Source organism: Bradyrhizobium sp. JR4.3, assembly GCF_040547695.1.
GTDB classification, from domain to species: Bacteria; Pseudomonadota; Alphaproteobacteria; order Rhizobiales; family Xanthobacteraceae; genus Bradyrhizobium; species Bradyrhizobium canariense.
The window spans coordinates 1-57,671 of the sequence record NZ_JBEPQF010000039.1; the positions used below are offsets into that span (position 1 = coordinate 1).

The 57,671-nt window shown below is 58.1% G+C and carries 39 protein-coding genes; 16 read left to right on the forward strand and 23 right to left on the reverse strand.

Annotated features, from left to right (window positions below; genetic code table 11):
- The coding region (locus tag ABIB91_RS35715; protein WP_354171531.1) for a sugar phosphate nucleotidyltransferase at nt 1–245 on the reverse strand (245 nt) is incomplete at its 3' end.
- 24 nt (nt 246–269) lie between these two features.
- Entirely contained in the window at nt 270–1,277 is a 1,008-nt protein-coding gene (locus ABIB91_RS35720; RefSeq protein ID WP_219684441.1) for an NAD-dependent epimerase/dehydratase family protein, read from the reverse strand.
- Between the two features lie 307 nt (nt 1,278–1,584).
- On the opposite strand from ABIB91_RS35720, the gene ABIB91_RS35725 reads away from it, so the two are divergent.
- Nucleotides 1,585–2,658 (forward strand): glycosyltransferase family protein, encoded by a 1,074-nt coding sequence (locus tag ABIB91_RS35725; RefSeq protein ID WP_446479886.1) that lies wholly within the window; start codon nt 1,585–1,587, stop codon nt 2,656–2,658.
- A 1,489-nt stretch (nt 2,659–4,147) separates the two neighbouring features.
- Here the strand turns inward: ABIB91_RS35725 and ABIB91_RS35730 are convergent.
- Nucleotides 4,148–5,371 (reverse strand): acyltransferase family protein, encoded by a 1,224-nt coding sequence (locus ABIB91_RS35730; RefSeq protein WP_219684440.1) that lies wholly within the window; start codon nt 5,369–5,371, stop codon nt 4,148–4,150.
- Between the two features lie 1,001 nt (nt 5,372–6,372).
- Between ABIB91_RS35730 and ABIB91_RS35735 the strand changes: the two genes are divergently transcribed.
- A complete protein-coding gene (locus ABIB91_RS35735) occupies nt 6,373–6,663 on the forward strand; it encodes a hypothetical protein (protein WP_007595273.1) in 291 nt (96 codons plus the stop codon).
- Between the two features lie 618 nt (nt 6,664–7,281).
- Nucleotides 7,282–8,433, forward strand: a complete 1,152-nt coding sequence (locus ABIB91_RS35740) for a glycosyltransferase family 2 protein (RefSeq protein ID WP_007595274.1) — start codon at nt 7,282–7,284, stop codon at nt 8,431–8,433.
- Nucleotides 8,434–8,474: 41 nt separating this feature from the next.
- Here ABIB91_RS35740 and ABIB91_RS35745 read toward each other — a convergent pair whose 3' ends face one another.
- The gene (locus ABIB91_RS35745) at nt 8,475–8,969 is read right to left on the reverse strand and encodes a thiol-disulfide oxidoreductase DCC family protein (RefSeq protein WP_007595275.1); all 495 of its coding nucleotides are present in this window, start codon (nt 8,967–8,969) and stop codon (nt 8,475–8,477) included.
- Nucleotides 8,923–10,563, reverse strand: a complete 1,641-nt coding sequence (locus tag ABIB91_RS35750; protein WP_219684439.1) for a hypothetical protein — start codon at nt 10,561–10,563, stop codon at nt 8,923–8,925. The genes ABIB91_RS35745 and ABIB91_RS35750 overlap by 47 nt, the downstream gene beginning before the upstream one ends.
- Before the next feature lie 415 nt (nt 10,564–10,978).
- On the opposite strand from ABIB91_RS35750, the gene ABIB91_RS35755 reads away from it, so the two are divergent.
- Nucleotides 10,979–12,445: a lipopolysaccharide biosynthesis protein gene (locus ABIB91_RS35755; protein ID WP_354171527.1), complete on the forward strand. Its 1,467-nt coding sequence runs from the start codon at nt 10,979–10,981 to the stop codon at nt 12,443–12,445.
- Here the strand turns inward: ABIB91_RS35755 and ABIB91_RS35760 are convergent.
- From ABIB91_RS35760 to ABIB91_RS35790, 7 genes are all read right to left on the reverse strand, one after another.
- Nucleotides 12,432–17,669 carry an Ig-like domain-containing protein gene (locus ABIB91_RS35760; RefSeq protein ID WP_354171525.1) on the reverse strand — a complete coding sequence of 1,746 codons (5,238 nt, stop codon included), beginning with the start codon at nt 17,667–17,669 and terminating at the stop codon, nt 12,432–12,434. The genes ABIB91_RS35755 and ABIB91_RS35760 overlap by 14 nt on opposite strands.
- A 226-nt stretch (nt 17,670–17,895) precedes the next feature.
- The gene (locus ABIB91_RS35765; protein WP_198288246.1) at nt 17,896–19,689 is read right to left on the reverse strand and encodes an ABC transporter ATP-binding protein; all 1,794 of its coding nucleotides are present in this window, start codon (nt 19,687–19,689) and stop codon (nt 17,896–17,898) included.
- Between the two features lie 50 nt (nt 19,690–19,739).
- Nucleotides 19,740–20,735, reverse strand: coding sequence for a glycosyltransferase family 2 protein (locus ABIB91_RS35770; RefSeq protein WP_007595290.1), 996 nt, complete (start codon nt 20,733–20,735; stop codon nt 19,740–19,742).
- Nucleotides 20,732–23,662, reverse strand: a complete 2,931-nt coding sequence (locus ABIB91_RS35775; RefSeq protein ID WP_219684437.1) for a trifunctional glycosyltransferase/class I SAM-dependent methyltransferase/polysaccharide deacetylase — start codon at nt 23,660–23,662, stop codon at nt 20,732–20,734. Before ABIB91_RS35775 ends, ABIB91_RS35770 begins: the two co-directional genes overlap by 4 nt.
- Nucleotides 23,659–24,819: a glycosyltransferase family 2 protein gene (locus tag ABIB91_RS35780; RefSeq protein WP_198288247.1), complete on the reverse strand. Its 1,161-nt coding sequence runs from the start codon at nt 24,817–24,819 to the stop codon at nt 23,659–23,661. The genes ABIB91_RS35775 and ABIB91_RS35780 overlap by 4 nt, the downstream gene beginning before the upstream one ends.
- Before the next feature lie 12 nt (nt 24,820–24,831).
- Nucleotides 24,832–25,815 (reverse strand): UDP-glucose 4-epimerase GalE, encoded by a 984-nt coding sequence (gene galE / locus ABIB91_RS35785; protein WP_007595295.1) that lies wholly within the window; start codon nt 25,813–25,815, stop codon nt 24,832–24,834.
- The gene (locus tag ABIB91_RS35790) at nt 25,812–26,783 is read right to left on the reverse strand and encodes a UDP-glucuronic acid decarboxylase family protein (RefSeq protein WP_007595297.1); all 972 of its coding nucleotides are present in this window, start codon (nt 26,781–26,783) and stop codon (nt 25,812–25,814) included. The genes galE and ABIB91_RS35790 overlap by 4 nt, the downstream gene beginning before the upstream one ends.
- 914 nt (nt 26,784–27,697) lie before the next feature.
- On the opposite strand from ABIB91_RS35790, the gene ABIB91_RS35795 reads away from it, so the two are divergent.
- Nucleotides 27,698–28,696 (forward strand): glycosyltransferase family 2 protein, encoded by a 999-nt coding sequence (locus tag ABIB91_RS35795; RefSeq protein WP_007595299.1) that lies wholly within the window; start codon nt 27,698–27,700, stop codon nt 28,694–28,696.
- Here the strand turns inward: ABIB91_RS35795 and ABIB91_RS35800 are convergent.
- Nucleotides 28,685–29,881 carry a glycosyltransferase gene (locus ABIB91_RS35800; protein WP_219684436.1) on the reverse strand — a complete coding sequence of 399 codons (1,197 nt, stop codon included), beginning with the start codon at nt 29,879–29,881 and terminating at the stop codon, nt 28,685–28,687. The genes ABIB91_RS35795 and ABIB91_RS35800 overlap by 12 nt on opposite strands.
- Nucleotides 29,882–29,989: 108 nt before the next feature.
- Between ABIB91_RS35800 and ABIB91_RS35805 the strand changes: the two genes are divergently transcribed.
- On the forward strand, nt 29,990–31,021 hold the full coding sequence (locus tag ABIB91_RS35805) for a glycosyltransferase family 2 protein (protein ID WP_007595304.1): 1,032 nt from the start codon (nt 29,990–29,992) through the stop codon (nt 31,019–31,021).
- 88 nt (nt 31,022–31,109) lie between these two features.
- Here ABIB91_RS35805 and ABIB91_RS35810 read toward each other — a convergent pair whose 3' ends face one another.
- Nucleotides 31,110–31,940, reverse strand: coding sequence for a glycosyltransferase family 25 protein (locus ABIB91_RS35810; RefSeq protein ID WP_007595306.1), 831 nt, complete (start codon nt 31,938–31,940; stop codon nt 31,110–31,112).
- A 276-nt stretch (nt 31,941–32,216) separates the two neighbouring features.
- Between ABIB91_RS35810 and ABIB91_RS35815 the strand changes: the two genes are divergently transcribed.
- On the forward strand, nt 32,217–33,887 hold the full coding sequence (locus ABIB91_RS35815) for a putative Ig domain-containing protein (RefSeq protein WP_219684435.1): 1,671 nt from the start codon (nt 32,217–32,219) through the stop codon (nt 33,885–33,887).
- A gap of 10 nt (nt 33,888–33,897) precedes the next feature.
- Here the strand turns inward: ABIB91_RS35815 and ABIB91_RS35820 are convergent, their stop codons facing one another.
- Nucleotides 33,898–35,025: a polysaccharide pyruvyl transferase family protein gene (locus ABIB91_RS35820; RefSeq protein WP_007595310.1), complete on the reverse strand. Its 1,128-nt coding sequence runs from the start codon at nt 35,023–35,025 to the stop codon at nt 33,898–33,900.
- Nucleotides 35,026–35,449: 424 nt separating this feature from the next.
- Between ABIB91_RS35820 and ABIB91_RS35825 the strand changes: the two genes are divergently transcribed.
- The gene (locus ABIB91_RS35825) at nt 35,450–36,250 is read left to right on the forward strand and encodes an FkbM family methyltransferase (RefSeq protein ID WP_007595312.1); all 801 of its coding nucleotides are present in this window, start codon (nt 35,450–35,452) and stop codon (nt 36,248–36,250) included.
- A gap of 86 nt (nt 36,251–36,336) precedes the next feature.
- On the opposite strand, the gene fcl is transcribed toward ABIB91_RS35825, so the two are convergent.
- The 6 genes from fcl to ABIB91_RS35855 all read right to left on the reverse strand — a co-directional run bounded on the left by fcl (nt 36,337) and on the right by ABIB91_RS35855 (nt 43,883).
- A complete protein-coding gene (gene fcl / locus ABIB91_RS35830; protein ID WP_007595314.1) occupies nt 36,337–37,293 on the reverse strand; it encodes a GDP-L-fucose synthase in 957 nt (318 codons plus the stop codon).
- Nucleotides 37,274–38,356, reverse strand: coding sequence for a GDP-mannose 4,6-dehydratase (gmd, locus tag ABIB91_RS35835; RefSeq protein WP_035993338.1), 1,083 nt, complete (start codon nt 38,354–38,356; stop codon nt 37,274–37,276). Before gmd ends, fcl begins: the two co-directional genes overlap by 20 nt.
- Nucleotides 38,357–38,361: 5 nt before the next feature.
- The gene (locus ABIB91_RS35840) at nt 38,362–39,909 is read right to left on the reverse strand and encodes a lipopolysaccharide biosynthesis protein (protein ID WP_246649361.1); all 1,548 of its coding nucleotides are present in this window, start codon (nt 39,907–39,909) and stop codon (nt 38,362–38,364) included.
- 13 nt (nt 39,910–39,922) lie between these two features.
- Nucleotides 39,923–41,023 carry a glycosyltransferase family 61 protein gene (locus ABIB91_RS35845; protein WP_007595320.1) on the reverse strand — a complete coding sequence of 367 codons (1,101 nt, stop codon included), beginning with the start codon at nt 41,021–41,023 and terminating at the stop codon, nt 39,923–39,925.
- 179 nt (nt 41,024–41,202) lie between these two features.
- Nucleotides 41,203–42,549: a glycoside hydrolase family 16 protein gene (locus ABIB91_RS35850; RefSeq protein ID WP_354171517.1), complete on the reverse strand. Its 1,347-nt coding sequence runs from the start codon at nt 42,547–42,549 to the stop codon at nt 41,203–41,205.
- A gap of 212 nt (nt 42,550–42,761) precedes the next feature.
- Nucleotides 42,762–43,883, reverse strand: a complete 1,122-nt coding sequence (locus tag ABIB91_RS35855; RefSeq protein ID WP_219684432.1) for an acyltransferase family protein — start codon at nt 43,881–43,883, stop codon at nt 42,762–42,764.
- Nucleotides 43,884–44,021: 138 nt separating this feature from the next.
- Here ABIB91_RS35855 and ABIB91_RS35860 point away from each other — a divergent pair, with 138 nt between their 5' ends.
- Nucleotides 44,022–45,299, forward strand: a complete 1,278-nt coding sequence (locus tag ABIB91_RS35860) for an O-antigen ligase family protein (protein WP_007595325.1) — start codon at nt 44,022–44,024, stop codon at nt 45,297–45,299.
- 23 nt (nt 45,300–45,322) lie between these two features.
- Here the strand turns inward: ABIB91_RS35860 and ABIB91_RS35865 are convergent, their stop codons facing one another.
- Complete coding sequence (locus ABIB91_RS35865; RefSeq protein WP_007595327.1) at nt 45,323–46,393, reverse strand: glycosyltransferase family 2 protein; 1,071 nt, start codon at nt 46,391–46,393, stop codon at nt 45,323–45,325.
- A gap of 274 nt (nt 46,394–46,667) precedes the next feature.
- Between ABIB91_RS35865 and ABIB91_RS35870 the strand changes: the two genes are divergently transcribed.
- The 7 genes from ABIB91_RS35870 (at nt 46,668) to ABIB91_RS35900 (ending at nt 55,425) form a co-directional block, all read left to right on the forward strand.
- Nucleotides 46,668–47,126: a hypothetical protein gene (locus ABIB91_RS35870; RefSeq protein ID WP_157158587.1), complete on the forward strand. Its 459-nt coding sequence runs from the start codon at nt 46,668–46,670 to the stop codon at nt 47,124–47,126.
- 402 nt (nt 47,127–47,528) lie between these two features.
- Nucleotides 47,529–48,512 carry an NAD-dependent epimerase/dehydratase family protein gene (locus ABIB91_RS35875; RefSeq protein WP_354171514.1) on the forward strand — a complete coding sequence of 328 codons (984 nt, stop codon included), beginning with the start codon at nt 47,529–47,531 and terminating at the stop codon, nt 48,510–48,512.
- 642 nt (nt 48,513–49,154) lie between these two features.
- Nucleotides 49,155–51,569: a polysaccharide biosynthesis tyrosine autokinase gene (locus ABIB91_RS35880; protein ID WP_007595333.1), complete on the forward strand. Its 2,415-nt coding sequence runs from the start codon at nt 49,155–49,157 to the stop codon at nt 51,567–51,569.
- 68 nt (nt 51,570–51,637) lie between these two features.
- A complete protein-coding gene (locus tag ABIB91_RS35885) occupies nt 51,638–52,273 on the forward strand; it encodes a hypothetical protein (protein WP_219684431.1) in 636 nt (211 codons plus the stop codon).
- A gap of 226 nt (nt 52,274–52,499) precedes the next feature.
- Complete coding sequence (locus ABIB91_RS35890) at nt 52,500–53,783, forward strand: hypothetical protein (RefSeq protein ID WP_219684430.1); 1,284 nt, start codon at nt 52,500–52,502, stop codon at nt 53,781–53,783.
- A gap of 26 nt (nt 53,784–53,809) precedes the next feature.
- Complete coding sequence (locus ABIB91_RS35895) at nt 53,810–54,499, forward strand: hypothetical protein (protein ID WP_157158589.1); 690 nt, start codon at nt 53,810–53,812, stop codon at nt 54,497–54,499.
- Nucleotides 54,500–55,131: 632 nt separating this feature from the next.
- Nucleotides 55,132–55,425 (forward strand): hypothetical protein, encoded by a 294-nt coding sequence (locus ABIB91_RS35900; protein WP_219684429.1) that lies wholly within the window; start codon nt 55,132–55,134, stop codon nt 55,423–55,425.
- A gap of 503 nt (nt 55,426–55,928) precedes the next feature.
- Here the strand turns inward: ABIB91_RS35900 and ABIB91_RS35905 are convergent.
- On the reverse strand, nt 55,929–57,359 hold the full coding sequence (locus tag ABIB91_RS35905; protein WP_219684428.1) for an undecaprenyl-phosphate glucose phosphotransferase: 1,431 nt from the start codon (nt 57,357–57,359) through the stop codon (nt 55,929–55,931).
- Nucleotides 57,360–57,671: the final 312 nt, after the last annotated feature.

Here is a 57,671-nt window from a genome sequence, read left to right on the forward strand (position 1 = left end):
ATCACGTCGGCCTCGATGCCGATTTCGGCGAGCTGCTCCAGCACCATGAAGCGGTAGGAGGCATTGGTGATGACGATCGGGCGATCGAACAGCGAGGCCTCCGAGACGCGCAACAGCGTGTCCTGGAAGGTCGAGCGGGTGCCGAACAGCGGCAGGAACTGCTTGGGCCGCACCTCGCGCGAAGCCGGCCACAGCCGCGTTCCGGCACCGCCGCACATGATCAGGGGGATAATTTTTTGGGACACGTGTGAGCTACTCAAGAGAGGGGTTTATACGCGGTGATAATTTCGATACCATTCGACAAAGCGGCCCAAGCCATCCGCCAACGGCGTCGAGGGCGTGAAGCCGACGTCGCGTTGCAGGGCCGAAATGTCGGCGCGCGTCTCGAGGACGTCGCCAGCTTGCATCGGCAAAAGCGTGCGGATCGCGGGCTTGCCGATGATCTTCTCCAGTGTCTCGACGAACTCGATCAAATTGACCGAGCAATTGTTGCCGATGTTATAGACGCGATACGGCGCATAGCTCGACGAGTTTTCTGGCTGCTCGGCGTTCCACGCGGGATTCGGCGTCGCGGGCCGATCGAGGGTGCGGATCACGCCCTCGACGATGTCGTCGACATAGGTGAAATCGCGCCACATATTTCCATGATTGAAAAGCTTGATCGGCTCACCCGCAAAGATCGCGCGCGTGAAGAGCCAGGCGGCCATGTCGGGCCGGCCCCATGGACCATAGACAGTGAAGAAGCGAAGGCCGGTCACCGGCAGCTTGTGAACATGTGCGAACGTGTGCGCCATCAGCTCGTTGGCCCTCTTGCTCGCGGCATAGAGACTGACCGGATGATTGACCGAATGCTCGGTCGAATATGGCAAGGTGCGATTGGCGCCATACACGGAGCTCGACGAGGCGTAGACGAGATGCGCCAGGCCGTGGCGCCGGCCGGCTTCGAGCACGGTGACGAAGCCATCACAATTGGCGCGGATGGTGGTGATGGGATCGTCGATCGAAGCGCGCACGCCGGGCTGCGCCGCAAGGTGCACCACGCGGTCGGGCGAGACCTCGTCGAACACACGCGCCACCGCAGCGAAGTCTGCAAGATCGATCTCGTGGAATGTGAAGGCGTCATGCTTGAGCGTCTCGAGGCGAGCGCGCTTGAGCGCCGGATCATAGTAGGGAGTTACTGCGTCGATGCCGACAACTCGTTCCCCGCGCGCAAGCAAGCGCTCGCAGACATGCATGCCGATGAAGCCGGCAGCGCCGGTAACCACCACGGGGGCCAAAATAAACTCCGTTGTCCGTCCTCATATACCGCATTGCCAGACTGAACCGGTAGAGGCAAGGGTTCAGCATTGGAGAACAGCCGCCTCGCATCGGCAACCTTAATGCCGGGCGCTTCGGTTGTCAGCCTTCCCAATTAACCAGAAGGGGCGCCCTCTGCCTGCGGACGCAACATCGGACGCGCGTCCATAAAAGGCTGCCCGCTGCCCGGCAAGACTTTCAACAAGTGTTCCCCGGGAGCACCGAACGAACAGCGCGATCACGCGACCGATGTCGTCATAATTCCGTGCCTTCGGGCTGCTTCTTTCCGTGCTCACATTTGGTTCGAAAGCACACATCGCGACCACGCTTTATGGCATCGACAACCCGAACGGCACAAAATTGAAGCATTTCATCAACGGCCGCTTTCTCTCGCAAAAGCTGACCGGCGTTCAGCGTTATGCCGCCGAACTGGTCAAAGCGATCGATGCCCTGCTTGCGTCCGACCAATCGCCCGCTGCCCTCAAAGGAGCCGAGTGGCAATTGCTCGTGCCGAGCGAGACGAGCGAAGCGATCAAACTCACCCGCATCAAGGTCCACAAGATAGGACGGCTGAGCGGACATGCCTGGGATCAGATTGAACTCGCGCGCGCTGCCGCTGGAGGTCGCCTGATCAGTCTAGCCAATGCCGGACCCGTCTTTCATCGCGATCATATCGTCGTCATCCACGACGCACAGGTCTTCCGCCGGCCCGATTTCTTCAATTGGCGCTATTTGGCCGTCCACCGAACGATGGGTTGCCTGCTTGCACGCCGGGCCACGATCGCGACCGTATCAGCCTTTTCTCGCAATGAACTGGCTGCAATGCTTGGCCTTTCGAAAACGGACATTCCGATATTCCCAACAGCGCAGAGCATTTCGAAATCCACAACGCCCGATCCCAGTTGGAAACAGCAGCGGCGCATGGCGCGGCCAGGCCGCCTCTGCCTGCCAGACGCACTCGAGGCCGGCATCGCTCGCCAGCGAACACATCTCCGCGCCTTGCGCCTTGATGGTCGCGGTGAGCCCGCCGCTGCGGATCGTGTGGGTGTTTTCGCTCGTCTGCGAGCCATACCCGCACGCCGGCCGGCAACGGGATCATCGTGGCCGTCCATCAGTCAGCGCTGCCACGACTGCGCTCAGCGTCGCCGCGTCAACTGCGCCCGTGATCCGCATCCGAGCCCCGGCCGAGAACTCAATCTCGATCGCACCGCAGCTTCCGGAGGGCGCAGTCAACGATCGCCGGTCGGGCGCAATGGACACTGCCGCAAAACGGACTTCGCCATCCTGCCGCTGCATCGGCTCCGGGCCGCAAGGCCGCCTGTGCGCGCCTGCCCCCGCCAAGCCGTAACCAGATTGCGGTGAACGTCATGTGGCCGAGCGACCTCGACAACAGGTGGCCCCAGGCGCCAGACTCTCCTCCACAATCCGAAGCTTTTCGGCACTTGTCCACCGCCGTCGCCGCTCTGGACCGGATAGAACCGTAACCGTCGTCCCGTTTGCTCAGTTGCTTGCGAATTAATGAGCAAATCATCTCACGCTCGAACCGATCCGGGAAGGCGGCCTCCACCCGAGGCATACCTTTCGCGTGGACTTTGCCGAGGGTGGATAATGCGAGCGCACAAAGATCAGTTCCGCTTGCGACTGCGACGCAGCAACCGTGACAGTGCAGCTGAGCTCAGCTCCAATTCGATCGAAAGAAATGGGGCAGCTGTTCGGCAACACGCATACTCTTTTGGAGGAGCCGAGCCGCCAGTTTGGAGGGCCTGCGGCCCTCATATTGGTTCCGAGCTGACTATCGCAAAATGCGAAGAAAATCGGGTTGCAATCGATCAAATCATTTCGTTTGATACTGGGACAACCTTTAAAACTGAAGCACTAGAGCGGTTGTTTTCCGGCCCGCTACCCAGACTCCCCATTTTGCTCGTCCTTTTTCAGCAGGTAGTCATTTCCAGGCAGCTATGAGTAATCGAAGTCAAGTTTATAGTCGTTCGGCTATTCTGCGTCAGAGAGTTCAGAGGCTGGTCACTCTCCTTACGGAGCTGCAGAGACTCCGTCACCGGGTGCAACGGCTCAAAGAGAGAAGGCGTGAAAGTCGAGGTCGCGCCAAAGGCGTGAGTCGCAGAAGACATTCCCGGCGCTAGCGGACCTGCCGGGTCCGCGCGAGCCACCAGGTGTCGATTCCAAGAGTTGCAGAATCCAAGGTGGCGCCAACCCCAGCGGATGGACCCTCGCATTTTGCCAGTGTGACATAAGCGAGAGCTATTGCATCACCGCAGTTACGACGTGCCACCGCGCGATTGTTCGAAGATCCGGATCAAAGTCATCTGTCACGAGCCGATTTAGCCACGTCCGCTGCCCATCAGCTCCGACGCCCTCGCCTCAAGCCCCTCAAGGGAGACCTCGCCTCAAGCTTTTGACCGCGGTTTCGTGCCGCTCGAGCGAGGTCTCGCCCGAATTCAGCAACTTCCCAACCTTGCTCAGCCATCGTTTCAGGTCCCGAGCAATGTCCGTGATTGTCGCCACCTACATTTCTAGCCAGAAAGCCAACGTCCCGGCTCGCTGCTGATCCAAGCGCACAAACGCGCGCTTACCAGCAATCAAGTACTCACGCCCACCTCTGATAGAGGAAGTGCAGCTTGAGGTTTCCGCACAGTCAAAACATCAGCAAGGGCAGCGCGATTTCGATGGCAGCTGGCGATACTCCGCCGCAGTAAGCCAGATCTAGTGAAGGCTACGAAAGGCAGCGCAACGACGACACCGGCCGCGAGAAGTGGAAACCAAATAGCAAATTAGCGACCCGAACCCGATATGCCAATGGCGGCATCGCACGTGTTCCAATAGAAATTGTCTTTCAGGACGATGCAGAGGCCTTAGAGTCGGCATGATCACCAATGAATCCCTGATTGCCGGGGACCTCGTTGGATTTTGTGTTGCGCAACAAGAACAAAGCCCTCCAATCACGCTGATGGCCAAACTCAATATAGCGGTAGCTCAAAGCACTCAGCGCGATCACTATCGTGAGATATGGCAATGATAATCGAAGCGTGTCTTTTAACGAAGAGGTATCAGGCGGGATCATTTCAACCATAATGGCCGAATGCCACGCATAGATGCTGTAGCACATGCATCCGACGACTTGGACTGGCCATGCTTCGAACAAGCGATTTGCGGACCAGGCCCCGCACAAGACCGCCAGCAGCAGCATGGAAAACCCGGCGCAAAAGATCGTGGCATAGAGAATGCTCACAGCCCAGGGGCCGTTATCCTTGAGATATATGGCGGCAATCATCAGCAGCAGTCCGGGCAGCAGCCCGCGCGACTGAAATCTCCTGGCTGAAACGCTGTCCCTGGACTTGACGTAGAGATCGCAAGCCAACATTCCGAAAATGAACTGATAACACGACCCGAATATTCCGCCCACAAACGGGCGAAACATCCCAATCCGATCCACCGCGATAAGATGCCCAGCCACCACGAAAGCTGAGCAGATGACGACGCTCGACAGCAACAGCCATCCAAGGCCGATGCGCGCGATCAGAAGAATCAGCAGCGGAAACAAAAGGCTGAACCAGATTTCAACGCCTACGGACCACAATACCGGATTGGAGGGGGGCATAAACCCATGTGGCACGAAAATGAAAAGCGTAGATAGAAGCCCGCCGAGCTCCAAATACCACGCGTGCGATCCAGCAGGCGACTTGGCATGGAGTGCAACCGTCACCAGGACGACCGTATAATAAAGCGGAAGCAACCGGACTGCGCGATGCCAATAAAAATGTGTGAAGTCGGCGAGCCGATCGATGGTTCGCTTCTTTGTGCGATAGGGCAGGTACAGAACGAATCCGGAGAGCACGAAAAAGATATTTACGCCGAGGAAGCCGTGCTTCGCGACAATGGCTAGGAAACCGTTCGGATCAAGTTCTCCGGGAAACGCCGGCGCGCTGGATGTGAACGGAACAAGCAAGTGAAAAAGAATCACCATCATGATGGCGAGTCCGCGAAAACCGTTGACGGCCCCGATTTTCTGCGCGGGGCTGTCGGCTATGATGGTGGAACCTGGGGATTGCAATGACAAGACGGCGATCTCAATGTTCGTGGCTTCCTGTTGCGATGCTCGCTACGTTGAGCGAGCTGTCAATAAATGGCTGTCGCATCACTTTCGAGGGCGATGCCAGACGGAGGGCACATTGACCAGCAACTAGGCTCAGGCGAGCACAGCCCAACTCGGACTCGGCGAACGACGTGCCTTCAAATCGTCAATTACGGCAGCTATCAACGATAGGATAAAGACGGCAGCAGGTTGACTGTGAGGCAGAATTATGAGCGGACACGTATAGTTTAATGGGAGGCCTCCTCATCATATTCGTTCTGCTCGCGATTGGCTTCGCTGCCGGCTATGCCACGCGCGAGCTGATCTCTCGTAAGCGGCACACTGAGTACTTGAACTTGCAACCCTACGTTTCCCCCGTGCTCAGAACCAGGCAACCGTCTTCGGATGAAAGCACCAGGACGCGATCCGCCTCATCCCATCCCGCAATGCCTGAGCGGACGAGCCATGACATGCCTCAGTCGTTTCAAGGCATATCCGTCGGGGAGCCGAACCCAGTGAAACCCGCCCGGCCTGCCGGCGCAAACTTGCGTCTCATCGAGCCTCCTTTGTCTAAGCCCGACACGCGATCTTTGGAGTCCGTGGAGATTGAGCAGAGCCTCGAAGAACTGGTCGGGCTCCTGCTGCGCAAAAAACAGGAAAGGTAGGCCGCTCGCCCTCCCGGGGCGTGTTGGTCACAAGTCTCTTGCGGCATCTGCGGGTCGGCCCGTTGCCAGGTCGACCACTTCGCGTCGAAGAATTAAACCCCTGGAACAAAGCACCAGATTTCGGAGAGACTGGGGTCAAAGGAACCGGGTCAATGGCCGAACACGTTCCGGGAAAGAACCGCCCGCCCGCAGCGCAGCGGCAGGCGCACCAAAGATTGGCGTCCGCTGCGCAAAAGTGGTATGTGTTTAGCGGTTCTGTGGCTACAATACGGCCTGTCATGCGTCCGGAACATCTCTGGTGCAAGAGCAGGAGGGCAGATTTTGATCGTGCTGATGATTGCCAGCGCCGTGGCGGGAGTTGTTCTGGGGCGATTTCTTCGCGCATACGCGCTTATTCCCGCAACGGCGCTGATCCTAGTTGCATCGTGGTATTTGGGCCTCGAGCAGGGTTTCGCCACGGGCGCGATAGCATTCGTCGCTGGCGCGGTGATTTTGCAAGTCGTCTATTGCGCGAGCCTGCTGATCTATCTGCTCATCGCGAACCTCTCGGTGCTCGACCAGGTGCAGTCGGAGGCATCACCGCAGATGCCTGAATCGCAAATTGCCTTCTAGTCAGCCCCTATCATAAGCGGCCAGCGAGGATGTTGTGCTCTTAGCCGGTTCATTGACACATCCTCCTGTAGAAGCTCCGCACCTGATTAATTACCATGTAGATCATCCCGCAGGGCCGCATTCCTGGTGGTGTGCTTGTGAGCGCGCTTCGTTTACGCGGCATGATCCCGCGCACGAGTGATGCTCCGCACAAGCTGGTGGCCAAGCGCTAATCTGCTCAACCGAAAGATCTCCTGCACCCAACTGAATACGCGTGTGAATGCGTGGCGGAGGCTCCTTCCTTTGACTTTGATGTCAGCTCCTTGAAACTTCAGTGGCTGTGTTGCACAAAATCAACTGGCGCAAATGCTTTCGGACGAGACGAATGCGCAACAAGCTGCCGCGACACATCACTGTATGCTCAAGACGTTTGGGAACGAATGGCGATGCAATTTATTTAGAACCGGCGCGAAGCCGCCGGCCGATATTCCTCGATTGCAAAGAAGAGGCGCACATTGTCCCTCACCACGGCTTATGAGGCTAGATCAACCCGTTGGGACATCGTGACCGTCCATAGCACCTATATTCGCCTTCTTTTATCGTAAATAATGCAGATGTGATCGGTTGGCTGGACACTCTATGGAATTGCTGGCGAGAGCAGCGGCGGGCGGGAACCGCGCGCAGAACGCGTTACAACAGTCGATTGTAAGGGGTCAAGCGGCTGTCGTGACGCCAACGCGATCACGGACCAAGCAGCGCCCCGATCCGGTCATTCACCGGATCGACACCCGGCCGCTCGACTTCGGCGCCGATGAGATCGTGGCTGTCGGCAAGCTCCGGAACGAGATGCTGCGATTACCCGATTTCCTGCGCCATCATCGCCGGCTCGGGGTCGGACGTTTCCTCGCAATCGACGACCGTTCGGATGACGGCACGCGAGCATTCCTGCTCGATCAGCCGGACGTTCACGTGTTCGAGATCCGGGAGCCCTTTGCAGAATCAAGTGGTGGCGCGCGTTGGACCAGCGCCGTGCTCGACCAATTCGCGCCAGGACGGTGGGCGCTGACGCTCGACGCCGACGAACTCTTTGTCTACCCCGGCTGCGAAAATTTTGATCTTCGATGGCTGTGCCGTTATCTGGAGAGCGTCGGCGCTGATTGCATGACCGCGGAGATGGTCGATATGTATCCACGCTGGCTCGGCGGTCCGGAACGCTACCATGCCGGCGAGAGCCTCGTCGCTTTCTCCTCCTACTTCGATTCCGATACCTATGTGAAGCGCCGTCGGCGCGGCTTTCCGACCAGCTACCTGGTGGGTGGTGCGCGAGCGAGGCTGTTTTATGACGAACCGATGCCGCCGAAGATCGCGCTTTACGACGCACTTGTACAGTTGCTTGAGCCATATGGGCTGGCGCGGCTGCTGCCTGCAGTTAACATCACGCGCTGGCAGCCACCGCTGCTCACTAAAGTGCCGTTCGCGCGCTGGTTGCCTGGCCGGCGCTATATCGCCGCCGGTCACCTGATGGCTCCGCCAGGCAAGCCAGGCGACGTCACAGGCGCCCTGCTCCATTTCAAATTTCTCCACGACTTCACCGATAAGGTCGCAATCGCGGTCCGTGAGGGGAACTACTATCTCGGATCGGTCGAGTATCAACGCTACGCGGAGCGGCTCGATCAGAATCCGTCATTCGAACTCATCTATCCCAAAAGCCTGATCTACCAATCATCCGACGATCTTGTCCGCTGCGGTCTGATGCGTCTCTCTCCGGCCTACCAGGCCGCGATGCGATAATCCTGACGCACAGGAGTCGCGCTGGAGCCTTCCTCCAATCGTCACCGGACCCCGTCGTCGTGCTTGATGTCTTCGTCGGAAGGACCGACCGGTATCCGCTGCTCTGGAGCATTGATTTCAACGATCAGCTTGCGGCCGAGAACTCGAAGGAGAAGCTTCCTTCCGCGCACCAGCGCCGGATAAAGTGCCCTTGCGAGGCGTGGCCGGGAGAACACGAGTCGATTGAGGCGATTGAAGACTGTCGCCTTGCCGGCAAGCGTTGCCAGCAGATGCATTGCATCGGCCCCATGGTAATGCTGCCCACGCCAGCGAACCACCATGCCTTCATTGAAATCGAGGTTGCGCGCGCGGATATCGCCTATGATTGGATGCTCCGAACGCGCGTCGATCAGGTGAATGCGCTGCCCACGTTCCCGCAACTGGTACAGCAGAACATAGCGACTGCATAACGGGCATTCGCCGTCATAGACCACCCAGATATCGTCATCGCTATGGGGCAATTCGATAATCCGTTCGCTTCCGAACGTCGCGCACAAGCTTGCCCTCCACCAGACCGAGGCATACTGAGTCCACCACATAGTGATAGGCGACAATATCGTCCATGGTCAGCTTGTTGAATTCTCCATACAGCCATGGATTGGAGAGCATGTGGTGCGGATAGGCATAGAAGCTGTTGTTGTCCTTCACCCAGGGATAGACACGGAAAAAGCGATCCGTCTCGCGCACTAATTTTTCCACCGCCTCCATGGCTACGCCTGTGTCCTGACGCGGAAGCATCTCCGGGCCGCAGGTAGTCGCGTCGTGCCAAGTCGCAAGATCGTGGTTGTTGCCGCCAACGCGAGCCCGGAAATGATTCTCAGGGATGTACATGGTTCCGGTTCCGATCATGTACGAGTAGATACCGAAATACGTGGAAGGCGCGAGAATCTGGCGACCATCCCGAGTCTCGACGAAAAGCCGCGGGCTCGCCAGCTTCGGCCCGTCCAGCCATCCAAGGTAATTGGTGTAGAAGAAGAGCCGGCCACAGATGATTGTCACGACCATCACAACCTTCATCGCCGGGGTAAACCCACCACGTGGCAGCGTGCGTGCCGCGGCTACGATGAACAGGTTGAGCGCAATCCAGAAGAAGAACAGAGCCCCGAGCGTGAAGTACACGCCGATGTGGAAGATGTCGAACAGCAGGCAGAAGAACGACAGCACGCGCGTCGAGATCGCACCCAGCGGCGACAGGAGCTGGGCACCCAGCACGAAGACGTTGAAGATCAGCTGGTTGCTCGCGATCGCGTCCCAGATCGTCTGCAACGCGCCCGGCCATAGGCCGAGAGGGGCGTCGCCGCGTTCCAGTCCCATCAGGATTGAGGTTTGCGTGGGATTTGCGAGCAGCCAGGTCCATGGCTTCTCGCCACCAGCCTGCAGCTTTGAGATTCCCGACCAAAAATAGCTGCCGAGATGCGCCCCGACGGCGCACGCCCAAATCAAGCCATAGGTGCGATCGCGAAGCTGCGTCACGTTGTCTGCGGAAGCGAACAGTGTGCGCAGCCGCGGCACGCGATCGATCACCGGGGCGCTGGTGAGGACGATCGTGCCGAGCACGCCAAGGACGACGAAGTTACCGATGTCGAGCATGCCGAGATAATCGGTCTCGGTCACGAAGATGCTGGACACGACGCTCACCATTTCGCGCCATGCATGATAGAAGTAAAACAGCGGCAGCAGAAATGAAGGTCGCCAGATCGCGGCTATTCCTGCCACAACCGCAAGCACCGCACCGTAGCGGAAGAACAGTGTTTTGTCGCTCGAGCCGAACAGGATGTTGGGAGGCCCCGCAAAAGGCCCCAATGAATCGAACAACAACTGCACGAAGATCGCCATTCCGATCGCGACGGCCGTGATCCGCAATGGCGGCGAGAAATCACGGTAGCGAATGGAGTTGAAGGCGAGCGCGCCGGCAAATGCCAAGCAAACCAGCACCAGTGCGTAAATGTCAGACCAGCGCGCGAGATGCGTGACGGCCCGCCGCGAAATCGCCGAAAGAATGACGGCTACTGCAAGGAGGAAGAGAGGTCCCGCAAGTGACGTGACGCCAGACCGGGTTCCCTGCCGTGATGCAACGGTATACAACGTCATCCCGTCTCGAACTCCGGTGCTTCGCCATCGAGATCAACCGAACATATAGAATCAGCAGCGGTCTGCAAACATCGCAAGCGCATGTTGCCTTTCCCCTGGCGTGAGTGCTCACAAAATCATCTCACGGGAACCTCAGCACTGCGAATTGAAATAGGACACACTGCGGGCATCGATTGGACCACAAATCTCGGCATTGACATTGGTGATGGTCAGGCCCTCGTTTGAAATCTATTTCGACCAGGCTCGCCCAGGTAGCCGATTCCACATCGCCCGATCACGTCTTCCGTTCGTGTCAAGGCCAAGCTAAAAGCCGGAGACGATCGGAACCGCCATCGTTCAGCGCGCTGGATTTCCCGCGGCATTGCTGGCAGGCGCAAGACCGCGCAAGACTGTTGAGGTGGCGGGGGTGAGCTCGTTGGACAGAGATAGCAAGTCACGGGCCGTAACCAACATCCTCATAACGGGCGGTTCCCAGGCCTGGAAACTGACGGCCGGTTTTGTCTTGATGATATTCTCGACGCGAAATCTTGCCCCGTCAGACTTCGGCCTGCTGGCCATGTCTGCGACGGCTGCAACGTTCCTCGGGCTCATCAAGGACATCGGCATTGGACAGACCATCATTCAACGCACGGAAATCGCCAAGGGCCAGATCGATGCGCTGTTCTGGCTGTCGGTGCTCGCTTCCGCGGCATCCGCTCTCGTTCTGGCGTTGTGCGCCCATCCGGCTGCGCTGTTTTACGGCGATAGGAGGCTTCAACAGCTCATGATCGCAATTGCCGGCCTAAGCTTCATTGCTGGCCTTCCGACCGTTCCGGCGGCGCTACTTGCCAGAGAATCCCGGTTCAAGCCCCTGGCAATCCTGGACGTCGCTGCGACAACCGCTTCCGTTGCCGCAGGGATCGTCGCCGTAATCATCTTGAGAGACTATTGGGCACTTTACCTGTCCACGCTCGTTCTCACGCTCATTTCGACAGTCGGGATCTGGGCGTACTCTGGCTATCGCCCTGGATATCCCCGTCTGGACAGCGAGACGCGGCACATGGCGCGATTTGGCCTGCACGTGTCAGGGTTCAATCTGGCCAACTATCTCTCGAGAAATGCGGACAACATTCTGATCGGCAGATTTCGAGGGAGCGACGAACTCGGCCTGTACGATCGGGCCTATAAGCTGTTGCTGCTGCCGATCATCCAATTACACAACCCCATCGGCCAGGTGATTGTCCCGTTGCTTTCACGGCTTCGTTTCGAGAAGGAGAGATATCTGAGCACCTACAACGATGCCCTTTCCATGGTTATGCTGATATGTCAGCCGGGCATCGTCTTCGCCATCCTGCTCTCGGAGCCGCTCTTCAGAGTTCTCCTTGGCGAGCATTGGGTGGGTGCCGCCCCGATTTTTTCTTGGCTTGGCGTCGCGGGCTTGATGCAGGTCGCGACCGCGACGGCAGCTTGGCTATTCCTCAGTCAAGGACGTGGCCAAGAGTACTTCAGGCTCGGCGTTTGGACCGCCCTGATCAACGTGACCTCATTCCTCATCGGTCTTCCCTGGGGCGCGCTTGGAATCGCCGCGGCGTATACGCTGGTGAACTGCACGGTCGTGCTGCCGCTTTACGCCATATCGATCGGTCGTCATGGCCCCGTGACGACAAGGAGCCTGATCAAGACGACTGTCCCGCATTGGATCGGTTGTGGCGTTGCGGCGGCCGTCACAAGCATTTCGATCATCTCATTGGATGGAAACTCCTTCGCTGGGCTGGCTGCGCTGCTGGCGCTTGCCTATGCATCATATCTCCTCCCCATGACCTTCTTCGCGGGAAAACGGGCATTGGCGAAACGCGTATTGCGCAACGTTTTTCGAAAGGCAAAGGCCTTTAGTGAAGGATGAAGCCGTGCAACGCGGCTAGATGGACATCGATCGCGGCGATCGCGTGAACGGCGTCGACCTGATGAACGCCTGTGTCAACACCTGGCCAAGTGGTCGCCGAGAGGAACACTGCCCCGGTCGATTGATCAAACGCCTGGCCGATTATGTCATGTCCGTTGGAGCTAGCGGACTGCTCGAACACGAAGCCACCGTCCCCCAGGCGCGCGGGGCCGACGGCCGGTGCGGCAGCAGGCGGCTGCGACGGCGCAACCGCCGAAAAGTCGAAGCCGGCCTTCGGAGGATCGATGACCAGCGTGCCCCCGGATCCGTCGCTCGAGAGATTGAAGGTCGAGTTGGTGTAGTCGCCAACAAGCGAGATATGTGCCGTGTGATTTTGAGCATCGACCACGGTCAACACGCCACCGGCTGTGCTGCCGGAAAAGGACGCCGACGTTCCCGCTCCGTACGCGATGTCCTTCAGGTCGATATGGTTGGAATTGGACGCGGTGCCGTCACCCGTCAGACCGATGAGCGTTCCCGTAAATTGTGACGCGTGGTCCAACACCAGATTGCCGGTCGACGCCTTGAAGGTGATCGACCCGGAAGCGGCGCCAGACAATTCGAGCGTGGCGCCCGGGTCGACCGTCACGGCCTGTGACATATTGCCCAGATTCAGTACGACATTTCCGGAGATTTTGAGGATGGTCGATGACGTATTGATTACACCATCGCCATTGAGGTCTTGATAAAAAGTCGTCTCGACTGCTTTAAGAGCAGGGTCGGTCGGGGACATCTTGTTCAGGAGGTTCGATACATAGTTGCCATTGCTGTCCGTGGTCCACACACAGAGTTCGCCGGTGGCCGGAATCTTCCAGGCTACATCATAGCCGCTGGTCGTTTGTTCCACGCCCACCGGCGTCCAGGCGCCGAACTGTCCTGACACAACCGCTACGCCACCGTACTTCAAGGTCGGCCCCGCGCCGCTGGCCATCGCGTCGAACAAGTAATTCGAGCCAACCAGAACCAGGCTGGTCGAGCCGGACGCCTCGATTGTCGTGCCCGAAACCTTCTGAGGCGCTGGTGGAAGACCAATCACGCCATCCCCGTTGAGATCCTGATGAAAGAGGGTCTCGCTCGATGTAAGAGCCGGATCGGTGCCGGGCAGCTTGTTCAAATAGTTGAATACGAAATTGCCGTTGCTGTCGGTGCTCCAGACTGCGAACTGGCCGGTCGAGGGAATCTTCCACGCGACGAGGTAGCCGTTCGATGACGCTTCCGCAGCCACTGGCACCCATGAGCCAAGCTGCCCCGCGACAACCGCTGTTCCGCCATTCTTCAGGATCACCGATGAGCCGGCCGTCGAAAGGTAAAAGTTGCTTCCCGACTTGATAAGCGATGTCGTGCCCGCCGCTTCGATCACCGTACCGACGGCGGAGCTGAGAGCGTTCGAAAGCAGGCTCAAATTGCCGGCGATGTCGGTGGCGGTCGCGGTGAAGCTGTGTTGCCCCGCCGTGAGCGCCCCGGTGGTGACGCTCCAGGCCCCACTCGTCGCCGCGACGCCCGTGCCGAGCAAAGTCGAGCCCTCGTGCAGGCGGACAGTACTTCCGGCCTCGGCCGTGCCGGAAACGATTATCGCGCCCGAAGCTCCAGGTGCGCCCGAGGTCAGGATAGGTGCAACCGGCGCACGCGTATCGACCGCGACCTTCAACGCGCCGGAGGAAGCGCTGACGTTTCCGGCGGCGTCCGCGGTCTTGCCGGTAAAGGTGTGATTACCGTCCGCCAACGTTGCTGTGTCAAAAGACCAGGCTCCGTTGGCATCGGCGATCGCCGTTCCGATCATCGTCGCTCCGTCGAAGACCTGAACGGTGCTCCCGGCGTCCGCGGTTCCAGTCAAATTCACGTGGTTGACATTGGTGATGCCATCGCCGGCAACGTTGCTGTCTGGCGAGAACGACGCGAGCTTGGGCACGTTCGGGGCGAGCGTATCGATGGTGACATTGACCCCGGCTGAAAGCGCGGTGAGGTTTCCGACCCCGTCCATCGCTGAGGCGGCAAAAGCGTGCCCGCCTTCAGCCAGCAATGCCGTCGCCGTACTCCAGCTACCGTTGCCGTCGGCGATCGTCGTGCCGATCTGATTTGCCCCGTCGAAAACCTTGACGGTTAAACCTGGTTGCGCGCGACCCGTGAGAACCAGATGATTTGTATTGATGAGGCCCGACACGATCGAGCCACTGTCGTTGACCGCCGAGATCGTCGGCACGGCGATAGACCTCATCGCCATCGGCGAATTCGTCGCGGAAATGAATGAATAGTCCGCCGACGTCAAGCTGGTGACGCCGGCAATGCGCAGCGTATCCGCTCCACCAGCGTAGTGAACGGTCCACACATCGTTCACATGGGTCAAATAGGCGCCGCTGTCGTAACCTTTCAGACTCAGCTTGTCGTGTTCGGCAGTCGCACTCGTGAAGACGTGGAAATCGGCGACCGTATCGTTGCCGCTGCCTCCATTGTAAATGAACGTATCGTTTCCGGCTCCTCCGGAGAGCCAGTCATTCCCGCCGGCGCCGTCCAGGATGTCGTCGCCGCTCGAACCGACCATACGGTTTGCCATTTGATTGCCGACACCCGCGAGCCCGCCCATCATCAACGTCAGGTTTTCGACGTTCGTGGACAGCGTGTGCGACGTCCATGCCTCCACACTGTCGATGCCGCCGCCGGGATTCTCGACGATCTTCTGGTTTGCGCTTCCGATGACGTAGGTGTCGTCGCCGTTCCCTCCGATGAGCGTGTCATCGATATTGAGCGCCGAGAGCTTGTCGTTGGCCGCGGTGCCATACACCATGCGGCTGCTCGCTTTCCCGCTGATCCATGATGTGATCGTCCCCCCGACCGGCGGCGTCGCAGGCAACTGAAAGTCGTCGCCGGTAAACGCCGAGACCGTCGTGTTGCGGAACACCAAGGTATCCTGGCTCGTCAGCTTCAGATACACGTCGCTTCCGACCTGGCTCATAGCCGCTTGAACGTCGGCGAATGAGGTAAAGGCGAAGCCGTTCAACTGGACAACATCGTGTCCGGCGCCCGATCCCGGCGAGAAGTCGGTGATGATGTCCGAACCGTCGCCGGAGTTAAATACGAAGGTATCCGCGCTGCCGCCCCCGGTCAGGATATCATTGCCGAGCCCGCCGGTGATCACGTTCGCCGCGGAATTGCCGATGATGATGTTGGACTGAATATTTCCCGTGGCATTGACGACCGTCGAATCGGTGAGCGTCAGATTTTCGACGTAGCTCGAAAGCGTATACGTCACCGAGGAGTTTACGGTGTCGATGCCTCCGCCATAGGCCTCGATAACCTTCGCACCGGAATCGGTCACGACATAAGTGTCATCGCCGGCGCCGCCGGTCATGACATCGGCGCCTCCTGCACCACCGATCAGGTCATTGCCGGATGTGCCGGTCAGTGTGTCTGCTGCCGCGCTTCCCGCGATCGTGTTGGTCGGCGCGCCACTCGTGAGCAGGGTGTAGTTCGCAAGCGTGTACTCCGGCAATTGATAGGCCGTGATGGAATCGATGGTCATCGTCGCCGTCGATCCTGCAGTGGCGTTGCCCGGCCAGCTCCCGCCCATTGCCAGGTTGGCGATCATGTACATCGCCGTGTTCATGTCGGAGGGTGTCGCCTGCTGTGCGACCTCTTTCCCGTCGACGAACAATGTCAGGTCGTAGGGCGTCCATTTGAGCGCAAACGTGTGCTCTCCAGCGGTCAGGTTGGCCGTATTGGCCCAGGCCCCGTTCGTCGAAGGCGCGTACGGTGAGTGAATGGCCCAATGCGCCTGGTCAGGGTCCTGACCAAAGGCTTCGAGCACATCGATTTCCGTGTTGAGGTTATTGGCAGTGCTCGGCAACATCCAAAACGCCGGCCACGCGCCGCTTGTACTGGGCAGCGTGGCCGTCATCTCGAAATAGCCGTAGGTCTGGGTAAAGCTGTTTTGAGTCGAGATCATGCCCGACGAAAATATGGCACTGCCCGTATAAGGCGTTGCGCTCGCAGGCAGCGGTTGCGCCGTGATGACGAGGTGACCGTTCTGAATCGAGAACGGATTAAGCCCGAGCGACGTTGATGCCTGAGTGGCCGGCAGCCCGGAAAAGCTGGGATCGACATACACTTCCTGTTCGCCGGCCAGCCCGTACCCTGCGGCTCCGCTCCAGGCATAGCTCGTGCGCCAGGTCAGGCTCGGATCCTGGCCCGCGGAGAGCGCGTTGAAGTCGTCGTTGAAGGTCTGGACCAGTCCGGTCGGGGGACTGACGATGCTTATATTGGCGGCCGTGAGATTCTGGAGGCTGGTGTTTTCAAGCGTTATCGTTTCGCCGTTGGCGGTCGTCAGGACAAGGTCAGTGCCCACCTGCTTCATGGCCGCCGTAACGTCGGCGAACGTCTTGAAGCCTGTGTTGTTGAGCTGCAGGACATCTCCGCCGGCGCCCGCCTGAAAGTCGGTGACGATGTCGTTGCCGTTGCCCGCGGTGACGACAAGGGTGTCGCGACCGGCCCCACCGGTCAGCACATCGTTGCCCCGCCCGCCGTCGATCATGTTGTCGCCGGCATTGCCGACAATGATGTTGTTGAGGTCGTTACCGGTGGCGGGAGACGGAACGCTATCCGTCAGGACAAGATTCTCGACGTTCGGCGCATTGACCAGGCTGTATCCGTTGATGTTCCAGACACGGATCGTATCGATACCCTCTCCGGCCTGCTCCACGACCTTGGTGTTGTGGTCATAGACATAGTAGGTGTCGTCCCCTGCTCCGCCGATAAGCGTGACGCCCGTGCCGCCGGCCTCCATGCCGTCATTTGTCGGCCCGGTCGTCAGCGTGCCGCCCGCGAGGACGGTACCCGCCCAGTTCCATGCCGTTCCGCTCGCTGGCAGCGGACTGTCCAGTGCGACATTGCTGGCAACCAAGGTCGAAAGCGCGACGTTCTGCAGCGTCAAGGTTTCGGTGGATGACAGCGTCACAACCGTATCGGAGCCCATTTGGGCGGCCGCTGCCAGGAAACTGGCGAACGTCGCAAAGCCGTAGTTTTGCAATCGCAACACATCGCCGCCTAAGCCCGCCTGAAAATCAGTGACGGTATCGGAGCCGTACCCCTTCGAGACGACGAAAGTATCGCTGCCTGTTCCTCCGGTCAGAACATCATTTCCAGTACCGCCAAACAGAACGTCGGCACCGGCGCTTCCATTGATAATCGTCATGATGGATTGCGTGCTCCTTTTACGTGGCACACAACTATGCATGCGTTCAAAAGAGCCTTATGGATTCGACGCAATTTGACGCATGACGAGCGAATCGGCTGGTGGCTGGATATTTCTGCACAGACACCGTAATGCTACGGGCTCGTGTGAACCGCGCTGCTTTGCAACAGGAGGCTCAGTGCAGGGCTCGTCATTCACGGGCGGGCGCCGACACCCTGGGTTCCGACTAGGGAACCGTATTCCGCATGCGGTAGGTAACCACATCATCTTGCGAAATTCCTGTTACGCACGCTCCTCGACTCACCAGGACTTTCGCCGGAGGGCCCTCAGCACGAACCCGGCCGTTTTCAATGCACACCACGTGGTCCGCATCGCGCACGGAATCCAGGCGATGCGTTATGAGCAACAAGGTTCGGTTCTTGAACTGCAGCTGGATAGCGCGTCGAATGCTGTCCTCAAGCGTCAGATCGAGCGCGCTCATCGCTTCGTCGAGGATGAGGAACTTCGGATTGCGCACAACCGCTCGTGCAAGACCAAGACGCTGCCGCTGACCGCCCGAGAAGCGCAGGCCATGCTGTCCTATCCAGGTGTCGTATTTGTCGGGTAAGGCCTCGACGACCTCTGAAATGCCCGCGACCCGCAGCGCCTGCCGAACCTCTTCCTCGGAGGCGTCGTTCTTGGCCATCCGAACGTTCTCGATTACCGTGCCTTCGACCAGGTCGACATCCTGGCCCGCAATCGCGAGCATGCCGAGCCAATCGGTTCGACGAACGTCTTCGATGGATCGGCCATCAACCCGTATGTCACCCTCGCTGGCCGAATACAGGCGTAACAATAGATTTACGATCGTGGTCTTGCCCGCTCCGCTGGCTCCAATGAGCGCAGTGGTCTTCCCCGCCGGAATGTCAAACGAAGCATCCAAAAGAGCGGGCTCCGTACCGGCATCATAGCGGAACGTCACGTTGCGAAAGGAGATGCCGTCCTCCAGTTTAGCCACCGCCACGTGCCCGGCCTTCGGATATTCCTTGTCATCTGTCGACAGCATGTGTCTGATGGACCGAAGCTGAGGCTCGATCTGCGCCATATACAGCAGGTTCCCTTCCAAATCTCGCATATGCGGCTGCAATCGATAGAGCAACGCGACCGCGGTCAGGCTCGTCGCGAAACCGATTCCCCATAAGTCAGCGAACGCGACTACGAGAAACAGCACGACAAGATATCCCACCTCCGTCAGAGGCGAGATCATAGCGGTTAGGCGCGCAAGCCGCAGTGCGACCTGTCGGGCCTGCGTCGAGGCCTGCTCGAAGCGTTTCTGGTGAATCTCCTCCTGGCCATACGCGCGGATCGTGCGCATACCCTGGAGTGTCATCAGCATATGCTCACCCAGCTTTTGATGAACCAGCTTTACACCGGCACCCAACTGCTGCATGGGCAACGAAAGATGCCGCAATCCGGCCGACACAATCATCGAAGCGACGAGGGCGAGGACGGTTACCTTGATTGAGAGCGCCAACAGAAAGGACGCGAAGAGAAACACCGAACACGAGCTCACGATAATGCGGGTAAGACTCGCGTATGCCCCGGAGATCACCCACGTCTCGGTTCCCAACACCTCCATGAGATATGCTTCGTCATGGCGTTGGAAGAACGAATAGGAAGTTGACAGATACTGCAGATGAACGCGGTTGCGCGCGACCTCATTGATCTTCTCTCCAACACGCGCACTGACTAGTGTGTTGACGAAGGAAAGAGCACCGCGAGCAATGATGAGAAGGAGCAGAACGACAGCAGTTTCGGTCGAGCTCTGAAACCAATTCGCCGCGTATCGGAGCGCTTCGCCCAGGAGGCCACTGGTCGACGTTGCAAGTTCCACCTGCCCCATGGCGAAATAGAAGAACAGGAGCACGAGGGTGATCCCGACCGTCTCCGCCAACGATGTAGCCAAGCCAAGGACAATTAGTGCGGGCGTCACCCAACCGGGCAGCGGAGCAAGCTTGAGCAGCTTGAACAGTTCGACCAATGCAGCGCGGCGAGCAGCTCTCGGTCTTCGTGCGTTGTTCGCGTGTTGTGTCATAGCGATTGACTGGGATCGCCGATGGCAAACAACGAAGCCGGGGGTCGAACCGCCCTGCGACGCCGATGACGCCATTTCCACCGGATTTCCGAGACGGTATCCCGCGGCACATCGTGCACCGCGACCCTGAGCGCGAGCAAGGGATTCCGTTTGAAAAGGAGTCCAAAGATTGAAACGAAGTACCACAACTCACCGCCCGTCAGAGCTCTCCGAAGCAACCAACGCGCATAGTTTCTGAAGCCCAGGTCAAGGAGCGCCGCGCGCTCGGGGTGCCGCATCATGATCTCATCCGCGACCAGCATCCACGACCGGAACATCCGGGTCTTGTTGCTCGACATGTTGTTCGGGAGGTAGCGATATCCAATCTGGTACTCGGGCACGACCGCGAAACGATACGCTTCCGCGACACGGCAATAGAACAGCAGATCTTCACAGCCTTCTGCCCCCGATGCCCTGAGTCCACTCTCGAATCCTTTTGAAACTATGAGGGCTTCTCGGCGGACCAGTGACGAGCTGCCGTTGCCGATGAAATTTCCCTGACAGAGATAGTCCAGCACCTCGCCCGCATGAAACACGGGATCGGACCTGGCGCTTACGCGACTATCGGCATCGATCCAGTCATACCAGCTGTAGACAAGACCAGTCCGTTCTCCTCCATCAAGCAAGGCTTGAAGCTGTCGTTTAATCTTGCAGGGCGTCCAGAGATCATCAGCATCAATGAACGCGACGAAGTCCGCGCGCGCCGCCTGCCAGCCCGCATTCCGAGCGGCCGCCACCCCCGCATTACTTTGTTCTATGATTGTTACTCGAGAATCCTGAATCAGATGCCGCTGCACAACTGCGACCGTGTCGTCTGTGGAGCCGTCGTCCACGACAATAATTTCCAGCTCCCGGTGCGACTGGGATCTGACGCTGCGAAGCGTCTCGTCGATCGTTGCACTGGCGTTGAAGGCCGGAATAACTACACCGACCAGAAACGCATCCATATTCATTGATACTGCTCCAGGCAGCGCGCGAATGTGTCCAGCGTAAAATCGCCTCTGATCTCAATTCGCGGCAGGTCTAACAAATTGTCCCTTAGTGTGGCGGCCCGGTTGACAGTATTGAACAGCGTCTTGTAGCCGCATTCGGCTGCGAGAATTCCAAGCCGCTGATCTGTGGAGCCAAAAGGCGCGGCAAGTGACGTTACGGGTCGCCTAAGCCATCGTTCCAACTGTGCACGAGATCGCGTCAATTCCTCGGCGAGAGTCCAGGTCGCAAGTTCCTCGCCGCGCGGATGGCTCGCCAAATGGCTACCAAAGGATACGCCCTCGGCGGCAAGCCCGGCGATCCTGACCGCGTCGAGCAGTGGAGCGGGCTCTCCGAACGGAGCATCCCATTCCGCCCGCTTTCCCACGAAGTCGGTCGCAACGAACACCTCTGCCGAGAAATCGTTTGCCTGCAAGATCGGCCATGCATGCTCGGCAAAATCCTCGTACCCATCGTCGAAGGTGATCAGCACCGGCCTGCCGACGAACGGATGATTGCTTGCCACGAACCAGGCGAGCTGATCCGAATTGATGGTATGGTATCCATTGCGGCGAAGCCACAGCATCTGTTGCCGGAACGCATCGGGAGACAGCCGGTACCGCGCCAATTCACGTGGTCCTTCAACCGCAACTCTGTGGTACATCAGGACCGGAGCGTGCGCGCGTCTTTCGGATTGCGCGACGTCAGACCTGCGCGCGACGGCACCACCCCACACGATGTACCGCACAACCTCGACTTCAATCGGGGCGTCGATAGCCGCGCATTTCACCTGTGTGTCAGGGGCAGCTTCACCCGGGAGTAACCGCCTGAATCGATCGATACGGTACAGCTCCGTCTCGATCGACGTCTCCAGGGCAAGTCCGGGTACGCTCTGGATAATTCGCGTGATCGTCTCCGCCCCATACGGACTCTCCCAGTCGAGCCCCGTTCGCGACATGTTGTCCTTCAGCACAAAGGCGTGCCCAACCACCAGGTAACCGCCAGGACGCAGCGCCTGCACCAGTCGCTTCGCCACCGATTGGAGTTCAGCCTCGTCATCGAGGTAGTAAAGGACCTCGGAGCAGACGATCAGATCGATGTCCTGCGGGAGCGGATTGGCGGACAAATCCAGTTGGGAGAATTCGATATTCTGATGCCCATTGCACCGGACACGGGCGCGATCGAGCGCCTTAGTCGAAATATCGGTGGCCTGGAGGCGCTTGACCCTGGGAGCCAATTGCCGCGTGAAATGTCCCTCCGCACAGGCAAGCTCAAGCGCGTCGTCCACTGGTTGGTCTGGAAGGAGCTCAAGTTGCCGGCTGTACTTTTCCTGTTCATACGGCGAACCGTAGTTCCAGGGATCTTCCTGCTCGAACAGACCTTCCCAAAATTGCTTGCGCGCGGTGTGTCGAGACCTTTCGGCACATCGAATCCGGCTGCTGGAATCGGGTATACCCGAAATGGCCAGCGGCCGCGCCTGGCCTGAAGCTCGCGAGGCTAGCTCGCGCAGTCGCGCCCGGTGAGTATCTCGGCCGTCTCGCATGAAACGACGAAGCATTCCGGTCCACTTGTGAAGTTCGATTCTTGCACGAACGAGATTTCCGAGCTGTGCTCTGATCTGGGAATGAACCAGGCCATTGGAGGCCAGCGCGATCCAGAACCGGCTGTCGATAGTGCCGAGGGCACCAATATCCAGCAGCGCCAGGATGCGAGGGCCGTCGCAGAGATAGACGTATAATCGATCAATGGTCCCGATCGGCCTGATGGTGGCGATACGGCGAAGGTCAACGCGCATGCCGAGCGTCAGTGTGAGCACCCTGGGTGCCGAAAGGTCGTCATACTCGAGCACTTTCCGCTCAAACCTGTATTGGCACTTTCGCCCCGCCGCGGGGTCGTTCCACGCACAGCCGATTGCCAAGATGAGGCCGGTTACCCCGTCCCCGTACTGCGACCACCGTTCCGCCAACTTGGCAGGCACCGTTCTGGCGCCGACCACGACGGCTTCGAGCAGGACGCTGGTGATCTCGTCCGCCGCCGTCTGGGCTTTTGGAATGTCCCTGAGCGTTTCCAGCATTGGATGGCTGGCGTTTCTGCGCCCGCATTCAAATCCGGCACACCAGAGCGCGAAGTACGCGTACGCCGCCGCGGCGCCGCCGTATGCAGTTGACGCTCCCGCCCGATGTGCGGGTGCCGGCGCGCTAACGCGATCATCACTCGAAAATCCGCGAGCAATGACCACCTGCGCGTCGGCCAGCATCCGTTTGACATCTTGCGTCAGTGAACGGTCGCTTGTCCGGTAATAGCTCAATTTCTCATCAACATGGATCCACCTGCCGCCGCAGCGGGCGATCCGTTGCCACAGGTCCCAATCTTCGCACGTGCGGAGGCTGGCCTCAAAGCCGCCGACCTTTGCAACAGCGCTCTTCAAGACGAGCACGCCATGAATGAACGTGGCACACGTACGAGCGAACCGCTCGAAGGCGTTGTCCTGGATGGCCGGATCGCAGCGAACGGGAGATTCACTGCCGTCAGGCATGACCCGGCAACAGTTGCAATAGGCAGCCACCGCCGAAGGATCGAGATCCAGCGCATCATTCATTCGGGCAAGGAAGGACCGATCAATCCAATCGTCACTGTCAAGGAACAGTATTCGTTCGCCGCGCGCGCTTGCAATTCCCTTATTGCGGGCACCTGAAGCGCCTACTCCGCCAGACTGCAGAACCCGAAAGCGGGAATCCCGCGCCGCATATTCGGCGACGATCGCGGCCGTGGCATCGGTCGAACCGTCATCCACGACAAGAGCTTCCCAGTCGAGGTCGCGCTGCGCGAGCAGGCCGTCAAGCGTTTCGGCAATGGTACCTGCAGCATCGCGGGCGGCCACCACGACGGACGTACGCGGATGGGCCGTCATCTTCGAAACCTTCGGCGATGATAGAACAGCAATCCGGCGAAATACCCCGTCACCTCCTCTTTGAGGAAGCGGTCGCGAATGCTCCCTCCTTCCATTGCATTCCGGAGCAGCCGATAGAGATACCAACGCGGCTTGTAATAGTAGGCCAGACACCGGTTCGCCGAGATCCCCGTTCGCTCATACTGCACCAAAAGTGCGGCTGCATGACCGCGCATGTAGTGATAGATCTGGCTGGCCAGTCCATCCATTGTACTGCGGTGAAAGTGGAATGCGACTGACGCCGGAGTATAACGACACGTGTAGCCGCCCGCGAGCAATCGATACCAGTACTCCGAGTCGCCCGAGCAACCGGCCTGACCGACGTCCAGGCGCTCATCAAAGAGCCCGACGGCCTGAAACACCTCGCGCCGGAACGCCATGCTCGCTCCGGCGCCGATCTCCCACGCGGCAAGAACCTGGCCGCGATGAGATCGGAAAACTGCGGGGTCGTAATCCTGTTCGCGATAGCCCTTGCCAAATCCCCAATACGTCTCGAAATGCCGTTGCGCCTCGGTCGCGAGCTCGGCGGGAAGCACAAGCCCAGTCACTGCACCGATCTCGGGAGAGTCAAACGCAGATGTCAGTTGCTCCAGCCAGCGCGGGTGAAGCAGCACATCGTCGTCCGTATAGGCGACAATATCTCCGGTCGCTTGGAGCGCGCCGGCATTGCGCGCAATATCCAGACCGGGGCGATCCTCGCGAATATAAGTTGCTGCCGCGGCCAACGCGACATCCCGCGTCCTCCGATCGCGCGATGCATTGTCCACCACAATGATTTCTCGTGGAGGATGGGTCTGCCGCGGCAACGACGACAAGCATTTGCTCAGCTCGTCCGGACGATCGCGCGTGCAGATCACCACGCTCGCCGAGAGCCTCACTTTCGTCGGGGTTCGCACTTTGGAGTCGACAGCTGACAGAAAGCTGTCGTTGATATGATCGATCCTGGCGTCCGTTATCTGGCCTTCATGCATCAGCACATGGCCGATCGGTTGGTTGGCACGCCAGAACACCGTCATGCCCTCGCTCAACGTCGTTTCCGCAACATCGGACGCCGACGTCACGGAGACATGCGTCACGCCTCTTCCCAATCCAATTCTTGCGAATGAGGTGTCGATCATCTTCGTGCGCAATCATGCCGGCGGGTGGCTATCGCTCCACCTCAGTGCGGTCTTGATAATGAAATCGATCTCGGATTGCCACGGGCTCCAACCGAGCTCCCGCTTGGCTTTGGCAAAGGAGGCGACGAGCGTGGGCGGGTCCCCTGGGCGGCGTGGGCCGCGGCGGACGACCGGGTCCTTTCCGGAGACACGCTTCACCGCCTCTACTAGTTCGAGCACACTCGTGCCAACCCCCGTACCGAGATTGAAGACATGAGTACCGCCTCGAGCCACCAGCATGTCACCTGCCAGAAGGTGGGCCTGCGCCAGGTCAGTGACGTGTATATAGTCCCTTATTGCAGTGCCGTCCGGCGTCGGAAAGTCCGTTCCCAGAATGGTGAAAGGCCGATCGGGTCGGCGCACCGCTTCGATCGCCAGCGGAATGGCGTGCGTCTCCGGTTCGTGGCGCTCGCCGATCTCGCCATCAGGATCACAGCCCGCCGCGTTGAAGTAGCGCAGCGAAACCGACGACATCTCGTACGCGCGACCGAAGTCCTCGAGCATACGCTCGATAATCATCTTGGACCATCCATAGGGACTAATCGGCGCCTGCGGATGCGTTTCGTCTATCGGGGTGCGCGTGGGTACTCCGTAACTGGCACACGTGCTGGAAAAGAGCACGCGCGAACAGCCGACCGCCCGCATGGCATCCAGGAGGGCAAGCGTTCCTCTCGTGTTGTTATCGTAGTAAATGGCGGGATCAGCCACCGATTCGCCGACATAAGCCAGTGCCGCAAACTGCGCGACGAGGTCAGGCTTGTAGGTTTCCAGCGCTGCGCGTACGCCGGCTGAATTGCGAATATCGCACTCGACCAACGGTCCCCAGCGCACAGCATCGCGCCAGCCTCGGGAAAGATTGTCGAGCGTCACGACGTTCCAGCCCGCCATCGCAAACGCCTTGCAGCAATGCGAGCCGACGTAGCCAGCACCACCAGTGACAAGAACAGTCTTTTTCATCTCGCCGCTTCCGCTCCCCGCGCAATCATTAGGCTCTCGAAATATGCAATGGTTTTGCGTAAGCCGTCGCGCAACGAGAAGGATGGAAGCCATCCCAACGATTTCTGGGCCAAACTGATGTTGGGTCGGCGTTGCTTGGGATCGTCGATCGGAAGCGGCATGAATTCGATAGCCGATCTGGATCCAGTGAGGTCCACGATCATCCCGGCCAATTCAAGCATTGTGATCTCAGCGGGGTTGCCGAGATTCATAGGACCGACGACGTCATCACATGTGTTCATCAGCCGGACCAGACCGTCGATCAGGTCATCGACGTAGCAGAATGAGCGTGTCTGCTGCCCGTCACCGTAAATTGTGATTGGTTGATTGGTTAGTGCCTGCACAATGAAATTGGAAATGACACGCCCGTCATAGGGACGCATACGTGGACCGTAAGTATTGAAGATGCGGGCAACCTTTATCGAAAGCTTGTGTTGCCGCCGATAGTCGAAAAACAGTGTTTCCGCGCACCGCTTTCCCTCATCGTAGCACGAGCGCGGCCCGATCGGATTGACCCTGCCCCAATAGGTTTCGTCTTGCGGATGAACCTCGGGATCACCGTAAACTTCCGAAGTCGACGCCTGCAGAATTTTTGCGCGTATCCTCTTGGCCAGCCCAAGCATGTTGATGGAACCATGCACGCTCGTTTTGGTCGTTTGAACAGGATCGTGCTGGTAATGAATTGGACTGGCCGGGCACGCGAGGTTGAATATCTCGTCGACTTCCACATAGAGAGGAAATGTGATGTCATGCCGGATTACTTCAACTTTTTGGTTGGAAAGCAATCCAGTCAGATTATCCTTTGAGCCGGTGTAGAAATTATCGACACACAAAACTTCGTTTCCGGCGCTTACCAACCGTTCGCAGAGGTGCGAACCCAAAAAGCCGGCACCGCCCGTTACAAGGATTCGCCTCGTTCGCGCCAACATTTACTCCTCGTCACAAATTCTTGTTGTCAACTCTCCGACTTCCAAATTCCAGCTGATCCTTATCTAAAGCAATTGTGGCCTGAGTTGGTGCGATGCGTGGCTCCGACGCAGCCGCAGGTGGGACGCAGGAACCGGGAACGCGCAGTTGCAAGGCCTCGACACTTTCGTCACATCGAATTTAGGTCAGCAACCATCTGACAAAATCGACAAATGCGCCCCTGCGGCCCCTCGTGTCGGATGCAGCCGCGAGCGGTATCCTTGGTGCGCGCATTGCTATGAAACTATTGCCTCGTGGCGGTTTCGTCCGCGGGATAGAACCGCGTTTGATGCGCTTCCGAGAGAACCTGCCCTGTCGATGATTTCGCCAGAGCGGTCCATTCGTACATTCCAGGCTTGCAAGGACCAAATGTCCGGACCGTCCCAGACGGCACAACGCCGTTACGGGGAACCGGAACGTCCTGGCCTCCCATCTCTCGGGTGCCTTGCGCTAGTGTGAGCGACATCGACGTGGCGCCCACGGGAACATTGCTCAGTCGGATCTCGGGATTTGGGAAAAGTGTGATACAGCCGCGTGTCCCGCCCCATGAAAAATCAAGTGTCATCGGATCAGCTGATGCAGGATGACATAGCGCGAGCAACAACGCGAAGACGGCGACAACAATTTTCACATATCGCTCCGGTCAGGTTTGATGCCGGATCTTCAGGCGATCGGCCATACAGTATCCACCAAAATATATCGCCATTTTATGGCTTGGTAGCTGAGCATACTGGCTGATCAAGGCAACAAAAGAGCGGCAGGTCACGAGTTGGCCATTGTTATATTTGACCGTCGACACATCCGTTGGCGAGCATCAGAGAACAATGCTGTGCCTGCCAACGGATTGAGCAAAGAACCGCAGGATGGTAGCTAAACCGTGTCCAGAAAAGTCCTGATCGTCGTACCGGTATTGAATGAGGCTCCCCACATCGAGACCGTTGTCCGTAACCTCGCTAGCGACAGCGTTCATGAAGATCGCACAATCGTGGTTGCAGATGGCGGCAGCACCGATGAGACGGCTGACATTGTGCGCCAGCTGGCCGAGGAGATTGCCGGCGTCCATCTGTTGCGCAATCCGCAGCGGCTGCAGAGCGCCGGGGTTAATCTGGCCGTACAAGTCTACGGTGCTGCAGCGCAGGTCCTGGTGCGGTGTGACGCCCATTGCCAATATCCGACGGACTATATTTCGCGCCTCCTCAAGACCTTGGACGAGCGCCAAGCCGACTCGGTCGTGGTCCCTATGGACTCGCGCGGTGACGGCTGCCTGCAAAAGGCCGTCGCCTGGGTATCGGACACAAAGGTCGGTTCGGGCGGATCGGCACATCGCGGCGGAAAGAAAAGCGGCTTTGTCGATCATGGACATCACGCAGCGATGACCATCGACGCCTTTCGCAGGGCCGGTGGTTACGATGAAACCTTCACTCACAATGAAGATGCAGAGTTTGACTGCCGGCTGCGTGCAATCGGCGGCCGGATATTTCTGGATTCGGACATCCGCCTTTCATATCGACCGAGGTCGGGTTTTCTGAGCCTGGCGAAGCAGTACTTCAACTACGGTCGCGGTCGATCGAGAACCGTGAGACGGCATCCCGGATCGTTGCGACTGCGCCAGTTCCTGGTACCGACTCACGTCGCGTTGATGTTCTGCGCCATCGTTCTGTCTCCATTCGCACCTGTACTGTTGACATTGCCGATGGCTTATCTGGCGATACTTGGGCTTACTGCAGTGACAATTGCACAAAAGCATCGCTCGATTTGCGGGTTGCTTGCGCTGCCGGCCGCTGTCGTGATGCACTTCGCGTGGGCACTTGGCTTTTTCTGGGGCATCCTGTCGATCCGCCAGACCACCTGGCAGATGACCCCTTCAGTTTCCTGAATCCTGCAGAACCTGGGCGCTGACCGGTGCGTCTGCATGCCGGCCCGCCTTCGCATAAGCGACCTCGGTCAGGCGGGCAATTGAGGTCCACGTCGGCACGGAGTCGCGCAGATCCAGCATTGCTTGTCCCTTGGAGTTTCGATAATCAGGATCATCAATTAGCCGCTCGAGTGACCGGGACAATGCGGCGGGGTCATCTGGAGGAACGAGCGTTCCCTCTGCCCGATCGCTCAGCCATTCGGCAAAGGTTCCAATGTTCGACGCGACAATCGGACGTCCCGCCGCGATCGCCAGCATCAGCACCCCCGATGCGTCAATGTCTCGGTACGGAAAAGCCAGGATGTCGGCGTGCGCGACCAGCGAGGTCATTTCATCGTCCGGAACGAACCGCAGGTCGAATTCGACATGGTCGTCGAGCTGCAGATCCTTCACCATCGCAAACAACGGCTCCATCGCCATTTCCGGCCAGCCCACGACCTTCACCACGCAACGTGCCCTGACCTCTCGGGGAAGCAATGCAAGTGCGCGAAGCATAACGTCGACGCCCTTGTAGGGCTTTATCTTGCCGAACAGGAGTATTTGAACGCGCCCGCCACCGGCCGAAGGCTCGTCCGCCGGTCGGGCGATATGATCCGTCAGCAATCCGTGCGCGATAACGGATATCTTCTCGTCCGGGATACCGACGCCCAGAAGGCGATCGCGTGCAACGGCCGTATGAACGATGAGATGGTCGAAGCAATGCAGAATCTTGAGCGCGCCAATCCGCTGTATCCGCGAGCTCGGATTGTTGTTGAACGGATTCGAGTCATGAACGGTCAGAACCGTTGGCGCGACCTTTCTGAACTTGGGAACGAACTGGCTGTCAACAATCGCCAAGGGCGCCCACTGGAAATGGATCACATCGGGCGGCGCTCTCCTGAAGCGCCTGATCAGCCGAGCCATTGATTCAGCGTGACTGAGACCCTTCAGTCCCAGCTGCACGTTGCGCGGAAGTTTCTTGAAAAAGCGCGACTGCATCCCAGGATAAAAATGTCGGTCAAGAAACCGCACTTCGTCGACGGACGGCTTCTGCCCAAGCTGGCGCCCGACAATGTTGGCTGCATGCCCAATATCGGTCAATCCTTTGGCTAATTTAAGATCATACGGCCAGGTAAACAGTGACGGATCGATCAGAGCGATTTTCATGCGATTGTCTCACCAACCATGCTTGCGGACTGTGAAATTACTTCTGGCTCATCAACGCATGGATTGATAGCCTTCGATGACACTGGCAGATTTCCTGAGCGAGACGCGTTGAAGATTAGCATCGTCATAACAGTCTACAATTACGAACGGTATGTCGGATTCGCAATCGACAGCGCGTTGAATCAGACGCGTCCAGCGGATGAAATTGTTGTCGTCGACGATGGCTCGATCGACGGTTCCCGTCAGATCATCGCCGGGTATGGTGACAGGATTCGAGCCATATTTCAGGCAAATCAAGGCAACATCGCAGCATTCGAAGTTGGGTATCGCGAAGCGACAGGCGATGTGCTGCTGTTCCTTGATGCGGACGATATCCTGATGCCGACAGCAGTGGAAAATGTCGCCGCACACTGGCGCGAGGGTCTCTCGAAAGTTCAGTTCAATCTGGAACTCATCGACGGCGCTGGTACGCCTCTTGGACGGTCATTTTGTGCGTTTCCGACGTCGTATACGTTACAGGACGTGCATGCAGAATTTATCCGGTCAGGAACGTACATCTGGCCGGTCATGTCGGGCAATGCGTATTCCAGAGAGTTTCTTCGTCAGGTCATCCCTCTCAATCCGCCCGTCGGATACGATGGCGCTCTCAACACGATCGCGCCGCTTTACGGGGACGTCGTCACGGTGCAGGCAATCTTGGGGCAATATCGGCTCCACGGTCGAAATATCAGCCGGAACGACGCGCAGGGCCGCGCCCAGCGCTTTCCCGATTTCCCTAGGCAAATCGGGTTTCGCGTCGCCGAGTTCGATATCCTGAAGGCGCATTGCGACAGGAAGTCGGTACATGTGCAATCGGCAAGGCCAATCGATAACGAGATCGTCTTTATCAACTATCGCTTAGCGTCCCGAAAATTGGGACTGAGGTATGTCGCCCAGGAGATGGACACATCGAGTTCGCTCCTGCGTCGCGGCATATGGCTGGCTCTGACCGAGACGACACAATGGCGGACCGCCGCCTCTCATATCGTCTGGTTCACTGTGTTATTCTTGAGTCCTTCCTGGTTTGCATACCGGCTGATCATGCTCCGGTTCAACAGGGCAGAACTCCTGAGGCCGCTCCTGAGGTTCGGCCGCTCCTGAGGTTCGGCAGCGTTATCCGACGCAAGCACGCCTGAATGCGCGATGGCGCAAAGCCAACCCACCTCGCAAGATCCTCGTCGCACGCCCTTCAGGCATCAATCACAGGCTTTCGAACCCCGCGAATTGTCCCCGGCATTGGCCCGTAAAGACTGGTTACGCCGGCAAGGCGGCCGCGAATCCGCCTGTCGGACTGGCGAAGGCGAATATTTTCCGACAAGCGCAGAACGTATTCCTTCGATTTCCACGCAAACCATGCCGCCCTGTCAAGCGCAGTAGGCTCGCGGAGCGACTCCGCCGCTTTTGCAATCGAGGATGGCAGCGTCAGCTCAAGGCATGGAAATGGAAACAAGCCATAGTTGTACAGCCCATTTGCCCAGAAGCGATCCATCTCCCAGTCGACTGGCCGATGGATCGTCGTCACGCTGTGGATAAATCGACGCGCTGCGCCGCTGGAGATCAGATAGGCCTGCGTTCCCATTGGCGCGCGCTCAAACCGCACCAATTCCCGCTGATCCAGCCAGGCCACGTGCTTGCACGGCGCCATGTGTCGCCCATACAGCCGGAGATAACCGATCTCGGCAGCCTTGCAGATATCCGGAAGCGATCGAAAGCTGAATCCGGCATCGAGAACGACGTCGTCTTCCACCACAAGTGTCCATGAATCGTCGGTGTCCGATGCCCCCAGTTGCGCCATGATGCTCATATGGCTCGCTGCGCAGCCGATCTCGGCTCGTGAAAGGCCCCTGCCCCAAAAGCGGATGGCCAGCGCTTCATCATATTGCGGGAGCCCCGTGGCTGGCACACGCAAGGCATCAAAGAAGGTCCAGGGAATACCAAGCGAATCCAGATTTGCACTCGCGCGCTCGCGGCGCACGGAACCGTCCAAACTAATCGCCACAACTCTGAGATCGCTGCCCATTGATTAGTCAGTCCTGCGCTGTCAACTTGGAACCGCATTGCACATGATCTCAAAAGGATTAGCGCGAACTTGTCTCTGCTGACAAGGAGGAGGCAAGCGCCCAGGCTGCCATGTTCGCGACGATGTTTCACATTGTTATCCCCGTCAGCACGAAATCTGCGGCTACACACTGAAATGGTCCGCATTCGAACGCGTTGGTGCAAACCGAAGGTTTCCACACTTGCGAGTGAATGTGTACGCCGCAAAAATGATGACGGTTAGGCAAGAGAGGCGTGGATGCCATCAAAGCGTCGAATCAACGGCACCATGGCAGCATTGTTCGTCGCATCGTTGGCTGTTGCTGGCTCAGCACTTTATCTAGGCCTGAGCAACGATGGTGTGCGACAGCGCCTGCGATCCATCACGCCCTCCAAGCGAAGCAGCCAGATCGTCGGTGGCGCCGTCGTCGGCCAGAATGGCAGCGGGTTGTATGCGGGCTATACGCTGTCCTGGGGTGACGATTTCGACGCCCTCGATATCGTTGGTCCGGCAAACCCGCGCGGCAAGTTCTTCCCGACTGGCGCCTATCATCCAGGCATCCGCGGCAATACCACGTCGCTAGGGACAGGCTTTGATGCCGACCCGCTAACGACAGGTTACAAAGACCGGAACCGCGGCGTCGCGGTCGACTTCGACAACATGTCGGTTTCCAGTTCGGTGCTGCGGCTCGGGGCGCGCAAGGCAACAGTGCGCGAGCAGGCATTCCTTACACCGACCGACCGGTCCATCAACGGAGGCGTCCGCCCGCACCTCTCCGCGATGATCCATACGGCCGGGGCATTTGCATACTACCCGAGCACCAATGCCGTCATCGTCGAGATACGTGCTCGGTTCAGCTCCAGGCTTACGAATCCGGCTGGCTTTCATCCAGCATTCTGGACCTATTCCGTTGCACCCGTGCTCAACCCAACCGGCAACGAGTGGGATCTGGAGTGCAACTCTCAAGGGATGCATTTCAGCAATATCGTCCACACCTCGGGGGCAATCTCGACCGACAACAGCGCCGGACCGTTCGACTATATGGACGATACGTTCCACGTCTTCAGCTTCGTCTTTCGAAACGGCGGAAGCACCCAGCTTTACGTCGATAGTGCCCTTCGGTCCCAGTTTATTGGCGTGGACTCCAATACCAAGAATATGCCCTCATTTCTGCTGCTGACGTCACACATATTCAACAATACGTTCGCGGGCGAGGCGTACGACGCCGCGGCGTGGGCCAGCTCCACGACCGGGGCCTATCTCGATGTCGATTGGATTCGCGGCTGGCGGACGGCAGGCGTCGCGCATTGGAAGCCGCTGGTTTCGGTCGAAGACCTTAATGTCGATTATGACGGCAGCGGCAAGGTCGTGCTCCCGAGCGCCAAGGCCCTGTGGGGTGATGCAAGCGTCACCGAATTCGTCCAGGTCGTACCCTACGACAGCTCCGAACCGGGCATGGCGGAGCAGTCGACGTTTACGCAATTCCCGGAAGGAATTTCGTACGATGCGGCGGCGCGCACGATCAAGGCGGACTTCACCACCGCTACGGGAAATCCCGGGCGGTCCCATGTCGTCGTTTACGGCTACAAACCTGACGGCTCAACGATGGAGCCCCTGCGATTCTCCATCAATCGCGGCCCGCGCGTGACGACGCCCCCCCTTTCAGCCGCCGCAGGCGACAGCTATCACCACGATATCTATGGGGAGTGCGATGTCGGCGTCATGATGCCGAAGATTTTGTCCGTCAAAGGACTGCCGCAGGGGCTCGCCTTTGACCCTTCCACCGGACTGATCAATGGCGTTCCCACGGCGGCAGGGGTCGCCAACCTAACAATCTCCTGCGCGAACAATGCGGGCCAGACCACAAAGAGCACAACAACGTTCACCGTCCACGCGCACGAGCCGGCGAACCGCCCGTACGGAGGATGATGCTCGACCCTCAACGTTGATCCGTCGGCGCCGAACTGCCCTGGCAGATATCCAGAAACTTTGCGAGGGCGCCGTCCACACTCGTGCTCAGTGGCCGGCTCAACTTTTCGAAGGGCTTGCTCCACGCATCGACGAACGTGCTGATTTTCCCATAATTATTGTCAAGAACCGAGTGCGGCAGATTCAGCAACACGCAAAAGATGTGCGTGTGAAGCCGGTCCGTGATCACGTAGGCCGACGATCCAACCTGCCTCATTCCACGGGCTACACGATTCGACGCCAGCAGGTGAAACCACCGAATGCGCACGTCGAGCTCCGACGACGTCCTGCCCTTGAGCAAGAGGAGCGCCGTCTCGAGCAGCGCCTTGACAAACAACCACTTTCCCAAGCCTCGTTGTTCGTTGAGCCAGTCCTCGACAACAGCAAAGTTTGGGAGCGGCGGAAAATGCTTTTGCTCTACCTTCTCGTGATCGGTTCGGAGCAGCAGCAACAATTTCTTGGTTACTGCCGCTGGCGAGCTCTGCGCCCCCAGGCAGAACGCCATGTCCGGACAGAGATCCACGGGCGCAGTAAATTCCGCTGTCGCGATATTCAAACTTTGCACGTCACGGACCAGAATCCGGAATTTTTTGTGCGAGTTGATGATCTCCGCGGCGCGCTTGAGACTTGCCTTCGAGGAGAAGTGTATAGTTTGTGGCAACTGAATGATCGGGCGATCCGGAAACTCCGACAGAAGCCTGAGCCGAAACTCCTGATGGCTGGGCCACAGGTCGCCAAAATTGCCCCCACCATGGATAAGGATCGGTCCAACAGGAACGGCTCTTTCAAATTCCTTCTTTGACCAGGTGTCATAGGTGCAGACATAGGAGGGTGCTCGACCTAGCTTTTTCTGCAGATAGGTCTCTTCACCCAACCATATGGCGCTGTCGCCCACATTGGAGTGGTTGGGGAAATCCACCAGCGCGAAATTCTCGACACCCACCAGATGGGGCCCGATGACCTTTTCGATCTCATCCTGCAGTTCTGCAATCAGTGTACGAGAATCCTTCATGGGAATTTCGGCCATCGTCCTGAGTTCGGTCCCATCGGTCGCATCACAGCATCGAATGGCTTTCGATGCATCGGCAAAACTTCCCATTCGACTAATCCACTTCTGCCATTGCGCCAAGCACCCGCAACGGTTGTGCAAACAACGCATCTGCGCGCCACCAGCGCGGACGCCGGATGTTTGCGCTGCGAGCTTCCCGCGTCTGTCATTCGATCTTCGCGCTCAGCCGCTTCCGCCTCTACGCTCTCGTGCCTCACTCGGTCCCCTCGCCGATGCGGAAGCCGACCGGTTCCAGAGCACGGAATAGATCGGCTTAGCAGCCAAAAGGCAAGTCTCGGCAACACTGCCGAATAGCGATACCACCGCACATATTCATGACAAGAATCGAATCTATTGGAGTCTTAAGGCAGGCAAATGTGTTGATCGCAACGAACATAGGCAGCGAGCCTGCAGGAATGCCGATTCTTGCAGCACGTCTTGCACCCAGGCGCGTTAGCGAGCTCGGAGTCATCGCATGATCGGTTTATTAAAAGACTACGTGAAGACACGCCTGCTCAACAGCGACGTTATGATATCCGGCACCTCAAAGGAGGAGGAGCTCAGGGAATTCTTCCGGGACCTTTTCCCTGTCGTTACGGACAAGAAATTAGTTCGACTGGGCGGATCCGCTGATGGCGGCTATTTGGTTCCGGATGACCTCGAAGGCTGCGTCGGTTGCTTTTCGCCGGGCGTCTACAACGTCTCTGACTTCGAGCTCGGCCTTGCCGAACGCGGCATCCCGTGCTTCCTCGCCGACTTCTCGGTGGATGCACCCGCGACCCAAAATGACCTGCTCGATTTCGAAAAAAAATTCCTCGGAAACGAAAACAACGCCAAGTTCATGACTTTAGAGAACTGGATGTCGAGAAAGGGCGCTCGGACCGGCGATCTCATCCTCCAGATGGACGTTGAAGGCGGCGAATACGAGGTTATCATCGAAACGAGCTGCGACGACCTGAAGCGCTTCAGGATCATGATCATCGAGTTCCATTCCTTGGACAGAATTTTCAATCCTATCGGTCTCAAGCTGATCGGCGCTGTTTTCAAGAAGATCACCAAGCACTTCGACGTCGTACACATTCATCCGAATAATTACTTCAAACCCATCGAATACAGGGACTTCAAGGTCCCGCCGATCATGGAATTCTCGTTCTTGCGCAAGGATCGCGTTTCTCGCCGAGCGCCTGCCAGAAGGTTTCCTCACGACCTCGACAGGAGAAACGTCGCCAATAGGGATGATGTCGTGCTGCCGAAATGCTGGTTCGCTCCGGGGTGATCGCCACCGTGGCCCCACCGATGAATGGCGCCAGCCGCGGACATCGGGTGCGCGACCGTCGGCTCGCAATGGCGGAAGTGCGCTTCCTACTCTCCGGACTGCCGGTTCTCGCCGAGATATGCCTGATAGGCCAGCTTGAGCCCATCCTCGAGCGGGGTCTTGGCCCGCCAACCCAGTTTCGCCAACCGGTTGACGTCGAGCAATTTGCGCGGAGTGCCGTCGGGGCGCGAGCTGTCAAAGCTGATCTCGCCGGAATAGCCGACGGTCGCCGCGACCACCCGGGCGAATTCGGCGATCGCAATGTCCGTGCCGGTACCGACGTTGACGAGCTCGCCGCTCGAATAGGTCTTCATGAGGTGGATGCAGGCGTCCGCCAGATCGTCGACAAAGAGGAATTCGCGCCGCGGCGTGCCGGTGCCCCACACCATGACGTTCTTCGCCCCCGACGTTTTGGCCTCATGGAAGCGGCGGATCAACGCCGCGACGACGTGGCTGTATTCGGGATGATAATTGTCGCCGCGACCATAAAGGTTAGTCGGCATCACACTGATAAAGTTTGAACCGTACTGGCTGCGATAGGCTTCGACCATCTTGATGCCGGCGATCTTGGCAATCGCGTAGGGTTCATTGGTCGGCTCCAGCGGGCCTGTCAGCATCGACTCTTCGCGCAGCGGCTGGACTGCCAGTTTGGGGTAGATGCAGGAGGAGCCAAAGAACATCAGCTTCTCGCATCGATTGACATGCGCTGCGTGAATGACATTGGTAGCGATCGCGAGATTTTCGTAGAGGAACTCCGCCCGCAGCGTGTTGTTGGCGACGATACCGCCGACCTTGGCGGCAGCAAGGAACACTACCTGCGGACGCCTAGCAGCGAACCATTTATCGACGGCGGTCTGGTCACGCAGGTCGACCTCGCTCCGCGAGGCCGTCAGCAGTTCGACATTTTCCTCAGCGAGTCGCCGCACCAACGCGGAGCCAACCATGCCGCGATGGCCGGCGACGAAGACGGTCTTGCCGGCCAGTTCAAATGGAGTACTTGCCATTGGCAACCTCTCGCCTCGCCTCGAGCAAATCGCAAGCCATCATTTCCTTGACCAGCTGCGCGAACGGGGTCCTGGATTTCCAGCCGAGCTTCTCGCGCACCTTGCTGGGATCGCCGATCAGGAGATCGACCTCGGTGGGACGAAAATAAGTCGGGTCGATCCGCACGACGATCCTGCCTGACTCCTTGTCGAGGCCGGTTTCTTCGACGCCCCTGCCTTGCCATTCGATTTTGCGGCCGACTTCCGCAAAGGCGAGCTCCACGAACTCGCGCACCGAGCGGGTCTCCCCGGTCGCCAGTACGAAATCATCGGGCCGGTCGGCCTGCAGGATCATGTGCATGCCTTCGACATAATCCCTGGCGTGGCCCCAGTCGCGCTTGGCCTCGAGATTCCCGAGATACAGCGTCTCTTCGAGGCCCGTCTCGATGCGGGCAACGGCACGCGTGATTTTGCGGGTGACGAAGGTTTCGCCGCGGATCGGACTCTCGTGGTTGAAGAGAATGCCGTTCGAGGCAAACATGCCGTAGGCCTCGCGGTAGTTCACGGTGATCCAATACGCATAAAGCTTCGCCACCGCGTAAGGGGAGCGCGGGTAGAAGGGGGTCGTTTCCTTCTGCGGCACTTCCTGCACGAGGCCGTAGAGCTCGGAGGTGGACGCCTGATAGAACCGTGTCTCCTTCTCCATGCCAAGAATGCGGATCGCCTCCAATAGCCGCAGCGTTCCGATCGCGTCGGCGTTCGCGGTGTACTCCGGGCTCTCGAAACTAACCGCCACATGGCTCTGTGCAGCCAGATTATAGATCTCGGTTGGTCGGATCTGCTGCATTAGACGGATCAGGTTTGTCGAATCCGTCATGTCGCCGTAATGCATCAGGAACCGCACATTGTCGGCATGCGGATCCTGATAAAGATGATCGACACGGGCGGTGTTGAACGAGGACGATCGCCGCTTGATGCCGTGAACGGTGTAGCCTAGCCCGACCAGATACTCGGCGAGATAGGCACCATCCTGACCGGTGACGCCCGTAACCAGCGCGACGCGGCGCTTCGACCTTTCATCCATATTACTCACCCGACTCCTCGGTTATCATCGACGATTTTCCCAGTTTCCCGAAACCTGTTGGCAATTGCGCCGAGGATTCGCAGGATCTCACGCTCTGGCCCGGCCGGCGCGCCTGTCGCTCGCCAGACTCCAAAGAGGGACCCGACATAAGCGAGAGCGCTCACGAGAACAATGGCGATCAACCGAGCATAGACGTGAGACTCATGGCCAAACGATGTGATGAAACTCCAATTGGTCAGAAGACCGACAATGATCATCGTGCAGGTGGACAAAGCGGTCCTCAGATTCACGAGAAATTGTCGGGAGACAGAAGTGTCAATCAATTCGCGGACCAGGACCATGTTGTAGACGACACCGCCGAGCGTAACCGCCACGCGAGCGACCAGCAGGCCAAGTACCCCCCCGACCCACAAGCCCGCCACGATGACAGGCAGCCTCACGATCAGGATCGCAACGTCGCGATGAAATAACCTGCGCGTCTGCCCAAGGGCCAGACCAAGGGGTTGGACGGTCGCACTGAGCGTATGCAACGCAATTGCACCACCGAGGAGCTGGATCACGATTGTCGCGCCTGCCCAGGCTTCACCCAGTGCGAGCGGAACGAATTGATCGGCGATCAACGCGAAGCCGAACCCAGCCGGAAAGGCAATCGCACACAGCATTGATTGCGCCGACAGATAAGCGCGTTGAAGGGCGGCCTTGTCGTCCCTCAGCCTCACAAACGCGGGAAACAGTGTCCCGGCGAGTGGATTTGTTGCTTCTCTTGTCGGCGTGGCGGCCAGGTCGCTGCCCAGCACATACGCACCCAGGGCGGATTTCCCGAGAAAATATCCGATGATGATTTGGTCGAAACGCCAGTTGAGCGTGCTGACGGCCTGTCCGAGTGATAGCCAAACAGAGAACGAGAATAGGGAGCGGCTCCCCGTTATCCGGAATTTCGGCCGGAACGGATGGATGAGATAAGAGGCGACGACATCGATGAAGTTGGCGATGACGGCTCCTGCGATAAGCGCCCAGTAGCTCCTGAAGCAAATGGCGATCCCGGATGAGACGAGGATGGTTGCGAGCGCCCGGCTGCTGCTCGTCACAAATTCCTGCCAGAAGACGAGTTGACGCTGCATCATCGCAAGCATCGGATTTCGAAGCCCAGATATCACAATCGAGCAGCTCAGGACCAACAGGATCGGAATCAAGCGGCCATCGCCGTACGACAATGCCACCGGATAAGCGAGCAGCGAGAGCAAGAGTGCCAGCAAGCAGCCGCGAGCCAGGCTCAACGTCCACGCGGCGTGGAATTGATCCTCACTAGGATCCTTGTGGTGAATGAGCGCCGATGCCAGGGACAGTTCCGTCATCGACGTCAGAACAGCAATGATGGCCGTCGCGACGGCAACCAGGCCGAAATCTTCCGGCGTGAGCATTCTCGCCAATATGAGCGTGTTCAGCAAGCCGAGACTGGCAACCACCAGCCGGCTCACGCCGATCCAGGCGGCTCCGATGGCGATTGAATTTTTCGACAAAGGGAGCGCCGTACGCGCACCAATAGCGACCATTTTCAATGCTCGTTCATTGACAGATGGTTTCCAGTGCGCGCTCGAAGATGTCAGGCGCAACCTCGAAATCGAATGGACTGGGCCCAAACGCTCCCCGCGGGCGTGTTCCCTTGCTGTCTCCCACGATGTAAGAATAGTGCGCGCCGGCCGACGTAGCGATCGTGTAGTAATAGGGATGCACGTGGTCTGAGGGGATCAGCTCCAGGACTTTCGTTCCAGGCGAGCAGAATACGAGATTGGTCAGCCCCGCACCGTGTGGGCCAACGACAATCGCGCATTCCGAGAAAAACGCCGCTTCATCCTCAACGTCATCAAAATCGTAGATCTGGAAGCCGAACTTTCTCAGTGCAGGCATCAGCTCTTGTTCGTTGGCAACCTTCCTTTGTCCTTTGCGCGGAACGTATACGCGCCTGTCGTGACGAAGCGGCGACTTGGCGACCGGCAAGCGGAAGAACTCCGTAAGCCATGGTGCATAATTCCGTCGCAAGCCTGGAAACGAAGTGCCGATCACGAGATCGGCCTGGATGTCCTCCTGGCCTGCCCACACGCACTTGTGCACTGGAATTCCAAGCCGGCGAACGAGTTTGGCTGCCGTTTCGGACGCAGGCTTGGGCAAATAGACATAGTCGACATCCTCGAGCGACAGGCCACTTTTCTGGAATAGCGCCAAGCGTCCCAGGCAATCGAGCAGGAAGTGCCCATAGTTCCCTCCGGCGAAATCACTCGCTAGCGAGAGACAGGTGCCGCTTAGCGGCAGCGGCGTCCCATAGGCAACTGATCGCGGATGGCGCGAGAACGACGATCCGTACCAAGTGCTCTCGTAGAGCAGCGATCCATCCTCCGTCACGAGCCAGCCGTCGGGACCGAGGATGCGGGCCTTGTCCAGGCGGAGAACGCCCAGCTCGGGCATTCTGTTGTCAACGCTTTCACCGAAACCTGCGTCGCGGCTGCCGAATCGAACCGGTGCCTTCCGGGTCAGGACCTGTTCCTCGACGGCAGTGACCCACGTATGCGGATGTTCACTTCGCCACGTGCGATGATCACAAAGCCGGCTCGGGCTGCCGCGCAATGTACCACGGAGGATTTGCCTGACGGCGCGAACTTTTGAGTTCATGGACAACTACCAATGCAAGAGACACTGACCGTGACAGGCAAGCCCGCATGACGGCTCACCTGCCACAGCCAAGCAAAATTCAGACCGACCTTCGGATAGCGTGCCGAGCGCAATCAGCGGTACTCGGCTTGATTCAGATCACACGGAGCTGTGCTCACGCTGCATGTGCACCCCTCCGATCAGCGGTGCACATGCAGCGACAGTAGACGGCAAGATCTGGCTTTTTTTGGTTGGATCACCGTGGTGTCGCAAGCAACTGGGACTTCTTTGGGGCCGACCTCGCCCGCGACTTCGGCCGTCAGTTTGCTGCCCAGCAGATAGTTCCCTTCACGCGGCACGGCCGGCAGCGCAAACTCGATCACGCTGACGCCATTTTCCCCTTCCTTGCGAGAGTCCTGTTGCAGCGGCTTCTTTGCCGATGCGACCATAGCGCCGGTTATTTCGTCGAAGACGTACGCGTGAAGCGTTCGATTTGTCGGATAGTCGTCCGGAATCTTGATCGGAATTTCGATCTTGAGCGGATCGGTCGTGCCCAGCGACAATACCCCCGCGTTCGGCTTCTTATCCGCTACTACGTTCGTAACGTTGAGGAATGTCGGCTTGGGCATGTCGTTGAGCGCTGCCCTATATCCAAAATCATTCGGATCCGGTGTCACGTCGCTCGGACCGCATTTTCGGCTTCCCCGTTCGGAGGGCGTGAACTGGCAGACGCGAACGTAGTCGATCTTGAACGCCTGCGGGAAAGCCGCATCATCGATCCCGTGCCGGCCGGCCCAGGCTGCTCCGCCGATAGCAAAATTGAGATCGATGTGCGCCGGTGGTCCCAGTTGGCCATCCTTCCTGAGCCACTGGTACATGCGCGTGTAGACGAGACGGCCATCCCAGAAGAACGAAATGCGGTCAGGAGCCCAAACGAAGCCGGCAATATGCCAGTCCTTGTTCAGATCCTCCTTGCTGACCATGTCCTGAAACCTGAGCACGAAGGAGCTGTCCACATACGTGTAGGACTGCGGCGTCCACTTATCTTTAGTCATGGCATTCGAGTGCAGCATGTTCGGCTTGTCTTCCACACCATTGATGACGTACTCGAAAATGTCGATCTCCGGCGGATGCCAGAACTTTCCATCGATATCGTAATCGGCTTCGAGCCAGAATGCCGGCCACGATCCCCGCGCATTCGGAAGAAAGACCCGCGCTTCATAGTAGCCGTAGTAGAATGTCTGATGGCTCCGGATCATCCCGGAATCGAACGTGTCCGCCCCCTCATTCTTTTTTGCAGTCAGATTCAGCGTACCTTCGGACACCACGTGGTTGTCGCGGTAGCGCTGCTTTTCATCGTTGAAATGATCCATCGTTTCGTTGTTGTAGATGTATCGGGTCGCCCATTTGGTTCGATCAAGCTTGTCGCCGTTGAACTCATCCGAAAACACCAGCTCCCAGCCAGCGCACCAGGCCGGCGTTGCGGATCCGAATGCAACGACTATCGAGGCGACACAAAGGACTTGCCTGCGCACGGCTGCGAACATCAACGAGATCCTTTCGGTACGGCTGTTAGCCGGCTGAGAAACGCTGTGCCGGCTCAATGCGCAAAGACTTTGGCAATGGTGACGCTGCCACGTCGCGAGCCGGCACACGCAAGCGCACGGCCCTGCGGCTTTTTCGCAAGTAGACGTGCAACTTGCGATCGTTTTGGGGCGGTGACTTGTCGAACAATCAAGAACATTTGACTGTTCCCCGATCAGGTTCCCTCCTTGAGTGCCGTCGAGTGCTTGATTGATCGGCCGGACTGCCGGTTCGCGGCGCGGTCAAGCCGGCTTCGAATCTGTCCCGTCATCTTCACTTCAAGCAGGCGATGGCTGATCGTTGCAACGACAAGCGACGGCGGAAGCGAGGCCAGGAGAAAAAACAGTTGCGATCCGCTCCCCAATGCATCGACCATGCCCGTTCGATACATGATCAGCTTGACCCCGGCCATGACGATCGGCGGCCAGAGATAGAAACTGAAGCTGATCGTTCCAAGCCACTGCATCATTTGCCAACGCAGCATTCTTCCGAACAGGCCGTTCCCTCGGGACATGCCAAGCAGGAAAATAGTCCCGAAGACGCCACCAAGAACAACAAATGGAAAAGCAGAGATCCAGTCATGGAATGGCAAATATGCCGGCGTGACAAAGCCAACGTAGTCTGTTGCACTGGCAAGCTCGAGGCCTCTCCAGACAGTCAGGAACAGCACGAAGAAGATCGCCGGGTACTTCGCCAGCGATTGCAACGACGTCGACGATAGGTACTTCTCCGCAATGAGCACGCCACCAATCATCAGGAGCGCGCGGGGATAGTACACGAGCAAGACCAGCGAACTGACGGCTAACGTCAGCGCCAGCGGCCGACTGACGCCGCTGACTAGGAAAACGACGGCACATACTCCATAGAACAGGAATTCGTATCCGAGCGACCACGCCGCGGGATTGATCTGGATGATGTCAATAAATGGCGGCGGCGCCAACAGATTTGCACCAACCAACAGCAGACTTGGACCCTTTCCTGAAAGCCAGCCAGAAATCGCGATGGCGATCACGGTCGTCCAGAGCACAGGAAGAATCCTCGCATAGCGATCAAGAATAAAGGTCACGACCGAGGATGCTCGATAAAGGCTTGGCAGAATCACGATTCCACTGATGCCGAAGAAGAACTCGACACCGAATTTTCCGGACTGCAGCGCTTCACCCAACAGCCCTCTGGCAAACAGATCGAACGTGGGTAATCCGGAATGAACGACGTGATAGACGAATACCATGAGGCAAAACAAACCTCTGGCACCATGAACGTAAGGGTTAATTCTTGCGCTCGCGTTGTGTTCCATGTGGGAAGTCGCTACAGGCTCTAGTATAGAGGGTGAACAGCCTCACGAGAGAGACCAAGGTGGATCGCGATCGTTACCCTGTGCCCAGACGCACCCACCAACCGAGGCGCCACGAAACAGTAATCGACGAGTCCCAACATGGTGAGCCTCGACACATTCCCAGCCAGAACCTCGTCTAACAAGCGCGCTGCAGCAGCGTCAAGCGACGAGACCAATAGCGTCATTTTCGCGCACATCGCCTTCATTCTGTGCATTTGCATGCAGCGCTTCGGACTCCTCATTGGAACCGGACAGATCTTCTTTTCGCTGTTCGGATTCTTCGCGCTCGTCGCGTGGGGATGGTGGGTTGGTCTGGTGAGCATTCGCGGGCCGCAGACTCTCGCATTCGGACTCGTCGTCGTCTGGTTTCTCTTCAGCGCGGTCGCCGCAGCCGAATCTCCCGATCGCGGTGTGGAGATCAGCTCGGCATCGCTTGCGATGGTTCTTGTCACGAATTCGATCTTCCTGTTCGGACCCTCGACGAGATTCTCCAACGAGGCGGTCCTTCCCGTCTTCCTGTTCTATGTTCGCCTGTGCGCCGTTCTGGCAATCGTCCAGATCGTTCTTCAATTCGGCGGAATACGGATCTTCTCGTTCAAGGATACAATCCCGGCGCTCGATCCCGTCCTCGTCGAGTCCGCCTACAATCAAAATGCGGTGGAATTTTATGGCTCGCTGAATCGGCGCGCGAACGGGTTTTTCCCGATGGAGCCGGGAGCGCTGTCCCAATTGCTCGCTATAGGAGTTGTCGTCGATGTGTTCATTTTGCGGCGACTTGCCTATCTTCCGTTATACGCCATCTCGTACGTGCTCACCCGGTCCGGATCAGGCCTCCTGGTGCTCGTCGTGTCCCTGAGTGTCTATCCCCTGATTGCTCCGCTCAAATCACTACGGGTTATCGCCATCGGGGCGGCCGTTGCCTTGATGATCGGTACAACGTACCTCATTGCACCGGAGCCTTTTGATCCCATCGTTAGTAGGCTTGATGAATTCAGTTCAACCAAGTCGAGCGGCTATGCCCGCTACGTCGCACAACTGCAGACCTGGGACTATCTCTTTCAGACCGACAGAGTGCTTATCGGCTCCGGGCCCGGCGGATTGGAACGGTCGCCCGCCTACTTCGGCGGCAGCGGAAATCCCGTTCTCAAGCTCGTTGCGGACTACGGAATTGTCGGGCTACTGATTTTCCTGTTCTATCTCGTCCTCTCCATATTCAGAAAAGACAACTCGATGCTCGCATTGACAATGCTGGCCTGCTATCAGCTCGGCGGCGGCAACCTCGCCATGGCTCCATTCCTGATCTTGATGGCAATGCTGTGCGTATGGTCGCAATCGCCAGGCGCTGCCCTGAGGTCGATCCGTCCTCAGGCTCTCTGACCGAAGTGTCCCAGCCAGCCCCATCATCGAATGATGCGGAATCGACCGAGCAACGCACGCAACCATTTCGGCCGCTGGGCGGGCACGTACCGCAAACTCACCAGGGCACGACGAAAGTACCGCGGACTGATGAGGATGCAGAAGATCCACGCCAGCAGCGATATACGCTGCGACCTTGAGAAGCCTTGTGGCGACGCAGCCGCTCCAAGGGCATCGACAGCGATGCTCAATGAACTATCCGCCGCGATTGGATGAAGGTCCGGCCGCAGCTTGAACGACGCTATCCGCAAGCAAAGAAATATCAAATTACTCTTAAGCGCATCGGGCGCAACCGGCAGCTTCTCCGTGCGTGCGATCTCGGAAAAGAATCCGTACCGCCTCTGCGTGAGGTCGATCTCTCTGGCAAAGCGGGTATCGTCTAGTTGAAGGAACGCCCCGTGATTGAGGCCGTGCACCCGATAATATGCTAATGGTTTGGTGATCGTCACGATCTCGCCACAGGCGGGAGCGGCCGCCAACAGATAACTGTCGGGAGCCCGATCAACGAAGTCGGACTCAAAATCGAAAATACGCTCGACAAACCATTTCGGGTAGGCATTTCCAGACCCGGGCGGGGTCGGATAAGCGCCGGTGGTTGCCATCCACTTGCGGACGTCCTCCGAGGTTGGACAGGAGAAGTACTGCGGCAGGAGGTTTCCGGTCGGCTGCCCCTCGGCATCGATCACGCGCATCTGAAACTGATATTTGCTCGCGGCTTTGGACCAAACGGATACGATCTCCGTCATCACATCAGGGTGCAAGGCATCGTCCGAATCGAGAAATATGACGATATCGCCGGACGACCTGCGAAAGCCATTCACGCAGGACATCATTTGCCCGGCGTTCGCCTGGCTGATGATTGTGACTTCGTCTGCAAATTCGTTGATCTCGTGGAGTGAATGGTCCGTCGACCCGTCATCGACGACGATCACCTCGACGTTTGGCCATCGTATATCCAGCGCGCTGCGGATCGCGGATCCCACGTAAGCTGCGTAATTGTGGTTCGGAATGACGACCGAGAGGCGCGGCAGGATCGCCAGCTCGACTTCCGACAACACAGCGTGTCCTGGTCTCTTCAACATTCGCCGCCTAGAATACTCGCGTTGTAAGTACGTCGCATGACGGCCGAGAGAACATCACACTCAACGGACGTCAGACACCAATCCAGGAAGGTGCAGCCTTTAGCACGTGTTTTCAAGCGCAAGGAAGAGGCAAGTTCCTCGCCCGCAATTCCACGGAACTATTTTACCCGTCATTCTGTTGCCGCAACTGCAATTCTATCCTGCCGCCGATAACCGCGGCTTCCAACCATCATGGATGTGCAGAGCAGTGAAGATGCATGATAACCTATCTAGGCACTTAGACGGTTATTTGGCGATCTCTGTGGTGATCGCTTCATCGCTCGTCGCAACGACAGCCGATGCTCAAATTTCAGGCTTCGGTCGCACGTCTCCTCCGATGTATGGCGGCTCCGGCATTTCCACTCGGCCTTCGAGTTCGGTTCGGCCGATGGAAGGTACGTTCGCTCCAAATCACACGACAGTAGACGGAAAGCTTTGCATATCAGTCAATCCGTTGACGCACCCCCAAGCCAACAACCCCAAGATCATCGAGCAGATTGTGCTGGTTCAAAACATTTGCGGTCAATCGATCCGGGTTCGGGTTTGCTACGCGGGAAGTTCCGATTGCATGGACGTGCCACTCGCAGGATACCAGAAGCTGCAAAGGCTGTTGGGGATCGCGGCCGGATCAACGAATTTTCAATTTGAGTATCGCGAGCTCTATTGAGCTGCTGAACCAAACGAGCAACCTGGTTGAACGCGAAATGATACCTTCACAAGACATCTACGATCATACCCGTGGCGAACACATCCTCCCATCTACTCGCGTTGCCGATCGAACCAGTGCCACCGCATTCAGGATCACCTAAATGGAACCGATGACGCTGAGCATGTCACACCCGCTAACGATGTTGTTCTCGCCGCATGAGCCACGCATGCTTGATCTGCAGAAGCAACAACGCTCGCCGGCGGGGGCACCACACGTCAAGCGATCTCGGTTTTGGCGGGCACAATTTTTGCACCGGCGGGCCGTGCAGCTCTCTGATGCGCGCGCTCGATTACCGGGGAGCCTTGACCGAAGTTCATCGCAGTTAACTCGGCACCTTCACTCACATTGACCCTCGCGCACATGTCCAATCTCACCCAGGCTATTGTATTTGGAGGCGCAGGCTTCATCGGTACACATCTGATGACGCGGATGCTCGCTTCCGGGCGCTACAACCGGATCGTTTCGGTGGATATCGGGAAGCCTAGGGCGCACGTCGAAGGCGTCGAATATGTCCATCATGATGTCCGTGAGCCAATCGACCCGAAGCTGGGTGGCGGGGTGCCTGCCGACATCTTCAACCTGGCTGCGATCCATGTCACCCCGGGTCATCCGGACGGAGACTATTATTATACAAACGTGCTGGGGGCGGTGCACGTCTGCCGATTTGCGAAAGACACTGGCAGCCGGAACATCATTTTTACCAGTTCGATATCGGTCTACGGTCCGACGGAAAGCCCACTTACCGAAGATGCGACGCCAGTCCCTGTCAGTGCCTATGGACGCTCCAAACTCTCGGCCGAAGCGATCCATCGTCTATGGCAGTCCGAACACCCGGACAGGCGGCTGACCATCGTACGTCCCGCCGTCATCTATGGCCGCTACGAGCGAGGCAATTTCACGCGATTGTCGAGGCTTCTCGAAAGGCGGGCCTTCATCTATCCCGGCCGAACCGACACTATCAAGTCGTGCGGCTACGTGAAGGACCTCGTCTCGTCGATGCTCTTCATGGCGTCTCGCAACGACAGTCTGTCGATCTACAATTTCTGCTATGAGCACCGTTACACCATCAGCCAGATTTGCTCCGCCTTCTCTCAAGCTGCCGAATACCCCAAGCCGACGATAACGATTCCGGTATGGCTGATGGATCTCGCCGTGCTTCCATTCGAGGTGCTGCAGGCCGTCGGCATCAAGACCGGCATCAATCGTGACCGGATCAAGAAGTTGTGGTTTTCTACGAACATTCTGCCGAAGCATCTGATCGCAAGCGGGTTCAAATTCGACTACGACCTGGCAAGCTCGCTTGTCGATTGGCATCGGGAATCCTCGACCAAGGATTTTGATTGAGGTCTCGTTGGCTTAATTTTTAAGTGCCCGGCCGATCAGAGATTCACCGGTGGAACTCCAAAGCCGACCCTCGCCACTACAGCGGATGCTCCGAAGCCCCCCGGCTCGTTCGCACTCCGGCATCTCGTGCTCGGACGTAACTCCGGACCGGATCCCTTGCCTCTGGGAGTTGCTCGATCCTCATGCTTGTCCGTCACACTGAGGCCGATATTGCATTGCAGAATTCGATGCTGGTCGCGCGTAATCCACCGCGGCGCCAGGCGGGTCGAGCTGTCTGCCCAGATCATGGGCAACCCTTGATCTTCTCAGGCGGCGTAAATCGTTAGTTTTGAAGGTCCCTTTTTTTGGCAGAGTTGGCGGAGAGGCATTGTGACGATTTTGCGGCGATCGGCACCGACGTTGGCCCGGCAGCGTTGCCGAAACCTGTCTGACCAAACAGCGTGTCGGACGATCCAAGTAGGTGTTTCGCCGGAGCCTCGATGGCATTGGTCGACCCTCGAGCGCCGCGATCTCGATCACCACATCCGGCGTGTCGAGTTCTGCCAAGGCATGACTTCTAAGCGGCACTTTACCATTCAAGAATCAGCGCGGCGGCAAGGCAGCCTGTTGCCGCATTCACAGAGATTTAGGTAGGCGGGCGGGATGCTTCAGAAGATCACATCTCGAGAGATCGAAACCACCGCGCCGGAGGCTCCATCGCTGGAGCAGACCATCTCCTCCGTGCTTGCGCTGGTGAGCCGGCAGTATCCTGTGATGATTTTCACGCTGCTCCTGTGCATCGGTCTTGCCGGCATCTACGTGTTCACGGCACCGAAGCGATATACCGGAACGGCGATCCTGATGATCGACAGCCGTAAGATGCAGGGCCTGCAGACACAAGCGCCCGCGAGCGGCGGAGATAACCCGATCGACTCGGCGATGGTCGACAGTCAGGTCGAACTTCTCAAGTCCGAAGCGATCGCCACCAAAGTCATCAAGGACTTAAAACTTGTGGGGTCGGCAGACTTCATGAGCGATGGTGGCGGATTGCTCAGCAGCATCAGTGGCGCGATTACCGGAATATTCTCCGAATCGACCCCGCCCACGGAAGAGCAAATACTGCGCGCAGCACTCTCTCGCTTTGCGAGCGGCCTCAGCATCAAGCGCGTCGGCGTGACTTATGTTATCGAGATCTCCTTTCAGGCATTATCGCAGGAGCTGGCAGCGCGGATCGCCAACGCAGTTGCCGACGGCTATATCTTGGACTCGTTAGAATCGAAATATCAGTCATCGAGACGGGCGGCGGTCTGGCTGCAGGACCGATTGAAGGAATTGCGGTCGCAGGCATCTTCTGCCGAACGCACTGTTGCGGATTTCAAGGCCAAGAACAACATCATCGACGCCGGCGGGCGACTGCTCACCGAGCAGCAACTCGCTGAAATCAATACTTCGCTGACGGCTGCGCGTAGCCAGCGTGCGGAGGCACAAGCTAAGCTCGAACGCATCACCGCGATATTGAATGCGGACAGCGACGATTCTAAGGTCATTCTGAATGACCTCGCGACTGTGAGCGAGACGATGGCCAACCCGGTCATCACCAAATTGCGCCAGACCTATCTCGAGTACGCGGCCAAGCAGGCCGATTGGTCGAACCGATATGGACCAACACATCTGGCGGTCGTCAATTTGCGCAACCAGATGCGGGAACTCCGACGCTCGATCATTGACGAATTGCGGCGCACCGCCGAGGTCTACAAGAGTGACCTTGAAATTGCCAAGGCGCGCGAAGAGTCCAGCCAGAAGAGCTTGAACGATACGATAGCGATCTCGAATAATACAGGTCAGGCCCAAATCGTCCTCAGAGATCTGGAAAGCAACGCTCAGAGCGCTCGCGCATTGTCTGACAACTTCCTGCAACTCTACATGGTCTCGGTTCAGCAGCAGTCGTTTCCCATTACCGAAGCGAGGGTGATCAGCCAGGCCGCGTCGACTCTGCCCAACAAGACGTCGCCAAGAACGACACTCATCCTACTTGCGGCGATCGTGGCTGGGTCGATTCTCGCAGCTCTCGTTGCAATCCTGCTTGACATGATGGATCGCGTCTTCCGTACCGTTTCGCAGGTCGAGCAATTCGTGGATACCCGCTGTCTCGCTTCGATTCCGGTGATAGAGCGGGGCGCCGTCAAAGCGAATTCCGCTCAATCCGGCAAAGCGGCCTGGCGATTCGGCAAACGCGACAAGCCCAATCTGCAGCAGGCACCCACGAACTACGGAAGATCCGGCACGACGTTGCCACTCCACGGATCCGCGCCCGGGTTCAGCCACCAGCAGTCCCACCGCGACCGTCTGCTTTCGACCGAAGAGAGCGTCGGGCGGCACGTGATCAATGCCCCGTTTTCACGCTTCGCAGAGGGATTTCGGTCGATTAAGCTAGCCAGCGATTTTGCGAATTTCGGTGCAGGCTCCAGCAAGGTCCTGGGGATTACCTCCGCTCTTCCGAACGAGGGAAAGTCAACCATCAGCGAAGCGCTGGCCCAAACCTTGGCGCAAAGCGGCTGCCGTACACTGCTGATGGACGGCGACATTCGCAACCCAAGCCTCACGGCGAGGCTTACTCCGGCTGCGCAGGGCGGCTTGATCCATGTCGTCCTGGGCCAAGCCGACTGGAGGGATGTCGTCTGGATAGACCCGCAGACGAATCTACAATTTCTGCCTTGTGCCATCACATCGCGCTTCTCGAATTCGAGCGACCTGCTGGCCTCGAAACAGATGGAAGACCTGTTCCAGGAACTACGGCAGCACTTTGATCGTATCGTTCTTGATCTTAGCCCGTTGGCGCCCGTCGTCGACGTCCGGGCGACCAGGGGGCTGGCTGATTCCTATATCCTTGTCATCGAATGGGCGAAGTCCAAAGTGGATATCGTCGAGCGCGTGCTAAGCGAAACGCCGGTTGTACGCGAGCGTATGCTCGGTGCGGTTCTCAACAAGGTGAACGTGTCAGTGATGAGCCGCTACGATACGTACGGCGCGACCTACTATCGCAATCGATACTACAAGAGGTACGGTTACGTCGATTAACATCCGATGCTTGATCCGGAGCTGCGGGCAGCGCTTGCCCGATATTTGACAGGGCCGTTGGGTACAACATGAATGATTTGGCGCTAGCGCATTCGGGACTTCTGATGGTGCGCTCAATTCTGCTCTGTGTTGGTCTCTTGATGACGACAACTCCCGGCCGAGCCGAGCCGGTGAGTCCGGGCATTGTGAACTGCGGGTCTGGGATCACCGCCGAGCAGCGTCGACGTTGCGACGAAGAGGCGTTCAAGCAGATCCAGTCCGGCAGCCAATCGACACAGCTTGAGAGCGGATGGCGACTGGTGAAGAGCAAAAATCCGGACGGTGGCGCCGATGCCATTTCAGTGATGCATGTCGTCGATAGTGCCAAGTCGGATACGGGCCTTGCTGGCCTGAGCCTGCAATGTGGAAAAGGTGGTATCGAAATTGTACTCATTGTACTCGAGCCACTGTCCCGCTCGGCGCAACCGAACGTAGCCCTCATAGCAGGAGAGAAGCGCGCAGAGTTCCAGGCATCTGTGATCCAGAGCGGCGTGGCGCTCCTACTACCCGCCGACGCCTCGAAGCTTGCTGCCAGCGACTGGCAAAACGCAAACGAGCTTGCGGTTGAAATTGGGACCGCGCCGAGTGCGATCCACGGAGCGGTGCCGATGGCTGGACTGGCGACGGCTCTCCGTTACTTGTCGCAGTACTGCTACGTTCGATAATTTGGCCCGGAACTGTCATGCCGCGCGAATGCCGCAAATCAACCGCATGCTGGGGCCAGTTGGGAGGGCGCGTAATGATGATGGGTCATAGTGGCAATCACCGAGACGAGGGTGGCGTCGCCTTCTTGGCCATGCGGCGCATATCAATGTCCCACTCGTGTAATGCTGCACTCTATTCCCGCTTCCTCGTCTCACGGTTCTCCGATTGTTCGTGGCGTCCCGGCTTTTGATCGCATTGCTGGCCGCGACTCCGATATTGGCCATCACAGACGGCTCCTCCGCACAGCATGTGATTTCACTTGCTACTGCGGTGATGGTGGCCGTGATAACAAGAGGTCCGGAGACGCAAATCGCGTCTGCCGCGCAATTGCTGAAGCAATTTCTCCTCATATTCTTGCTTCCGGTCGTCTGGATGACGTTGCAAATCTTTCCAATGTCATCGCTTGCGAACCCGATCTGGTCGGCGACTTCGATCGCGTTGAATCAACCATCGTTGCCGGGCCGCATCAGCGTTGATCCGGGCGCAACGTTGCAAAGCCTGTTCCTCTATCTGGTCAATGTGTCGCTCCTGGTGTCGACTGTCGTCATCACCAGGGATCGCCGCACGGCCGAAACGATCCTGTACGTATTGAGCGCAGTGACGACCCTCATATCAGTCGAGTTCCTACTCAGCCAGCTCGATTCATTCGCTGGATTCATTCCCCAGACAGGCGCGGCGACGAATCTGTTTCCGGCAGCAGCCGCTCTTGCAATGTTGATAAATGGCGCACTCGTCGCCCGGGCCGTCGAACGCCACCTGCACCAGCAGGACATCCGCAATCTGGCCTCGCCCCAACTGTGGGTCGGCGTTTTCTGGGGCTTGTTGGGAATTACCGTAGCGCTCGCCGCACTTATGGCCCTCGAACAACACACATTGGTGGCGGTTACTGGCTGCGGATTGATGGTCCTTGTTTTCATAGCCGCTGTGCGACGCTTGGGATTTCGGTTTTGGCCTTCGGCGCTGTTGTTCTCGGGCCTTGCAGCAATCGCCAGCGCGATGGTTGTGCCGCACTCTCTATCCGGCGGCTTGGGCCTCCTTGGATTCGTCAGCCTTCCCCCGGAAGCAATTACGCCGGCAAAGCACCTGCTCTCTGATGCACCGACGTGGGGGAATGGTCTCGGAACCTTTAGGCTGACTTCGATAGCCTATCGGGAGTTCGGCGCTGCTCTGGCAGATCCTCCTTCCACCGCAGTCTTGATGGCTGTCGAGGCAGGAAGATTGGCGAGCGCCATCCTGGCAGCCTTCGCCGCCCAGTTCTTCCTCGTTAGCTTTCGCGGCGCCGTTCGGCGAGGACGCGATTCCTTTTTCGCCGCCGCCGCGGCGGCCGTCGTCGTCGTCGCGCTCTGCGAGAGCTTTCTTGATTCAAGCCTCTCAAACCCCACGATTCAGGCGATCGTGGCGGTGATGGTCGGAGTTGGACTTGCACAATCGGTAGGACGGACCAGTGGCGCCGACCGCTCGGCGGAATGACGCGCGCGCCGTAACATTGGCTTTGTATGAACAATGCATCGAAAATGAATTCATCGAGCACATTTCGCATTCTTTTGATGGCGTTGACCTTGACGGTCGGATCCTATGCGATTGTGTCGGCCGTAACGGAGGTGACGGCGCTGGGTCGGACGACATTTCCTACAGATGCGGCCGAGATTGGGGCGCGGTGGACTGGAGACGCGCCCTCATTGCTGGAAACGCGCCCGCCGTTTGGATCGGAGCTGGAGAGCAATCATGCCTTGATCGCCGCGCTGCAGACAATTGAGTCCGGTCGGCAAAGGGCCACGATCCTGCGATCCATAGCGCATACCGACGCTCTCAGCCGGGTCCGGCGAACGCTGTCGATGTCTCCTTACAATCCTGAACTATGGCTGGCGCTGGCGCTGCTTCAGGTCCAGCGCGACCCGCACGATCCGGTCGTGGTCGAGGCCCTGAAGATGGCATATTTCGTCGCACCAAACGACGCGCGATTGATGCCGGCGCGGATCGACATGGCGACCCGCTTCGACGCACTCGCCCTTCCGGACGTCAAGGACCTCGTACGCAGTGACGTTCGGCTCATCCTAATTCGCCGACCCGGGTCGAGATCAGCACTCGTGTCCGCTTATCGGCGGGCATCAAAACTGGGCAAGACTTTCCTGGAAGATGCCGTTGGATCGATCGATTCGTCCTTCCTAGCGACACTGCGCGGTTGACCTCGTGGCGTTTAGTGGGCGCGCTTCGCTGCAGTCGCCCGAACCTAGTTGACCAGGTCTTCTCAACCTCACCAGATCCGATCTGGGGTGATGCCCGAGTTTACCGCTTCGTCACAGCTTCAGGTCGTCCATCGTTCAGGCAAACCGTTGTGCGTGGCGCGTCGCTGCGCGTTTGCCTTTCATAATCAGTTCTCCTGCGCTATACGTACGATTTCCACCGTAGCCCGACATATTGTCATGCCCATCCAGACGGGGTTCATGGCAGTGCGGGAGCCGAGCGCCGTTGCGCAAGACACTCCGAGAGCTGCCGCTCGATCATCTTTCCGACTCATCTGCTGCGCCTCGAATGTCGAGCGGTTCTACGCGAGCTTCGTTGTGGCATAGCGCTCGCGCGATCCATGGCTCCAGCGCCGACCGTAGTTCGTACGGAGTCCACAAACGCCCCTCACTGTCGTAGCCGATTTTGCACGGATTGATGAAGGCAGCCGTGAGGTGATTGAGATAGAGTATCTTGGGACGTCATTGGCCGGAACGAGCCGATCTACGCTCCAGGCGCGCTATGCGCCTTTCCGTTCCGAGGTTTCTAAGGTTAATTTAGCCCCATATTTGAGCTTGCATTTCGGTGGGATTGGATGACGGTACTTGCCATAGTAAGCATCTGGCTGCTGCTCAACGTTTTATTCGTGCTCATCGTGGTTCCTCCCCGCGGGTCGCGATCGCGCCTCAACAGATCAGGAACAATCTTGGCGCCGGTCCCGATCGAAAAGCATCAAGACCAGCTCGATCACAACGAACAATTCTCCCTTCGCCACGCTCTCGGATCACTTGCAACGGGAGTTTTCTTCGTCCTGATGCCCCGGCTGCTCGCACTGAGAAAGGCCATCGTGGGGCTGTGGAACAAGATGCGCGGGAGGCATAAAACCTGAAGGTCGGTGATTGGCGCGAGCTCCAAAAGGAGCATTGCGATGGCGCGCGAGAGTCTGACCGAGGCGGAGTGGCGGCTGATAGATCACGCAATTGGCCGCTCTCGTGGAGGACTGGTGTAAAAATCCACGCTGTTGTGGATCAAGATGGCTGGTCCATGAGATTGCCGCTCTCGCGCTCACAGGCCTCGGATCCAAGCGCAGTACCTCAACCTCTCGCCGGCCCGCCTACGCACACGAGGGTCGTCGCCGGCGAGGACAGCAATGCCGTGGTCGATCCGATCGGGAGCAATGTTGCTCAGCCCAACATCCAATCTGCGGGTCTGCGATGTGCCGTCAGGGCAACCTAAACCGAACGCTTCTTCTGCAAGCGTAAACAGTTCCGACGACCAGACCGCTTCGACAAGCTCACACGCAACTTCTCCGCTGAGCCTGCTTGCCTCAATCCACAGCTAGCTCAGCGCTAATGAGTCCACGGCCCCAGCCGCCAAAGCCGCTGCGCTGACCTAGTAGGCCTCTTGGGAAATGACGGTAGCCGCCGTGCGCGCCATGATTTTCAGGTCGAGCCAAATGCTCCAATTCCTTACATACCAAACGTCATATTCTACCCGCTTTTCCATCAGGTCGATGGTCGGCGTTTCGCCCCGAAAGCCGTTAACCTGGGCCCAGCCTGTCAGGCCTGGCTTCATGTGATGGCGGTATACATAATTGCTGATGATCTCGTCATAATAGTTGTCGTGGGCAAGCGCATGTGGGCGTGGTCCGACCAACGACATGTCGCCTCGCAGCACGTTCCAGAGCTGGGGCAACTCGTCAATGCTGGTCATGCGAAGGAAGCGCCCCATCCTCGTGACGCGGGCGTCCCGCTTGGTCGCCTGAGTAATCGAGTGACCATCCTCGCACACGTTCATGCTGCGAAATTTCCAAATGTCGAACGGCTTGCCGTTGAAGCCGCGGCGCGACTGTCGAAAGATCACGCTCCCGGGCGAATCCAGCTTGATTAGAATGGAAACCGTGATCAGCACCGGCGCCAAGGCCACGAGCGAAAACAAGGCCAGACCGATGTCGAGGCAGCGCTTCTGGAGACGTTCAAACACGCTGAGTGGTGGCCGTTGAATCTCAATTGCCACCGTGCCGCTGACCGGCAAAAACGGGCGCGATACCAGATCGGCGATCGAATTATCCGGCAATAGCCGGATCGGCTGTGGCACGGCGCGCAAGTGCAGTTCGAGTTGCTGCAACAACGGTAGCTCGTTCCAGTCAACCGCCAGCAGGTACTCCTGCACATCTGCTGCACGGGCTTGGTGGATGACATCGCGGATTTGCCTCTCCCAACCGTTCCCATCGTTATTAGCGGGAAGCACGAAATGGCGCACCACGTCGAACCCATTCTTGCGCAGGTCCTTGAAACGGCTCGAGGTGAAATCAAGCGGCTTCAGACTGAGTAGGGCAACCTTGCGGTCGACCAATCGGCCCTTGGCAAAGCTCGTCTGAAGCGCCCACTGCCACGCAAAGCGCAGGCTGAGCAGCCCAACACCGCCAACGCCGGTAAAGATGAGGAACGTGCCGCGGGACAGATTGTCCGACGATTTCAATAGAAACGCCGCGACCGCAAGGATTGTCAGTGACACCAGCCAGATGATCACCGCTTTGCGCAATTGCCAGACCAGATTTAGCAGACGGTGCGTTGCATACACACCCTGCGAATAGGCGATCACAACAAACACTGTGCTGACGATCAATCCGGCGCCGATGGGCGCTCCGTCTCTGGATGACGGCGTGGCGAGGTTATAAAGCTCCGACGCTAGCGCGTAGCAGAGCAAAATCTGCAAAAGGTCGGCCGCGATAACGAAAAGCTGAAAAGGCCTCTGAAGAGCCGTGCCCCGTGCGGAGGACACCGCATAAGCGCTTTCAGAGCTATAAGCTGCAACAACCATTCGATCCTCGAAGTGTGGAGGGTGCCTGGCGGTCATTGTGATGCTGAAGATTTGCCGCTTCCCAAGCAGAGGGTGTTAAGTGATCGCAGCGATTGTGTGGCGCCGCACGCAAATTTACGATGCCCGGATATGCGTCGCGTCGAAAATGCGCATCGAATTTGTGGCGCTCAAAGCTCTCGTCACAGTGCTGACATATCGGTGACGCGTTGCCCTGTTCTGAACCAAGTTCCACATTCCAACACGATGCTTCAATGGTCGCGCGAGCGGTGTCCGCTCATCTTTGCGACGTTTCCATCGTGTTGCGAGACTGCT

Excerpts from the sequence above, each read along its gene's own strand:
- ABIB91_RS35840 (WP_246649361.1), bottom strand. The coding sequence starts at position 39,909 with ATGGTCGCTATTGGTGCGCGTACGGCGCTCCCTTTGTCGAAAAATTCA.
- ABIB91_RS35760 (WP_354171525.1), bottom strand. The coding sequence starts at position 17,669 with ATGACGATTATCAATGGAAGCGCCGGTGCCGACGTTCTGTTTGGCGGT.
- gmd (WP_035993338.1), bottom strand. The coding sequence starts at position 38,356 with ATGGATGAAAGGTCGAAGCGCCGCGTCGCGCTGGTTACGGGCGTCACC.
- ABIB91_RS35875 (WP_354171514.1), top strand. The coding sequence starts at position 47,529 with ATGTCCAATCTCACCCAGGCTATTGTATTTGGAGGCGCAGGCTTCATC.
- ABIB91_RS35800 (WP_219684436.1), bottom strand. The coding sequence starts at position 29,881 with ATGAAAATCGCTCTGATCGATCCGTCACTGTTTACCTGGCCGTATGAT.
- ABIB91_RS35860 (WP_007595325.1), top strand. The coding sequence starts at position 44,022 with ATGGTGAGCCTCGACACATTCCCAGCCAGAACCTCGTCTAACAAGCGC.
- galE (WP_007595295.1), bottom strand. The coding sequence starts at position 25,815 with ATGAAAAAGACTGTTCTTGTCACTGGTGGTGCTGGCTACGTCGGCTCG.
- ABIB91_RS35775 (WP_219684437.1), bottom strand. The coding sequence starts at position 23,662 with ATGACGGCCCATCCGCGTACGTCCGTCGTGGTGGCCGCCCGCGATGCT.
- ABIB91_RS35905 (WP_219684428.1), bottom strand. The coding sequence starts at position 57,359 with ATGGTTGTTGCAGCTTATAGCTCTGAAAGCGCTTATGCGGTGTCCTCC.
- ABIB91_RS35900 (WP_219684429.1), top strand. The coding sequence starts at position 55,132 with ATGACGGTACTTGCCATAGTAAGCATCTGGCTGCTGCTCAACGTTTTA.
- ABIB91_RS35880 (WP_007595333.1), top strand. The coding sequence starts at position 49,155 with ATGCTTCAGAAGATCACATCTCGAGAGATCGAAACCACCGCGCCGGAG.
- ABIB91_RS35855 (WP_219684432.1), bottom strand. The coding sequence starts at position 43,883 with ATGGAACACAACGCGAGCGCAAGAATTAACCCTTACGTTCATGGTGCC.
- ABIB91_RS35810 (WP_007595306.1), bottom strand. The coding sequence starts at position 31,940 with ATGGGCAGCGATCTCAGAGTTGTGGCGATTAGTTTGGACGGTTCCGTG.
- ABIB91_RS35750 (WP_219684439.1), bottom strand. The coding sequence starts at position 10,563 with ATGACGTTGTATACCGTTGCATCACGGCAGGGAACCCGGTCTGGCGTC.
- fcl (WP_007595314.1), bottom strand. The coding sequence starts at position 37,293 with ATGGCAAGTACTCCATTTGAACTGGCCGGCAAGACCGTCTTCGTCGCC.
- ABIB91_RS35790 (WP_007595297.1), bottom strand. The coding sequence starts at position 26,783 with ATGTTGGCGCGAACGAGGCGAATCCTTGTAACGGGCGGTGCCGGCTTT.
- ABIB91_RS35825 (WP_007595312.1), top strand. The coding sequence starts at position 35,450 with ATGATCGGTTTATTAAAAGACTACGTGAAGACACGCCTGCTCAACAGC.
- ABIB91_RS35770 (WP_007595290.1), bottom strand. The coding sequence starts at position 20,735 with ATGAATATGGATGCGTTTCTGGTCGGTGTAGTTATTCCGGCCTTCAAC.
- ABIB91_RS35740 (WP_007595274.1), top strand. The coding sequence starts at position 7,282 with ATGGAATTGCTGGCGAGAGCAGCGGCGGGCGGGAACCGCGCGCAGAAC.
- ABIB91_RS35845 (WP_007595320.1), bottom strand. The coding sequence starts at position 41,023 with ATGAACTCAAAAGTTCGCGCCGTCAGGCAAATCCTCCGTGGTACATTG.
- ABIB91_RS35780 (WP_198288247.1), bottom strand. The coding sequence starts at position 24,819 with ATGATCGACACCTCATTCGCAAGAATTGGATTGGGAAGAGGCGTGACG.
- ABIB91_RS35895 (WP_157158589.1), top strand. The coding sequence starts at position 53,810 with ATGAACAATGCATCGAAAATGAATTCATCGAGCACATTTCGCATTCTT.
- ABIB91_RS35885 (WP_219684431.1), top strand. The coding sequence starts at position 51,638 with ATGAATGATTTGGCGCTAGCGCATTCGGGACTTCTGATGGTGCGCTCA.
- ABIB91_RS35820 (WP_007595310.1), bottom strand. The coding sequence starts at position 35,025 with ATGGGAAGTTTTGCCGATGCATCGAAAGCCATTCGATGCTGTGATGCG.
- ABIB91_RS35850 (WP_354171517.1), bottom strand. The coding sequence starts at position 42,549 with ATGTTCGCAGCCGTGCGCAGGCAAGTCCTTTGTGTCGCCTCGATAGTC.
- ABIB91_RS35815 (WP_219684435.1), top strand. The coding sequence starts at position 32,217 with ATGCCATCAAAGCGTCGAATCAACGGCACCATGGCAGCATTGTTCGTC.